The 48,475-nt window shown below is 52.4% G+C and carries 61 protein-coding genes and 1 tRNA gene; 47 read left to right on the forward strand and 15 right to left on the reverse strand.

Translation table 11 applies throughout. From position 1 onward, the window contains the following. Positions 1–617, reverse strand: a 617-nt coding sequence (locus AC4FIC_RS04070) for a YggS family pyridoxal phosphate-dependent enzyme (protein ID WP_476194808.1), incomplete at its 3' end; no start/stop codon positions are given. Between the two features lie 127 nt (positions 618–744). On the opposite strand from AC4FIC_RS04070, the gene AC4FIC_RS04075 reads away from it, so the two are divergent. The 3 genes from AC4FIC_RS04075 to AC4FIC_RS04085 all read left to right on the forward strand — a co-directional run bounded on the left by AC4FIC_RS04075 (position 745) and on the right by AC4FIC_RS04085 (position 3,270). Beyond that, a complete protein-coding gene (locus AC4FIC_RS04075) occupies positions 745–1,779 on the forward strand; it encodes a type IV pilus twitching motility protein PilT (RefSeq protein ID WP_273285530.1) in 1,035 nt (344 codons plus the stop codon). Between the two features lie 96 nt (positions 1,780–1,875). Then, positions 1,876–3,003, forward strand: coding sequence for a PilT/PilU family type 4a pilus ATPase (locus AC4FIC_RS04080; protein ID WP_273285528.1), 1,128 nt, complete (start codon positions 1,876–1,878; stop codon positions 3,001–3,003). A gap of 78 nt (positions 3,004–3,081) precedes the next feature. Beyond that, on the forward strand, positions 3,082–3,270 hold the full coding sequence (locus AC4FIC_RS04085) for a DUF1289 domain-containing protein (protein WP_476194807.1): 189 nt from the start codon (positions 3,082–3,084) through the stop codon (positions 3,268–3,270). On the opposite strand, the gene AC4FIC_RS04090 is transcribed toward AC4FIC_RS04085, so the two are convergent. Further along, positions 3,251–3,514, reverse strand: a complete 264-nt coding sequence (locus tag AC4FIC_RS04090; protein WP_476194806.1) for a hypothetical protein — start codon at positions 3,512–3,514, stop codon at positions 3,251–3,253. The genes AC4FIC_RS04085 and AC4FIC_RS04090 overlap by 20 nt on opposite strands. A 129-nt stretch (positions 3,515–3,643) precedes the next feature. On the opposite strand from AC4FIC_RS04090, the gene AC4FIC_RS04095 reads away from it, so the two are divergent. Then, complete coding sequence (locus AC4FIC_RS04095; RefSeq protein WP_100255906.1) at positions 3,644–5,239, forward strand: GMC family oxidoreductase; 1,596 nt, start codon at positions 3,644–3,646, stop codon at positions 5,237–5,239. Positions 5,240–5,294: 55 nt separating this feature from the next. Here the strand turns inward: AC4FIC_RS04095 and AC4FIC_RS04100 are convergent, their stop codons facing one another. Then, on the reverse strand, positions 5,295–6,119 hold the full coding sequence (locus tag AC4FIC_RS04100) for a hypothetical protein (RefSeq protein WP_100255907.1): 825 nt from the start codon (positions 6,117–6,119) through the stop codon (positions 5,295–5,297). Between the two features lie 291 nt (positions 6,120–6,410). Between AC4FIC_RS04100 and AC4FIC_RS04105 the strand changes: the two genes are divergently transcribed. Further along, on the forward strand, positions 6,411–7,031 hold the full coding sequence (locus tag AC4FIC_RS04105; RefSeq protein ID WP_145980208.1) for an alpha/beta fold hydrolase: 621 nt from the start codon (positions 6,411–6,413) through the stop codon (positions 7,029–7,031). An 81-nt stretch (positions 7,032–7,112) separates the two neighbouring features. Beyond that, positions 7,113–7,760, forward strand: a complete 648-nt coding sequence (locus tag AC4FIC_RS04110) for an MBL fold metallo-hydrolase (RefSeq protein WP_100255908.1) — start codon at positions 7,113–7,115, stop codon at positions 7,758–7,760. A 54-nt stretch (positions 7,761–7,814) separates the two neighbouring features. On the opposite strand, the gene cls is transcribed toward AC4FIC_RS04110, so the two are convergent. Continuing rightward, entirely contained in the window at positions 7,815–9,257 is a 1,443-nt protein-coding gene (cls, locus tag AC4FIC_RS04115; protein WP_100255909.1) for a cardiolipin synthase, read from the reverse strand. Between the two features lie 386 nt (positions 9,258–9,643). Here cls and rpsJ point away from each other — a divergent pair, with 386 nt between their 5' ends. From rpsJ to rplQ, 28 genes are all read left to right on the forward strand, one after another. Further along, on the forward strand, positions 9,644–9,955 hold the full coding sequence (gene rpsJ, locus AC4FIC_RS04120; protein ID WP_100255910.1) for a 30S ribosomal protein S10: 312 nt from the start codon (positions 9,644–9,646) through the stop codon (positions 9,953–9,955). Positions 9,956–10,060: 105 nt separating this feature from the next. Beyond that, the gene (gene rplC, locus AC4FIC_RS04125) at positions 10,061–10,693 is read left to right on the forward strand and encodes a 50S ribosomal protein L3 (protein WP_100255911.1); all 633 of its coding nucleotides are present in this window, start codon (positions 10,061–10,063) and stop codon (positions 10,691–10,693) included. An 11-nt stretch (positions 10,694–10,704) separates the two neighbouring features. Continuing rightward, a complete protein-coding gene (gene rplD / locus AC4FIC_RS04130; RefSeq protein ID WP_100255912.1) occupies positions 10,705–11,313 on the forward strand; it encodes a 50S ribosomal protein L4 in 609 nt (202 codons plus the stop codon). Beyond that, positions 11,310–11,606 carry a 50S ribosomal protein L23 gene (gene rplW / locus AC4FIC_RS04135; protein ID WP_100255913.1) on the forward strand — a complete coding sequence of 99 codons (297 nt, stop codon included), beginning with the start codon at positions 11,310–11,312 and terminating at the stop codon, positions 11,604–11,606. The genes rplD and rplW overlap by 4 nt, the downstream gene beginning before the upstream one ends. Positions 11,607–11,623: 17 nt before the next feature. Further along, positions 11,624–12,448: a 50S ribosomal protein L2 gene (gene rplB / locus AC4FIC_RS04140; RefSeq protein ID WP_100255914.1), complete on the forward strand. Its 825-nt coding sequence runs from the start codon at positions 11,624–11,626 to the stop codon at positions 12,446–12,448. Between the two features lie 20 nt (positions 12,449–12,468). Continuing rightward, positions 12,469–12,744 carry a 30S ribosomal protein S19 gene (rpsS, locus tag AC4FIC_RS04145; protein ID WP_100255915.1) on the forward strand — a complete coding sequence of 92 codons (276 nt, stop codon included), beginning with the start codon at positions 12,469–12,471 and terminating at the stop codon, positions 12,742–12,744. Positions 12,745–12,756: 12 nt separating this feature from the next. Continuing rightward, positions 12,757–13,092, forward strand: a complete 336-nt coding sequence (gene rplV / locus AC4FIC_RS04150) for a 50S ribosomal protein L22 (RefSeq protein WP_100258664.1) — start codon at positions 12,757–12,759, stop codon at positions 13,090–13,092. A gap of 14 nt (positions 13,093–13,106) precedes the next feature. Beyond that, positions 13,107–13,793 carry a 30S ribosomal protein S3 gene (gene rpsC, locus AC4FIC_RS04155; protein WP_100255916.1) on the forward strand — a complete coding sequence of 229 codons (687 nt, stop codon included), beginning with the start codon at positions 13,107–13,109 and terminating at the stop codon, positions 13,791–13,793. Positions 13,794–13,804: 11 nt separating this feature from the next. Next, positions 13,805–14,218, forward strand: a complete 414-nt coding sequence (rplP, locus tag AC4FIC_RS04160; RefSeq protein ID WP_100255917.1) for a 50S ribosomal protein L16 — start codon at positions 13,805–13,807, stop codon at positions 14,216–14,218. Then, positions 14,218–14,409, forward strand: a complete 192-nt coding sequence (gene rpmC / locus AC4FIC_RS04165; RefSeq protein WP_100255918.1) for a 50S ribosomal protein L29 — start codon at positions 14,218–14,220, stop codon at positions 14,407–14,409. The genes rplP and rpmC overlap by 1 nt, the downstream gene beginning before the upstream one ends. Position 14,410: 1 nt before the next feature. Next, entirely contained in the window at positions 14,411–14,671 is a 261-nt protein-coding gene (rpsQ, locus tag AC4FIC_RS04170; RefSeq protein ID WP_100255919.1) for a 30S ribosomal protein S17, read from the forward strand. Between the two features lie 16 nt (positions 14,672–14,687). Further along, entirely contained in the window at positions 14,688–15,056 is a 369-nt protein-coding gene (gene rplN / locus AC4FIC_RS04175; RefSeq protein WP_100255920.1) for a 50S ribosomal protein L14, read from the forward strand. Between the two features lie 51 nt (positions 15,057–15,107). Next, positions 15,108–15,437 (forward strand): 50S ribosomal protein L24, encoded by a 330-nt coding sequence (rplX, locus tag AC4FIC_RS04180; RefSeq protein ID WP_100255921.1) that lies wholly within the window; start codon positions 15,108–15,110, stop codon positions 15,435–15,437. 11 nt (positions 15,438–15,448) lie between these two features. After that, positions 15,449–15,988: a 50S ribosomal protein L5 gene (gene rplE, locus AC4FIC_RS04185; protein WP_100255922.1), complete on the forward strand. Its 540-nt coding sequence runs from the start codon at positions 15,449–15,451 to the stop codon at positions 15,986–15,988. 11 nt (positions 15,989–15,999) lie between these two features. Continuing rightward, positions 16,000–16,305, forward strand: a complete 306-nt coding sequence (gene rpsN, locus AC4FIC_RS04190; RefSeq protein ID WP_100255923.1) for a 30S ribosomal protein S14 — start codon at positions 16,000–16,002, stop codon at positions 16,303–16,305. 73 nt (positions 16,306–16,378) lie between these two features. Next, on the forward strand, positions 16,379–16,771 hold the full coding sequence (rpsH, locus tag AC4FIC_RS04195; RefSeq protein WP_100255924.1) for a 30S ribosomal protein S8: 393 nt from the start codon (positions 16,379–16,381) through the stop codon (positions 16,769–16,771). A gap of 14 nt (positions 16,772–16,785) precedes the next feature. Then, positions 16,786–17,319, forward strand: a complete 534-nt coding sequence (gene rplF, locus AC4FIC_RS04200) for a 50S ribosomal protein L6 (RefSeq protein ID WP_100255925.1) — start codon at positions 16,786–16,788, stop codon at positions 17,317–17,319. An 11-nt stretch (positions 17,320–17,330) separates the two neighbouring features. Then, positions 17,331–17,681, forward strand: coding sequence for a 50S ribosomal protein L18 (gene rplR / locus AC4FIC_RS04205; RefSeq protein WP_100255926.1), 351 nt, complete (start codon positions 17,331–17,333; stop codon positions 17,679–17,681). Positions 17,682–17,691: 10 nt separating this feature from the next. Then, entirely contained in the window at positions 17,692–18,198 is a 507-nt protein-coding gene (gene rpsE, locus AC4FIC_RS04210) for a 30S ribosomal protein S5 (RefSeq protein WP_100255927.1), read from the forward strand. Positions 18,199–18,201: 3 nt separating this feature from the next. After that, positions 18,202–18,387 carry a 50S ribosomal protein L30 gene (gene rpmD, locus AC4FIC_RS04215; protein WP_100255928.1) on the forward strand — a complete coding sequence of 62 codons (186 nt, stop codon included), beginning with the start codon at positions 18,202–18,204 and terminating at the stop codon, positions 18,385–18,387. A 4-nt stretch (positions 18,388–18,391) separates the two neighbouring features. Continuing rightward, entirely contained in the window at positions 18,392–18,826 is a 435-nt protein-coding gene (gene rplO / locus AC4FIC_RS04220) for a 50S ribosomal protein L15 (protein ID WP_100255929.1), read from the forward strand. Between the two features lie 6 nt (positions 18,827–18,832). After that, the gene (secY, locus tag AC4FIC_RS04225) at positions 18,833–20,155 is read left to right on the forward strand and encodes a preprotein translocase subunit SecY (RefSeq protein ID WP_100255930.1); all 1,323 of its coding nucleotides are present in this window, start codon (positions 18,833–18,835) and stop codon (positions 20,153–20,155) included. A 26-nt stretch (positions 20,156–20,181) separates the two neighbouring features. Next, a complete protein-coding gene (gene rpmJ, locus AC4FIC_RS04230; RefSeq protein ID WP_100255931.1) occupies positions 20,182–20,295 on the forward strand; it encodes a 50S ribosomal protein L36 in 114 nt (37 codons plus the stop codon). A 136-nt stretch (positions 20,296–20,431) separates the two neighbouring features. After that, complete coding sequence (rpsM, locus tag AC4FIC_RS04235; protein ID WP_100255932.1) at positions 20,432–20,788, forward strand: 30S ribosomal protein S13; 357 nt, start codon at positions 20,432–20,434, stop codon at positions 20,786–20,788. A 41-nt stretch (positions 20,789–20,829) separates the two neighbouring features. Next, positions 20,830–21,219: a 30S ribosomal protein S11 gene (gene rpsK, locus AC4FIC_RS04240; protein WP_100255933.1), complete on the forward strand. Its 390-nt coding sequence runs from the start codon at positions 20,830–20,832 to the stop codon at positions 21,217–21,219. Positions 21,220–21,237: 18 nt separating this feature from the next. After that, positions 21,238–21,858 (forward strand): 30S ribosomal protein S4, encoded by a 621-nt coding sequence (gene rpsD, locus AC4FIC_RS04245; RefSeq protein WP_100255934.1) that lies wholly within the window; start codon positions 21,238–21,240, stop codon positions 21,856–21,858. A gap of 23 nt (positions 21,859–21,881) precedes the next feature. After that, entirely contained in the window at positions 21,882–22,883 is a 1,002-nt protein-coding gene (locus tag AC4FIC_RS04250; RefSeq protein ID WP_100255935.1) for a DNA-directed RNA polymerase subunit alpha, read from the forward strand. Positions 22,884–22,913: 30 nt separating this feature from the next. Then, positions 22,914–23,303 carry a 50S ribosomal protein L17 gene (gene rplQ / locus AC4FIC_RS04255; RefSeq protein ID WP_100255936.1) on the forward strand — a complete coding sequence of 130 codons (390 nt, stop codon included), beginning with the start codon at positions 22,914–22,916 and terminating at the stop codon, positions 23,301–23,303. 73 nt (positions 23,304–23,376) lie between these two features. Here rplQ and AC4FIC_RS04260 read toward each other — a convergent pair whose 3' ends face one another. The 4 genes from AC4FIC_RS04260 to AC4FIC_RS04275 form a co-directional block, all read right to left on the reverse strand. Continuing rightward, entirely contained in the window at positions 23,377–26,049 is a 2,673-nt protein-coding gene (locus AC4FIC_RS04260) for a winged helix-turn-helix domain-containing protein (protein ID WP_273285503.1), read from the reverse strand. A gap of 159 nt (positions 26,050–26,208) precedes the next feature. Then, positions 26,209–27,474, reverse strand: a complete 1,266-nt coding sequence (locus AC4FIC_RS04265; protein WP_100255938.1) for an inorganic phosphate transporter — start codon at positions 27,472–27,474, stop codon at positions 26,209–26,211. Positions 27,475–27,519: 45 nt separating this feature from the next. Next, the gene (locus AC4FIC_RS04270) at positions 27,520–28,200 is read right to left on the reverse strand and encodes a TIGR00153 family protein (protein WP_100255939.1); all 681 of its coding nucleotides are present in this window, start codon (positions 28,198–28,200) and stop codon (positions 27,520–27,522) included. 516 nt (positions 28,201–28,716) lie between these two features. Next, the gene (locus AC4FIC_RS04275; RefSeq protein ID WP_100255941.1) at positions 28,717–29,139 is read right to left on the reverse strand and encodes an acyl-CoA thioesterase; all 423 of its coding nucleotides are present in this window, start codon (positions 29,137–29,139) and stop codon (positions 28,717–28,719) included. Between the two features lie 244 nt (positions 29,140–29,383). Here AC4FIC_RS04275 and AC4FIC_RS04280 point away from each other — a divergent pair, with 244 nt between their 5' ends. The 9 genes from AC4FIC_RS04280 (at position 29,384) to AC4FIC_RS04320 (ending at position 38,394) form a co-directional block, all read left to right on the forward strand. Continuing rightward, the gene (locus tag AC4FIC_RS04280) at positions 29,384–30,418 is read left to right on the forward strand and encodes a substrate-binding domain-containing protein (RefSeq protein WP_100255942.1); all 1,035 of its coding nucleotides are present in this window, start codon (positions 29,384–29,386) and stop codon (positions 30,416–30,418) included. 193 nt (positions 30,419–30,611) lie between these two features. Then, entirely contained in the window at positions 30,612–32,000 is a 1,389-nt protein-coding gene (gene pstC, locus AC4FIC_RS04285; protein WP_100255943.1) for a phosphate ABC transporter permease subunit PstC, read from the forward strand. Beyond that, entirely contained in the window at positions 31,993–33,306 is a 1,314-nt protein-coding gene (gene pstA / locus AC4FIC_RS04290; RefSeq protein WP_273285475.1) for a phosphate ABC transporter permease PstA, read from the forward strand. Before pstC ends, pstA begins: the two co-directional genes overlap by 8 nt. A gap of 51 nt (positions 33,307–33,357) precedes the next feature. After that, positions 33,358–34,182, forward strand: a complete 825-nt coding sequence (gene pstB, locus AC4FIC_RS04295) for a phosphate ABC transporter ATP-binding protein PstB (RefSeq protein WP_100258665.1) — start codon at positions 33,358–33,360, stop codon at positions 34,180–34,182. Between the two features lie 12 nt (positions 34,183–34,194). Next, positions 34,195–34,914 (forward strand): phosphate signaling complex protein PhoU, encoded by a 720-nt coding sequence (gene phoU / locus AC4FIC_RS04300; RefSeq protein WP_100255945.1) that lies wholly within the window; start codon positions 34,195–34,197, stop codon positions 34,912–34,914. A gap of 103 nt (positions 34,915–35,017) precedes the next feature. Continuing rightward, positions 35,018–35,093, forward strand: a tRNA-Thr gene (locus AC4FIC_RS04305). Between the two features lie 336 nt (positions 35,094–35,429). Next, the gene (locus AC4FIC_RS04310; protein ID WP_100255947.1) at positions 35,430–36,131 is read left to right on the forward strand and encodes a bacteriorhodopsin-like; all 702 of its coding nucleotides are present in this window, start codon (positions 35,430–35,432) and stop codon (positions 36,129–36,131) included. A 373-nt stretch (positions 36,132–36,504) separates the two neighbouring features. Further along, entirely contained in the window at positions 36,505–36,840 is a 336-nt protein-coding gene (locus AC4FIC_RS04315; RefSeq protein WP_100255948.1) for a DUF3392 family protein, read from the forward strand. Between the two features lie 747 nt (positions 36,841–37,587). Then, positions 37,588–38,394 (forward strand): hypothetical protein, encoded by an 807-nt coding sequence (locus AC4FIC_RS04320; RefSeq protein ID WP_273285470.1) that lies wholly within the window; start codon positions 37,588–37,590, stop codon positions 38,392–38,394. 41 nt (positions 38,395–38,435) lie between these two features. Here the strand turns inward: AC4FIC_RS04320 and phoR are convergent, their stop codons facing one another. The 4 genes from phoR to AC4FIC_RS04340 form a co-directional block, all read right to left on the reverse strand. Continuing rightward, entirely contained in the window at positions 38,436–39,833 is a 1,398-nt protein-coding gene (phoR, locus tag AC4FIC_RS04325; protein ID WP_100255950.1) for a phosphate regulon sensor histidine kinase PhoR, read from the reverse strand. Beyond that, complete coding sequence (phoB, locus tag AC4FIC_RS04330; RefSeq protein ID WP_100258666.1) at positions 39,830–40,537, reverse strand: phosphate regulon transcriptional regulator PhoB; 708 nt, start codon at positions 40,535–40,537, stop codon at positions 39,830–39,832. Before phoB ends, phoR begins: the two co-directional genes overlap by 4 nt. Positions 40,538–40,625: 88 nt before the next feature. Then, positions 40,626–41,489 (reverse strand): 4-hydroxybenzoate octaprenyltransferase, encoded by an 864-nt coding sequence (gene ubiA / locus AC4FIC_RS04335; protein ID WP_100255951.1) that lies wholly within the window; start codon positions 41,487–41,489, stop codon positions 40,626–40,628. Continuing rightward, positions 41,443–42,006, reverse strand: a complete 564-nt coding sequence (locus AC4FIC_RS04340) for a chorismate--pyruvate lyase family protein (RefSeq protein ID WP_227003736.1) — start codon at positions 42,004–42,006, stop codon at positions 41,443–41,445. The genes ubiA and AC4FIC_RS04340 overlap by 47 nt, the downstream gene beginning before the upstream one ends. A 271-nt stretch (positions 42,007–42,277) precedes the next feature. Between AC4FIC_RS04340 and AC4FIC_RS04345 the strand changes: the two genes are divergently transcribed. Further along, on the forward strand, positions 42,278–42,550 hold the full coding sequence (locus tag AC4FIC_RS04345) for an HU family DNA-binding protein (protein WP_100255953.1): 273 nt from the start codon (positions 42,278–42,280) through the stop codon (positions 42,548–42,550). Positions 42,551–42,802: 252 nt separating this feature from the next. Further along, positions 42,803–43,696, forward strand: coding sequence for an adenylate kinase family protein (locus AC4FIC_RS04350; protein WP_100255954.1), 894 nt, complete (start codon positions 42,803–42,805; stop codon positions 43,694–43,696). 73 nt (positions 43,697–43,769) lie between these two features. Here the strand turns inward: AC4FIC_RS04350 and speA are convergent, their stop codons facing one another. Next, entirely contained in the window at positions 43,770–45,674 is a 1,905-nt protein-coding gene (speA, locus tag AC4FIC_RS04355; protein WP_100255955.1) for a biosynthetic arginine decarboxylase, read from the reverse strand. 185 nt (positions 45,675–45,859) lie between these two features. On the opposite strand from speA, the gene AC4FIC_RS04360 reads away from it, so the two are divergent. Then, the gene (locus AC4FIC_RS04360; protein ID WP_100255956.1) at positions 45,860–46,243 is read left to right on the forward strand and encodes a RidA family protein; all 384 of its coding nucleotides are present in this window, start codon (positions 45,860–45,862) and stop codon (positions 46,241–46,243) included. On the opposite strand, the gene AC4FIC_RS04365 is transcribed toward AC4FIC_RS04360, so the two are convergent. Then, positions 46,240–46,392, reverse strand: coding sequence for a hypothetical protein (locus AC4FIC_RS04365; protein ID WP_158524265.1), 153 nt, complete (start codon positions 46,390–46,392; stop codon positions 46,240–46,242). The two genes, AC4FIC_RS04360 and AC4FIC_RS04365, sit on opposite strands and share 4 nt — an antisense overlap. A gap of 108 nt (positions 46,393–46,500) precedes the next feature. Here AC4FIC_RS04365 and lpxL point away from each other — a divergent pair, with 108 nt between their 5' ends. Beyond that, positions 46,501–47,439, forward strand: coding sequence for an LpxL/LpxP family Kdo(2)-lipid IV(A) lauroyl/palmitoleoyl acyltransferase (lpxL, locus tag AC4FIC_RS04370; RefSeq protein ID WP_475845281.1), 939 nt, complete (start codon positions 46,501–46,503; stop codon positions 47,437–47,439). Positions 47,440–47,488: 49 nt separating this feature from the next. On the opposite strand, the gene AC4FIC_RS04375 is transcribed toward lpxL, so the two are convergent. Then, positions 47,489–48,475: nicotinate-nucleotide--dimethylbenzimidazole phosphoribosyltransferase (locus AC4FIC_RS04375; protein WP_476194801.1), on the reverse strand; the 987-nt coding region annotated here is incomplete at its 5' end.

The raw sequence follows: 48,475 nt of genomic DNA on the forward strand, positions 1-48,475 counted from the left end.
TCACCGCTCATGCCGATCGACAACTCGGTGCACTCGGGAAAGTCCTTTATGAGGCTTTGTTGCAGCCTTTTCAATTCTTGGAACTGCGCCGTCAGAGTGGCCAAGGGCAAATCCGCTGCCGGGATCGCCATGAGACCGCGAAATTGCAGCCGGGGCAGCGCCAAGATTTGCGTTGCTAAGACCGCCACCTGATCGGGCTTAACGCCCGACTTTGCCGGATCTTGACTGATGTTCACTTGGATCAGCAGATTGAGTGGCGCTTTCTCTGCCGGGCGCTGGTCATTCAGGCGTTGTGCCAGCTTAAAGCGATCCATGCTGTGCAGCCAATCGAATTGCTCGGCAATGCCGCGGCTCTTATTCGATTGTAACGGCCCGATAAAGTGCCAAATAGCGTCGTCAAACGGAGCCGCCTCGGCTTTATCGACGGCTTCCTGGGCGTAATTTTCGGCAAAGTGCCGCTGTCCCGCCTGGTAGGCCGTGACTAGATCGGCGAGCGGTTTGGTTTTACTGACCGCGAGCAGGGTGACCGACGAACGCGCTCGTTGGGCCTGATCACAGGCCAGTTCAATTCGGTGATTGACGTCGGCTAAACGTGAACTCATCAGCATCTTTGTCATGAAATCGCTCTATTATTGGGTGGCCAATGTCGGCCTTTTTGCGGGCTGTGCTACGCTCACTAGAGTGGTTGAGTGTAGCAAAAACACCGGCTGCAGAATAATACTGTTCACGTTTTCGGAGTTTTGAATGGACATAACCGAATTGCTGGCCTTTAGCGCAAAGCAAAATGCCTCCGATCTGCATCTGTCTGCAGGTCTGCCGCCGATGATCCGGGTCGATGGCGACGTACGTCGAATCAACCTACCGCCCATGGGTCATAAGGAAGTTCATGGCCTAATCTATGACATCATGAACGATCGCCAACGGAAGGATTTCGAAGAGTTTTTCGAAACCGACTTTTCCTTTGAAGTGCCAGGGGTGGCGCGTTTTCGGGTTAATGCCTTCAATCATAATCGGGGTTCCGGTGCCGTCTTTCGGACCATCCCCTCCAAGGTGCTGACCATGGAAGACCTTGGTATGGGTCAGGTGTTTAAAGACATCGCTGATACCGCGCGCGGTATCTGTCTGGTCACCGGCCCAACCGGCTCGGGTAAGTCGACGACCCTGGCTGCGATGGTGAATTACATCAATGAAACCAAGTACGAACATATCCTGACCATCGAAGACCCGATCGAATTTGTCCATGAGTCGAAAAAATGCCTGGTGAACCAGCGCGAAGTCCACCGCGATACGCTGGGCTTCAGTTCGGCCCTGCGCTCAGCCTTGCGTGAAGATCCGGATATCATTCTGGTCGGCGAAATGCGCGATCTGGAAACCATTCGCTTGGCATTGGAAGCCGCCGAGACCGGCCATATGGTGTTTGGCACCCTGCACACCCAATCGGCCGCCAAGACGATTGACCGCATCGTCGACGTATTTCCCGGCGCGGAAAAGTCGATGGTGCGTTCGATGCTGTCAGAATCCCTAATGGCGGTGGTCTCACAAACCCTGCTTAAGAAAACCGGGGGCGGCCGTGTGGCGGCGCACGAAATTCTGATTGGCACGCCGGCCATTCGTAACCTAATCCGCGAAGACAAGGTCGCCCAGATGTACTCTGCGATTCAAACCGGTGCACAACATGGCATGCAAACACTCGATCAGTGCCTGCAGAACCTGGTCCAACGCGGCACCGTGCATCGTGACATAGCGCGCTCGAAAGCCAAGCAACCGGAAAGCTTTTAAGTGGGTCATTAGACCGGTCTTCGGGTGCTGGGTACGGGATCGGTGATCAGTCTTTGGGATACCAACGCCTAACCTGCGAATACGATAGGAAACACCATGGAATTCGACAAGCTGCTTCGCCTGATGGTAGAAAAGGGCGCCTCTGACCTCTTTATAACGGCGGGTGTACCTCCGAGCATGAAGGTGAATGGCCAGGTGATCCCGGTCACCAAGACCCCGCTCAGTCCTGAAAAAACGCGCGAGCTGGTCTTGTCGGTAATGACCGACCGGCAGCGCATTGAATTCAATGACACCCAAGAGTGCAACTTCGCAGTCTCGGCGCGCGGCATTGGTCGGTTCCGATGCAGTGCCTTTCATCAGCGCAACCTCGCCGGTATGGTCTTGCGCCGCATCGAAACTCGTATTCCACGGATCGAAGAATTGGGCCTGCCCGATGTGATTAAAAAGCTGGCCATGACCAAGCGGGGCCTGTTGATCTTTGTCGGCGCAACCGGGACCGGCAAGTCGACTAGCCTGGCGGCGATGATCGGGCATCGAAATCGCAACTCTAAGGGTCACATTATTTCCATCGAGGACCCGATTGAATTTATACATCAGCACGAAGGCAGCATCGTGACTCAGCGGGAAGTGGGCATCGACACCGACAGCTTTGAAGTGGCGCTCAAGAACACCCTGCGCCAGGCGCCCGATGTAATTATGATTGGCGAAGTGCGTACGCGCGAAACCATGGAATATGCGATGACCTTTGCCGAAACCGGGCACCTCTGTTTGGCAACCCTGCACGCTAATAACGCCAACCAGGCGCTCGATCGGATCATGCATTTCTTCCCCCACGAGCGGCAGCGGCAGCTGTGGATGGATCTATCACTCAATCTGAAAGCCATCGTCGCGCAGCAGTTGGTGCCGACACCGGACGGTCTGGGTCGTAAGGCGGTGATCGAGGTGTTGATCAATACCCCTCTGGTATCCGATCACATCCGTAAGGGCGATGTCCATCTGTTAAAAGACCTGATGGCCAAATCTCCCGAGCTAGGCATGCAAACCTTTGATCAGGCACTGTTTAAAGGGTACAGTCGCGGGGAACTGACCTATGAGGATGCCCTGGCCCATGCCGATTCCGAAAACGATCTGCGTCTGATGATCAAATTGGATCAGGAAACCGACCCACATCATTTAAGCGGCCAAGCGGCCAAATTGAGTATTCAGGATTCAGATGACTATTAACAACAGGGCGCTACTGCGTGGCGCACCCCAGTCGCGCGCGCAATGGTCCGCTCACACCTATTATGCGGTGTCGCGACCATGAGCAACACCTATACCCGACTCCAAAGCCCCTGTGTGAAGCTGTGCACGCTGGACGACGCAGACACCTGTCTCGGCTGCGGTCGGTCATTGGCGGACATCAAGAACTGGTCCATTGTCAGTCCGGCAGAGCAACAACAGATCCTAGATCGGGCCGAGCATCGACTGATTACGATTCAACGCTGCTGAGCCGCGCTTGGATCCGCGCCCGCGCCTGGGCGAGTCGAGGTTGGTTGGGGTGGGTCTGCTGGGCCTGCTCAACGATGAGCAGCGCTTTGCGATCCTGGGCAACCGACTCCAGAATGCCCACCTTTTCCAGGATCAGGCTAATCTGATCCTTACGTTGCCGGCTGGCCATGCGCCTACCGACCATGCGCAAATAGTAAATAAACACCACGACCAGCATGACCAGTCCGACGCCACCTAATTCCATCTGAGCTCCCCTTTATATATAACCACTGCCCAGAGTATAAACCATGGCCCTGATGTGATGTATCGGCAAGCTTGCCTTTACGGCAAAATACCCGCTATGGTCTATCGATCAGTACAGGAGTAGGCGAGTATGGAATTTGATTTCATCATTGTTGGCGGCGGTTCAGCCGGAGCGGTGTTGGCCAATCGACTGAGCGAGGATCCGCAGGTGAGTGTTGCCCTGGTGGAATTTGGTGCCACCGACCGTTCTATGGCGATCCATATGCCCTTCGGCATGATTGTTACGGTGCCCACGCCTTATCTCAACTATGCCTACAAGACCATCCCCCAACCCGGCCTCGGCAACCGACGCGGTTACCAGCCACGGGGCAAAACCCTGGGCGGTTCCAGTGCCATTAACGCGATGATTTATGTGCGCGGCCATCAGCAGGATTATGACGATTGGGCCGCGCTGGGTAATGCCGGCTGGTCTTGGTTAGATGTCCTCCCCTACTTTAAAAAATCCGAACACAACGAACGACTCCAGGGCCCACTGCACGGCCAAGGTGGGCCCCTGAATGTCGCCGACCTGACCAGCCCAGCGGGTGCCCGAACGGCCTTTGTAGCGGCCGGCCGTGCTGCCGGTTTTAAGGAAAACAGCGACTTTAATGGTAGCGATCAGGAAGGCGTCGGTAGCTATCAGGTGACCCAACAGAACGGTCGGCGCTGCAGCAGTGCCACGGCCTATTTACACCCGGCGTTGGCACGACCCAATCTAACGGTGTTGACCCAAGCACGCGTCTTGCGCTTGTTGACCGTGGCGAAACAGTGCCGAGGGGTAGAGCTGTTAATCGGCGGGCAGCGCCAGAGCCTGAACTGCCGGCGCGAGGTTATTCTCAGCGCCGGTACCTTTAATAGCCCGCAGCTGTTGCTCTTATCGGGTATCGGGCCGGCCGAGCACTTGGCCAGTCACGGCATTGCTGTGGTGCATGAGCTGCCCGGCGTAGGGCAGAATTTGGTCGATCATCCGGACTTTGTAACCAGCTATCGTGCGCTACTGCGCGACGTATTGGGCGCGTCGCCGATCGGTATCTGGCACCTGTTGCGTGATGTCTGGCGTTTTAGCCGGGGCAACCCGAACAGCCTGATGAGCACCAATGGCGCCGAAGCCGGTGGCTTTTTAAAGACCGATCCGAGTCTCGATCGACCCGATATTCAACTTCATTTTGTCGTCGGGATACTGCAAAACCACGCTCGTAGCCTGTCGCCTTACCATGGGGTCAGCTGTCACGCCTGTGTGCTGCGCCCGACCAGTCGCGGCTGGGTGCAGCTGGCCTCGGCCAATCCGCTGGACGCGCCCTTGATTCATCCCAACTTTCTTGCCACCGAGGCTGACGTTGCCGCGTTGCTGCGCGGCGTACGCTTAATGCAGCGGATCATGGCGGCGGCGCCGCTGGGGCAATATGCGGCCACGGAAATGCAGCCAACCCACGCCCTGACCGATGCGCAACTGATCGCCGAGATCCGCCGCCGAGCCGATACGGTCTATCATCCGGTGGGCACTTGCCGCATGGGCCAGGACCGTTTGGCGGTGGTCGATGCACAACTGCGCGTTCAGGGTATGACCGGATTGCGCGTGGTCGACGCCTCGGTGATGCCAACCCTAATCGGTGGCAATACCAGCGCACCGACCATTATGATCGCTGAAAAGGCGGCCGATCTGATCAAGGCGAGCTATGCGAACTAGTCATTAGTCGACTTAGTCAGAGCAAACGGCCGCTTTTGCACATCGTCGTGCCGAGCTAAAGGCAGAATTGCGTATCCCAGGTTTGATTCTGGAACTGCATCATCAGGCTATTCCCCACTTGCAACCTGACCTCGGCGCGCACCCGAAAGCCGGAGGTGTCTAGCTGAAACTGCACCGAATCGCTCGCAGCGAGTTTGTCGATTTTAAAGGGCGGGGTCCAGATGGGTTGATAGCGCTCCTCCAAGGTCAGGGTGATCGGAATGATGCCATTTAGATCCGCCTCCGCCGCATTGTTCACCCGTTTCATGATATCCCCTAGCTTCACCGTCAAGGTCGTCGCTCGATCGGTGATTTTTTGCGCGCTGCGGTAATCGGTGTTGCCACAGCGTCCGGAGGCTATTAAATAGCGCTCGTCACCGGCTGACTCGGTTAGATTTAAGGTGATGACATCATCCTTAAAAAAAGTCTGACCGTCGAAACTATTATCCTCGGATATGCGCACGGCGGCGATAAGGGGCAAGCTTTGGCGGCCTACCGTATCAACCTGCAGATCGGTGATCAGGCCTGAGTCTCTGGACCGCAAACCATAGCGGCCTCTTTGATTGCTGGCGATCAGCGCCTCGGTCGACCCATCGGCATAGGCCACGGAGATTTGGGCACCGTTCATCCGCACCGGTTGGGCCCAAAGCCCTCGAGTTAAAAAGACATCCAGTTCGCTCAGTGACGCGCCCTGATTCAATCGAACTTTGATATCGAGCTGATCCGGGTCGACATCCTGAATATTAATTGCAGCACAGCCGCTCAGGCCAGCAAGGCCAAGAAGGGCGAAAAAAGCGAGCCGAGCCAAGTTGCCGCACTGTGCCAACGATGAGTCTGTCATGAAATCGATCCTGTTCCGGGGTAGCTTGACCCATTAAGGCCGGCCAGTGGGCCAACCGATTACTGGGACTGCAGGCCCTAGGGCAAAAGTCCGTTGCCGCCGAGTCAGGGCGACGCGCGGTGTAGGCGCGAAATATCTATCCTATTCTAGAGTATTATTGGCCGATCAACAGTGTCTTTAGCAGACCGGGCCGCTGACATGCTAATTAGATAATCAATTTGCTTAATTGTATTTCACCAACAGTCGTTTAGCATTGTTCGAAAATAATTTAGCCATTACGAGGTAGAGCTGGTGCAGCAACTAATCATCAATGGCGACCTGGGTGGACCCACCTTCATTTTTGCCCATGGCGCCGGGGCGGGTATGGATTCTGAGTTTATGAATCGGGTCGCGACCGGTCTGGCCGAGCGCGGCATTCGCGTCGTGCGGTTTGAATTTCCCTATATGCAGAAAAAGCGCGACACCGGCAAGCGGCGACCACCCGATCGACAACCCAAGCTGCTCGACCACTTCAAACAGGTCATTGAGCAGGTCAACCTGTCTCGGGTTATCATTGGCGGTAAGTCGATGGGTGGACGGATGGCCACGGTACTGGCTGCAGAGCAGTCCTATGCCGGGGTGGTGGTGCTCGGGTATCCATTTCATGCTTTGGGCAAGCCGGAAAAGGTCCGGGTGGATCACTTTCAGACCGTTGAATCTCCGGTATTGATTTGCCAAGGCGAGCGCGATTCGATGGGCAATCGCGCCGATGTCGCGCAATATCGTTTGCCGAGCAATGTGCACATCGATTGGTTTACCGATGGTGACCATGATCTCAAGCCACGTAAAGCCAGTGGCTGCACGCACACGGCGCATTTGGACAACGCCATCGAACGAACCAGTCGATTCATTCATCAGATGGCAGCACGCTAACAGAGAGCTAATTGGGGTGGGCTCTAATGGGGCCTTATCCTATACTGATCGTCAAATCTAACTTTTACCAAAGGTGACTGCGTGCTCCGTTATAAAATAATACCGGTAACAGCCTTTCAACAAAATTGCTCGCTTGTGTGGTGTGACCAGAGCCGGGAAGCGGTGCTCATTGACGCCGGTGGTGATGTTAGCGTGCTGCGGCACCAAGTCGAGGCGTTAGGGTTAACGCTGACCGCAATCTGGTTAACCCATGGCCATCTGGATCACGCCGGTGGCGCGCAGGACCTGCGCGAGCAGCTCGGTTTGCCAGTCATTGGACCGGCCCAGGCCGATGATTTTTGGCTTGCGGGCATAGAAGCACAGAGCCGCAGCTACGGCCTGACCGGTCTGCGCAATGTGTTACCCGACAGCTGGTTGAACGATGGCGATACAGTTCAGGTCGGAGCGGAGAGCCTAGCGGTCATTTCGGCGCCAGGGCATACGCCGGGCCACGTCATCTTTTATCATGCCAAGCAGCAGCTGGCTTGGGTGGGCGATGTTATCTTTGCCGGATCAATTGGCCGGACCGACTTCCCCAAGGGCGATCACGCGACCCTTATTGCCTCCATTACCGAAAAGCTTTGGCCGCTGGGCGATGATGTGAACTTTATTCCCGGCCACGGTCCTGAGTCGACCTTCGGAGTTGAGCGCAAGACCAACCCCTTTGTCGCCGATTATAAGTTTGGCTAAGGTTTTTCGCTCAAGCCGCTGGCATCATGATCCCTCCCGAGCCCTCTCGGGCGGCTATAGCAATGGGCTGGCCAGTTGCGCCAAGCTCTCCGCTACACGCTGGTACACGGGCCGCTGATGCCAGTCGCTGAGCAGCAGTTGTTCGGAGCGGCGACAGTAACCGTCGGTAATGGCGCGCACCTGTTCGCAGAAGGCGACATCGTCGACCACCAGAGTGGCTTCAAAGTTGAGCCAGATAGAGCGCATGTCGAGATTAACCGAGCCGATCAAGACCAGGTGATCGTCCACGATCACCGTTTTGGTGTGCAGCAGGCCATCGGTAAAGCGTCGGATCACGACCCCCGCCAACAATAGTTCCTGATAAAAAGATCGCCCGGCATATTGGGCCAACTTACTGTTGTTTTTACGGGGTACGATGACGGTCACATCGAGCCCGCGCTTGCCCGCCGATTTAAGGGCCTGCAGCAACGACTCATCAGGTACAAAGTAGGGTGTGGTGAGCACGATTCGTTGGCGGGCATTGTGGATCGCAGTGAGCAATACCTGGAGCAGTATTTCCTCATCCAGGGCGGGGCCGCTCGGCAATAATTGCATCAGGTTCGCGTGGCGCTCAGCAAAAGTGGGGTTGGCTAAGCTATCCGCTAGGCGCACACCGGTTTCCATTTCCCAGTCAAAAACCAGCGTGCCTTGCACGAGCTTGGCGATATCGCCTTGAATTTTAACCATGATATCAACCCACGAACCGACTCCCATATGCGCATTAAAGAACGCGGGGTCGGCCAGGTTCATCGATCCGGTATAGGCAATGCGATTATCGATGGCGATCAATTTCCGATGCTGACGCAGGTCCTGACGACGCAGGCTCATACGCAAGACATTGGCGTAGAGCACTTCCAGTACCTGTACCCCCGCTCGGATCAAACGCTGGCAGCGCTGGCTGCGCAAAAACCGGTGCGAGCCAACGCTATCGAGCATCAGATGGACCTGGACGCCGCGTTGTGACGCGGCAGCCAAGGCGGCCAGGATATTCACCACCTGGCCCTGGTCGTCAAGAATATAGAACTCGAGGAATATGACGGTCTGGGCTTGGTCAATGTCGACTTTCAGGCTCTCAAACAATCCGTCGGCGGCATCGAATAGGGCCCATTGGCTGCAGGACAGGGCGGGCATGCCAATACTGCTGCGAGTCAGTTCCATCACCGGGCCGAGGGACTGCTGGGGCGGGAGCAGGGCGCGTTGTGTCGATAGGATGCGTTGTAACCAAAGCGAATAGAATTGGTACTGTCGCTTGGCCCGCTCGGCGCGCATGCGGCCGAGGTAATGTTCACCTAGGAGCAAATAGCAGAAGATGCCAAGTATCGGCAGAGTATAGACCAACAAGAGCCAAGCTAAAGTGCTGCCGAGGGGTCGGCGTTTTAGAAGAATACGCAGACTCAGTGCCACCAGTGCGGTGACGTATACGAGCAAGCCGAGTGACCCCAGCCAATCCCATCTCATCGTGACCCATATCCCTAGGGACGTAACCGTTAGTTTAGCGTGCAAGTCAGGGCGTAAAAGACATTTGTCTGATCACAGCTGCGCCGCAGTAGTACCCAACCATAAGAGCCTGGGCCAATCCGTCACAGGCGAACCCAGGCAGGCTTTAATGATAGCAATAGACCCAGCCGCATGCCTGATTTTATCGGATTAGAGGCGTCAAAGGAGGGCATATTTTTTAAGGAATTAGCCTCAAATTGCCCTGAAATCGGCTGTAAGTGATTGTTTTGCAGGGTCTTTATTTAACTTCACGGGTGCATTGACTCTGCTGCTCAGTATACATACAATACGCGTCCCTCAAATTTGGGGGTATTAACGCTGTTTAACAATCTTGGAGCTTTGGTCACATGCAGAACCAAAAGATCAGAATTCGCTTGAAAGCTTTCGATCATCGTTTGATTGATGCGTCGACTCAAGAAATTGTCGACACGGCGAAGCGTACAGGCGCGCAGGTGCGTGGACCTATTCCACTCCCTACACGTAAAGAGCGCTTCACTGTGCTGGTCTCTCCACACGTGAACAAGGATGCGCGTGATCAGTACGAAATTCGTACTCACAAGCGCATGCTCGATATTGTCGAACCAACCGAGAAAACAGTGGATGCACTGCGGAAGTTGGATTTGGCAGCTGGTGTGGATATTCAAATTAGTCTCGGCTGATTTCAAGTAAAAAGTAGATATCTCTACTGTAACGGCTCTTTACTGTCGAAAGGCGGTCCGGAGCGGCCATAGCGGGTTTTAGCCCCGTACATAGAGGAAATAAAGATGTCAATTGGTTTGATTGGCCGAAAAGCGGGTATGACTCGTGTCTTCACTGAAGAAGGCAGTTCCATACCAGTCACGGTCGTAGAAGTTAAGCCTAATCGTATTTCACAGATTAAATCTGTCGAAGTCGATGGCTATGTCGCTCTCCAGCTCACCGCTGGCACGAAGCGTACAAATCAGATTAGCAAAGCAGAGGCAGGTCATTTTGCGAAGTCTAATGTTGAGATGGGTGTACTGACACGCGAATTCACAGTTGCAGATGCTTCCGAATACGAAGCGGGTAAAGAGCTAACTGTTGAATTGTTTACCGCGGGTCAAAAAGTTGATGTGACCGGAACCTCCAAGGGTAAAGGCTTCGCTGGTGCGATTAAGCGCCACAACTTTAGTATGCAAGACGCCACTCACGGTAACTCCCTTTCTCACCGCGCGCCCGGTTCTATCGGTCAGTGCCAGACGCCTGGTCGGGTCTGGAAAGGTAAGAAAATGGCAGGTCACATGGGTGCTGAGCGTTCAACAACTCAATCTTTAGAAGTCGTCCGTGTCGATGTCGAGCGCAATTTGCTGCTCATCAAGGGTGCTGTTCCAGGTGCAACTGGTTCACACGTTTTCGTTCAACCTGCGGTTAAGAGCTGAGAGAGGTAGCAATGGATATTCAAGTTGCTGGCAATGCTAGCGCCAAGGTTGAGTTAAACGAAGCAACCTTCGGTAACGAATTTAATGAAGCATTAGTACATCAGGTCGTCACAGCGTTTTTAGCCGGTGCCCGTCAAGGCACAGTCGGTACTAAAACTCGCTCTGAAGTTGCTGGTGGCGGTGCTAAGCCCTGGCGTCAGAAGGGTACAGGCCGCGCGCGCGCCGGTACTATTCGTTCGCCTATATGGGTTGGTGGCGGTCATACGTTCGCCAGAAAATCACAAGACTGGTCGCAGAAAGTTAACCGCAAAATGTATCGCGGTGCTATGAAGTCGATCTTGTCTGAGTTGGTTCGTCAAGAGCGTTTAATTGTAGTGGCCGATATGAATTTCGATCAGCCTAAAACAAAAGCGTTTTTGGCAAAAATGAAAGAACTCGATGTCACAAGTGCATTGATTATTGCTGACGAAGTTGATCAGAATCTATATCTGTCTTCACGTAACGTTCCACACGTTGAAGTAAGCGATGTCGCCGGGCTTAACCCAGTGAATCTCGTAGCTTATGATAAGGTTGTGATCACTGTTGCGGCGATTGAGAAGCTTCAGGAGGTGTTCGCATGAACCAGGAACGTGTCTATCAAGTCGTTTTCGGTCCTCACATCTCGGAAAAGGCAACAATCGTAGCGGAAGGTAATAGTCAGTACGTATTTCGTGTGGCTAACGATGCTTCTAAACTTGAAATTAAAAAAGCTGTAGAGCAGCTTTTTGAAGTGAAAGTTGATTGTGTCCGTACTCTTATACAAAAGGGTAAAACCAAGCGCACACAACGAGGTGTCGGCAAGCGTAATGACATCAAGAAAGCTTACGTTCGTCTAGCTGCAGGTCAGGAAATTGATTTCCTGGCAGCAGAATAAGGTAGGGGTCTCGAGCAATGGCAATAGTCAAAGCAAAACCGACGTCCCCCGGACGTCGTCACCTCACTAAGGTTGTTGGAGCTGAGTTGCACAAAGGTGCGCCTCACGCAGCCCTTCTTGAGAAGAAGTCCAAATCCGGTGGTCGTAATAACAACGGTCGCATTACGACTCGTCACATTGGTGGCGGTCATAAGCAGCACTATCGTTTAGTTGATTTCAAACGCAACAAAGATGGCATTGTCGCAAATGTTGAACGTCTGGAATACGATCCAAACCGTACCGCACACATCGCATTGGTTTGCTATTTAGATGGTGAGCGTCGCTATATCTTGGCACCAACTGGCTTAAAAGCTGGTGACAAGATAGTTTCTGGTGAACACGCTCCGATCAAAATTGGTAACTCCATGCCGTTGCGCAGTATTCCGGTCGGTTCGGTCATCCATAACGTTGAGATGAAGCCAGGTAAAGGCGGGCAGATGGCTCGTTCAGCCGGTACATCGATTCAGTTGGTTGCCCGTGAAGGTACCTACGCTACCTTACGTCTTCGCTCTGGCGAAATGCGTAAAGTGCTTGCTGACTGCCGCGCTACGTTAGGCGAAGTGAGCAACTCAGAACACAGCTTACGCCAACTCGGCAAAGCAGGTGCTTCTCGCTGGCGCGGTATACGTCCAACGGTCCGTGGTGTTGCCATGAACCCGGTGGATCACCCGCACGGTGGTGGTGAAGGTCGTACTTCTGGTGGCCGACACCCAGTTACTCCTTGGGGCGTTCCGACCAAGGGTTACAAAACACGCTCGAACAAGCGTACAGACAAGTATATTGTCCGTCGTCGTTCTAAGTAATTATTTAAGAGGAAAAGGCTGTGCCACGTTCACTTAAGAAAGGTCCATTTGTCGACCTGCACTTGATGAAAAAGGTAGAGGCTGCACTGGAAGCGGGCGAAAAACGACCAATTAAGACTTGGTCGCGTCGCTCCACAATCTTCCCAGATTTTGTTGGGTTGACCTTTGCAGTCCATAATGGCCGTCAACATGTACCGGTGTTTGTTACCGAAGATATGGTCGGTCACAAATTGGGCGAGTTTGCATTAACTCGCACTTTCAAAGGTCATGCTGCGGACAAAAAGGCTAAGCGCTAAGGGGCGGATATGATGGAAACACAAGCTGTATTACGCGGTGCACGTCTGTCTGCTCAGAAAGGCCGTCTAATCGCGGGCTTGATTCGCGGTAAGTCGGTTGCTGAAGCTTTGGACATATTAACGTTCTGCCCTAAAAAAGGCGCAGAGCTAGTTAAGAAGGTTTTAGAGTCTGCAATTGCAAACGCTGAGCATAACAATGGTGCGGACGTAGATGAACTCGCAGTTACAACGGTCTTCATTGATGAAGGCGTGACGATGAAGCGAATTAGCCCACGTGCGAAGGGCCGAGCGGATCGTATCTTAAAACGTACGAGCCATATTACGGTCAAAGTTGCCGAGCTGAATTAAGAGGAGACATTCTAATGGGTCAAAAGGTTCATCCGACTGGTATCCGTCTCGGCATCACCAAAGACCATAATTCGGTCTGGTATGCAGGTTCAGATACCTATTCTGAGAAGCTGCTGAACGACATTAAAGTTCGTCGCTACTTAGAAAAGAAATTAGAGAAGGCTTCTGTTAGCAAGATCGTTATTGAACGACCTGCGCAGAACGCGAAAATCTTCATTCATACCGCTCGACCAGGTATTGTCATCGGTAAGAAAGGTGAAGATGTTGAAGTGCTGCGTCAAGAATTGACCAAAATGATGGGCATTCCTGTACACATCAACATCGAAGAGATTCGCAAGCCCGACTTAGACGGTAAATTGGTTGCTCAGTCAATCGCTAGCCAATTGGAACGACGCGTTATGTTTCGTCGTGCCATGAAGCGTGCGATGCAGAATGCAATGCGTTCGGGTGCTCAAGGTATCCGTGTTCAGGTAAGTGGTCGCTTAGGCGGCGCTGAAATCGCTCGTAATGAGTGGTACCTGGAAGGTCGCGTGCCATTGCACACTCTGCGTGCCGATATCGATTACTCGACTGCCGAAGCGCACACTACTTATGGTGTGATTGGCGTAAAAGTTTGGATTTTCAAAGGTGAAATTTTGGGTGGCATAGAAACTGTTCGTGCTCAAGCCAAAAGTCAGCCTAAGAAAGCCGTTAAGCGATAAGGGGTACGTAGATGTTACAACCAAAACGTACAAAGTTTCGTAAGATGATGAAAGGCCGCAACCGCGGTCTGGCAGAACGTGGAAGTAAGGTAAGCTTCGGTGAGTACGCACTGAAGTCGGTCGGTCGTGGTCGACTTACTGCACGTCAAATCGAAGCGGGACGTCGAGCTATGACACGTCACGTTAAGCGGGGCGGTAAAATCTGGATTCGCGTATTCCCAGATAAGCCAATTACCAAGAAGCCTCTCGAGGTTCGTCAAGGTAAGGGTAAGGGTAACGTTGAGTACTGGGTTTGCCAGATTCAGCCCGGTAAAGTTCTTTTTGAAATGGCTGGTGTAACTGAAGAAATCGCACGCGAAGCGTTCCGCTTAGCAGCTGCGAAGATCCCAGTCCCAACTATTTTTGTTAAGCGACAGGTGATGTGATGAACGCTAAAGATCTTCGTGAAAAGTCAGTAGAAGAGCTTAAAGGCACTCTGTTGGACTTGCTGCGCGGTCAATTTAAATATCGCATGCAACGGGCGACGGGCCAATTGACCCAGAACCATTTGCTTAAGCAGGTCCGTAGGGACATTGCTCGCGTTAAAACTGTACTGAACGAGAAAGCAGGTGCCTGATATGTCTGAAACTACAGCTCGTACCGTAACTGGTCAAGTGGTCAGCTCTAAAGCTGACAAGACTGTCACTATATTGCTTGAACGCAAAGTGAAGCACCCGATTTACGGGAAATTCGTTAAGCGTTCAACCAAGCTACATGCTCATGATGAAAAGAATGAGTGTAGCCTGGGCGATACAGTAACAGTCGAAGAGTGCCGTCCTATGTCCAAGACTAAGACTTGGCGGTTGGTTCGTATTGATGAACGCGCAGTTCGCGTTTAATTCGGGAGTTTGAGAGATGATCCAAACAGAATCCGTATTGGACGTAGCTGACAACAGCGGTGCCAAACGTGTCCAATGCATTAAAGTTTTAGGTGGTTCACACCGTCGTTACGCCAACGTTGGCGACTTGATCAAGGTTTCTGTAAAAGAAGCCGTTCCTCGCGGAAAAGTGAAGAAAGGTCAAGTAATGAACGCGGTCGTAGTGCGCACTAAGAAAGGTGTTCGTCGTCCGGATGGCTCAATTATCCGTTTCGATGTGAACTCAGCGGTATTGTTAAACGCCAACCTGGCGCCGGTAGGTACTCGTATCTTCGGTCCAGTGACGCGTGAACTCCGTACTGAAAAATTCATGAAAATCATTTCCCTGGCACCGGAAGTACTATAAACCCCTTAGGGGGTTTTTTTACGAGACGGAAGCAGGAAGTAGAGACTATAAATGCGTAAATTGATTAAAGGCGACGAAGTCATCGTTATCGCCGGTAAAGACAAAGGCAAACGCGGCAAGATCTCTAAAGTGATCTTGGGTGACAAGAACGGCACTAAGTTTCTTATCACAGGTATTAACCTGAATAAGAAGCACGTCAAACCGAATCCCCAGGCAGGTGTTCAGGGTGGAATCGTTGAGCGTGAAGCGCCGATCCAAGCATCAAATGTTGCGATCTTCAACCCAGAAACCAGCAAGGGCGACCGAGTTGGTTTTGACGTTAAAGAAGATGGTAGCAAGGTCCGCGTTTTTAAATCCACGCACAAGGTTATTGGTGAATAAGGGGTACGACTATGTCTAGACTTAAAGCTCTATACAAAAGTGACGTTGTAGCCGCACTGCAAGCAGAGTTCGGATACGAGAACGTTATGCAAGTTCCTCGCGTCACCAAAGTAACCTTGAACATGGGTGTCGGTGAAGCGATTGGCGACAAAAAACAGATGGATAACGCTGTTCGAGATTTAGAAGCTATATCTGGTCAAAAGATAGTAGTGACTAACGCTCGTAAATCTGTTGCCGGATTCAAAATTCGTGAAGGTTGGCCAATCGGCGCCAAGGTTACCCTGCGCAAAGCGCGTATGTGGGAATTCCTGGACCGCCTGGTTGACATCTCTTTGCCGCGTGTACGTGACTTCCGGGGTATTAACCCCAAGTCATTTGATGGTCGTGGCAACTACAGCATGGGTGTTAAAGAGCAGATTATCTTTCCTGAGATTGAGTACGACAAGGTAGATAAATTGCGTGGTTTGGATATCACTATCACAACCAGTGCTCGCACCAATGATGAAGGCCTCGCTCTATTGAAAGCGCTGTCCTTTCCATTTAAAAGTTAAGGGGTAGGTACATGGCTAAAGAGAGTATGAAAGCTCGCGAAGCAAGGCGTGAAAAGACAGTTGCCAAATACGCGGTTAAACGCGCAGCACTGAAAGCAACTATCAAAGACCCAAGTACTTCCCCGGAAGATACCTGGACTGCACAAATTGCACTGCAAAAGCTTCCAAAAGACGCAAGTCCTGTTAGAATGCAGCGCCGTTGTCAGATGACGGGTCGACCACACGGCGTTTATCGCAAGTTTGGTCTTTCTCGAAACATGCTTCGTGAACAAGCCATGTTAGGCAATGTTCCGGGGCTTAAAAAAGCAAGTTGGTAAGCAAAACGGCCTGGGCTGGGGGTTTTATACTCCCAGCTACCGCGTTTTAGCTGAACTTAGAGGTTATATTCAAATGAGTATGCAAGATACGCTTGCGGATATGTTAACTCGTATTCGTAACGCCCAGCGTTCCGGCCATGCTGCTGTCGTAATGCCATCTTCTAAACAGAAGGTTGCAGTCGCGGAAGTATTGAAGCAAGAGGGTTTTATCGGTGTCTTCTCTGTAGAAGGTGAAGCCAAGCTGATACTGACCATCGAACTGAAATATTTCGAAGGCAGACCAGTCATAGAGTCAATCAAACGTGTTTCCCGTCCTGGCCTACGTCAATACTGTGGTTCACAGGATCTGCCTAATGTATCAGGCGGATTGGGTATCGCTATTATTTCCACTTCTAAGGGTGTCATGACTGACCGAGCAGCTCGTTCTGCTGGTGTCGGTGGCGAAATCCTTTGTGAAGTCTTCTAAGGAGTATATTAGCGATGTCTCGAATAGCAAAATCTCCTGTGACAATACCGTCCGGTGTTGAAGTTACGCTGACAAGTAATTCTATTACTGTCAAAAGCGGTGCGGGAACCTTAGTTCAGGCTCTGCACGCCTCCGTTGAAGTGAATCAAGAAGGCGAAGAACTGACCTTCTTACCACGTGACGGCGGCAAGATTGCTCACGCAATGTCAGGCACCATGCGTGCTCTGATCAATAACATGATGGTGGGTGTAACAACCGGCTTTGTGAAAAAACTTACGTTGATTGGTGTCGGTTACCGAGCTAAAGCCGGTGACAAGTCAGTTAACTTGACCTTAGGTTTTTCACATCCTGTCGACTACGTCCTACCTGTAGGTGTATCTGCCGAAACGCCGACCAACACGGAAATCGTGTTGAAAAGTGCCGACAAGCAGTTACTCGGACAAGCCGCCGCAGAAATCCGTGCGTTCCGTCCGCCAGAGCCTTATAAAGGCAAGGGTGTCCGCTACTCTGACGAATCCGTTCGTCGTAAAGAAGCTAAGAAAAAGTAAGGGCATAGGTTATGAGCGAAAAGAAAGTTTCCCGTTTACGCCGTGCTCGTCGAAGCCGCGTAAAAATTTCCGATCTGCGTGTGCATCGTTTGTGTGTCAGCCGCACAAACTTGCACATATACGCGCAGATTATTGCACCGAGTGGTAGTGAAGTTCTGGCCAATGCATCAACATTGGACGTGACTCTGCGCACCGGCGCAACAAGTAATGTCGAAGCCGCAGCCAAAGTTGGCGCTTTAATAGCAGAACGTGCTAAAGCAGCGGGTATCGAACAGGTAGCTTTTGATCGGTCAGGGTTTAAATACCATGGTCGAATTAAAGCATTAGCAGACGCGGCCCGTGAAGGCGGCCTGAAATTCTAAGGTGTGAATGATGGCGAATAATGATCAATCCCAAGCTGCCGGCGATCTGCTAGAAAAATTAGTTCAGGTCAACCGTGTCGCAAAAGTGGTTAAAGGTGGCCGTATCTTCGGTTTCACAGCTTTAACCGTCGTGGGTGATGGTAATGGTAAGGTCGGCTTTGGTCGCGGTAAGGCTAAAGAAGTTCCAGTTGCAATTCAGAAGGCCATGGACGCTGCTCGCAGAAACATGGTTGAAGTGAATATAGTCGACGGCACATTACAATATCCCGTAACAGCACGTCATGGCGGATCCAAGATCTTCATGAAACCTGCTACCGATGGTACTGGCGTAATCGCCGGCGGCGCAATGCGTGCCGTACTTGAAGTTGCTGGTGTTCATAATATCCTGGCGAAGTGTTATGGCTCGACCAACCCGGCTAACGTTGTTCGCGCAACTGTTAAGGGTCTGTCGATGATGCGTTCACCCGAAGACATCGCTGCTAAACGCGGTCTGTCTGTTGAAAAGTTACGAGGGTAAACCATGGCTAGCAAGACATTGAAAGTGCAATTAGTCCGTAGTCCCATTGGCGCCCAGCCTAAGCACCGGTTATCGGTAAAAGGCTTAGGTCTGAGCAAAATAAATCAAGTTCGTGAGCTGGAAGATACACCTTCAGTCCGCGGCATGATCAACAAAGTGCACTATCTTGTGCGCGTAGTTGAGGGGTAATAGGATGTTTTTAAATACATTAAGCCCGGCCGATGGTGCTAAAAAAGCTCCAAAACGTGTTGGCCGTGGTATCGGTTCTGGTCTGGGTAAGACCGCCGGTCGCGGACACAAAGGTTTGAAGTCTCGTTCAGGTGGTTCGGTTAAACCCGGCTTTGAAGGCGGTCAAATGCCATTGCAGCGTCGTCTGCCAAAGTTTGGTTTTAACTCGCGCAAAGCAGCTTATGTTGCTGAGATTCGGTTACACGAATTGACCATGGTTGAAGGCGATGTTGTGGACCTGAACGCGTTGAAAGATGCCGATTTAATTGGGCACAAGATTCTCCGCGCTCGCGTTATCCTTTCTGGTGAAATCAAGTCCGCTGTTACAGTGAAAGGCTTGAAAGTCACCAAGGGTGCAAAAGCAGCAATCGAAGCAGCAGGCGGCAAGGTAGAGGAATAGCACCTTATGACCAAACAAGGACTACCGTCAGGAACTAGTGGTGGTGGGTTGGGCGAGCTTTGGGCTCGCCTTCGTTTCGTTCTGCTGGCTTTGCTGGTATATCGAATCGGTGCCCACATCCCCGTACCTGGGATAAACCCGGAGCAGTTAGCGGCATTATTCGAGCGTAACCAAGATACCATTTTGAGCATGATCAATATGTTTTCTGGTGGCTCGCTTGAGCGTATGAGTATCTTCGCATTAGGCATTATGCCCTATATTAGCGCGTCGATTATCATGCAGCTGCTAACTGTCGTAAGCCCACAGCTTGAGCAGTTGAAGAAAGAGGGTGAATCAGGACGTCGTAAGATGTCTCAGTACACTCGTTACTTTACTCTGGTGCTGGCATTGGTTCAGTCCTTTGCTATATCAGCGGGACTAGCGAGCCAAGGGATCGCGTTTGCTGCGAGCCTAAGCTTCTACTTCGTTGCGGTCATTACCTTTACGACCGGAACGATGTTCTTAATGTGGCTGGGTGAGCAGATTACTGAACGTGGTATCGGAAATGGTATTTCCTTGTTGATCTTCGCCGGTATTGTTGCGGGTTTACCCGGAGCGATTGGGCAAAGTTTTGAGTCAGCCCGTTTGGGCGACCTGAGCATCATAGCCCTGTTGGTTGTTGGTCTGTTTGCGATAGCCGTTGTTGCCTTTATCGTGTTTATCGAGCGTGGGCAACGTCGGATTACTATCAATTACGCCAAGCGTCAGCAAGGTCGTAAAGTGTTTCAGGCACAAAGCAGTCATTTGCCTCTTAAGGTTAATATGGCTGGTGTGATCCCACCAATTTTTGCATCCAGTATCTTGCTGTTTCCAGCATCACTGGGTAATTGGTTTGGTCAGAACGAAGGTATGGGGTGGTTGCAGGACGTGGCAATATTGCTCGGTCCGAATCAACCGCTCTATTTGGTGTTGTTCGCTTTAGCAGTCGTATTCTTCTGCTATTTCTATACCGCCGTCACCTTTAACCCTAAAGACGTAGCTGAGAACCTAAAACGTTCTGGTGCGTTCATCCCGGGCATACGCCCAGGTGAGCAAACTTCACGCTATATCGATGGTGTTTCAGCGCGACTGACCTTCTTTGGTGCTCTGTACATTACTACTGTGTCGCTATTGCCCCAAGGCCTGGTCATGGCAGTGAACGTACCCTTTTACTTAGGTGGTACTTCTTTGCTGATCGTGGTTGTTGTTGTCATGGACTTCATGGCTCAAGTACAAAGTCACTTGATGTCGCATCAGTATTCATCGCTGATGAAGAAGGCAAATTTGAAATCAACCGGAAATCTTTTTTAAGACCCGGTAATTTGGTGGAGTTAAGCATGAAAGTACGTGCATCCGTAAAGAAAATCTGCCGTAACTGCAAGATTGTTCGCCGAAACGGTGCGGTGCGTGTGATCTGTACAGATCCAAAGCACAAGCAACGTCAAGGGTAATTAGCAATTACTCGGATAGGCTTGCTTTTAGATAGAGCAAGCGGTATCCTTTCGCGCCCCCAGAACCCTTGGGGGAAATATGCATAAAGATAAGGTAGCTGCCTTATTAATCTTATTAATAGACGGAGTAAGTTGAATGGCCCGTATAGCAGGCGTCAATATACCTGACAATAAGCATGCGGTGATTTCGCTGACCTATATCTTCGGAATTGGTCGCACCCGTGCTAATGACATCTGTAAGTCAGTAGGCATAGAGCCAACCACGAAAGTGTCCAATCTTGACGAGTCTAAACTCGACGAGATTCGCACAACAGTCGGTGAATACACTGTTGAAGGTGATCTGCGCCGTGACGTTCAAATGAACATCAAGCGCTTGATGGATTTGGGATGTAATCGCGGAATACGTCATCGTCGTAATCTGCCCGTTCGCGGACAGAACACGAAGAACAACGCACGTACCCGTAAAGGTCCTAAGAAGCCAATCAAACGCTAAGTTTGATTCGCACACATAAGTTTTAACATAGGAAATCGAAGATGGCAAAGCCAGGTACGAAGGCACGAAAGAAGGTGAAAAAGCAAGTGGCGGATGGCATTGCGCATATCCACGCTTCTTTTAATAACACCATCGTGACCATCACGGACCGCCAAGGCAATACCCTGAGTTGGGCAACTGCTGGTGGCTCCGGTTTCCGTGGATCGCGTAAGAGCACTCCATTTGCAGCACAGATCGCCGCTGAGCGAGCTGGTACCGCTGCACAGGAATATGGTCTTAAGAATTTGGATGTGGAAGTTAAAGGTCCAGGTCCAGGTCGTGAATCTGCGGTACGCGCACTAAACGCGGTGGGATATCGCATCAGTAACATTACTGATGTGACACCGATTCCTCATAATGGATGTCGCCCGCCCAAGAAGCGTCGCGTTTAATATAGGAGACAGAGTTTTATGGCACGTTATATTGGCCCAAAGTGTAAGCTGTCTCGTCGTGAAGGCACTGACTTATTCCTGAAAAGTGGCGTTCGAGCACTTGATTCTAAGTGCAAGATCGAAACAGTACCAGGCGTTCACGGTGCACGTCGTACTCGGTTATCCGATTATGGCATTCAGCTTCGTGAAAAGCAGAAAGTCCGTCGTATTTATGGTGTGCTTGAAAAGCAATTCCGTAACTACTACGCAGACGCGGCTCGAATCAAGGGTGCAACCGGTGAGAACCTGTTGCAACTGTTAGAGCGACGTTTAGATAATGTTGTTTATCGAATGGGTTTTGGTGTTACTCGCGCGGAATCGCGCCAGTTAGTATCACACAAGGCAATTCTGGTAAATGGCCAGGCGGTTAACATTCCGTCATACCAAGTCGGACCCGGAGATATCGTATCCGTTCGTGAAAAGTCACTCACACAATTGCGCGTTAAAAACGCATTGGATGTTGCGGCTTCACGTACCACGGTAACTTGGGTTGAAGTTGATGCCAAGAAAATGGAAGGTAAGTTCAACTCTGTTCCAGAGCGTTCTGAGCTTTCACAAGACATCAACGAAAACTTGATTGTGGAATTGTACTCTAAGTAATCTCACTGCAAATAGGGGCAACTATGCAGCGTTCAGTTAACGACTTTTTGACGCCACGTCACATCGATGTGCAAGAAGTAAGTGCGAACCGTGCCAAAATCACGCTCGAACCTCTCGAACGTGGCTTTGGTCACACTTTAGGCAGCGCACTGCGTCGTATTCTGCTGTCGTCTATGCCAGGCGCGGCGATCACCGAAGTTGAAATCGACGGTGTTCTACACGAATACAGTACCATCGAAGGCGTTCAGGAAGATGTTCAGGAAATCCTGCTCAACCTGAAAGACGTTGCTGTTAAGTTATTCGATCGTGATGAGTGCACTCTGACTTTGAAAAAAGTTGGTGCCGGTACTTTAACAGCTGGTGATATCCAGCTGGATCACGGTGTTGAAATAGCTAACCCAGAGCATATTATTGCGCACATGGGCACCGCCGGAAACGTCAGTATGACGTTGAAGGTGACTGTCGGTCGCGGTTATGTTCCGGCTGAATCCCGAAGCAGCGAAGAAGGCGAGAGTAAACCAATTGGTCGCTTGCAGTTGGATGCTACTTATAGCCCGGTCGTGCGGGTTGCTTACAGCGTTGAAAACGCGCGGGTTGAGCAGCGTACAGACTTAGATAAATTGATTATTGAACTGGAAACCAACGGTACATTGGATCCTGAAGAAGCCATCCGCCGCTCTGCCACTATCTTGCAACAGCAAGTAGCAGCATTCGTCGACTTGGATCATCAGGCTGAAGCTGTACAAGAGAAAGAAGAAGATAAGATTGATCCTATTCTTCTTCGTCCGGTCGATGATCTTGAACTCACGGTACGTAGTGCGAACTGCCTCAAAGCAGAGAACATATACTACATTGGGGATCTAATTCAGCGCACCGAGGTTGAACTGCTAAAAACCCCTAACCTGGGGAAGAAGTCTTTAACTGAAATTAAAGACGTTTTGGCATCCAAGGGTCTGTCACTGGGTATGGTCCTAGAGTCATGGCCGCCTGCAAGTTTAAAGAACGACGACAAGGTGCTTGCGTGACCTTGAGTCTGGCTGGTAAGGAATTTAGAAATGCGTCATCGTAAAATTGGTCGTCACTTTAATCGAACCAGTGCTCACCGTAAGGCCATGTTTCAGAATATGGCTAACAGTTTGTTTGAGCATGAAGTAATTAAAACGACCTTGCCTAAGGCAAAAGAACTGCGTCGTTTTGCAGAGCCATTGATAACATTAGCGAAGAACGATTCTGTCGCTAATCGCCGTCTGGCTTTCGATCGCACACGTTCAAAAGCAATGGTTGGAAAGTTGTTCACCGATCTGGGTCCCCGTTTCCAGGGTCGTCCCGGCGGTTATTTGCGTGTACTGAAGTGCGGTTACCGCGCTGGTGATAGTGCACCGATGGCAATCGTTGAACTGGTTGTACGAAATGTAGTCGAAGCTGAAGTTGTCAGCGAAGTCTAGTTTCAAAACAACCGTCTGATAAAAAACCCGGTCTTTACCGGGTTTTTTTTCGCCTGCAATTAACCAGCTTCGATTATGCCCGTTTGCGCATGCGCAGGGCTGCCCTTGCCTGCGCGATAGCCTCGGTGCGTCCCGTCACCCGTAATTTGCGATTAATGTTTTTCAAGTGGCTGCGCACCGTGTTGGCTTGTATCCCTAATAGGATGGCGATCTGATCATTCTTCAACTGGTCAGCCAACAAGGCGATGACAGCCCATTCTTTGGCCGTTAGTAAGGCCGTTCTTAGGGTAAGCTGCTGGTCATCCAGTTCGCTCTGGTTGGGTCGATAAAGGAACAACCATTGGCCTGCAGCGCTATCGAGTAGGTCGCCCTGTTCGAGTAAGGGCAAGCCGAGACTGTTCTTATAACAGGCTACGAGACCAATATTCGGCTCTGCTGAGCACCATTCAAGAGCCTCCAGTAAAGCCAATTTAGCAGCGCGAGGTTGATCCATCCGCCTATAGCAGATCGCTAATAAGAGTCTAATCTTGAGGCCTGTTGTTGATCCTGCAAAGTCTTCGTTGTGTTCTATCAGGTTGCAAATGTCCCCGGGCAACGAGATGGGGATAGAGTCTTTGAGGAGCAGTGCGATTAACGGCGCGATCGACTCTTCCAAGGACGCACTCCTATCCCATCGACCAACTTTAGGGCTTCCAGAACCACAGGCTACAGAAGTTCTAACCGACATGGCTTGCCATAACAATAATGCCTGATCAGCCGCCAACCGCCAGTCGGTTTTCATGCATTTCGAGGTCCGCATCCCGCTTAGCTTGGTGGCCGCGTCGGTAAGGCGGCCCCGATCCGCGTTGGCGCTTAAGAGTAGTTGCAGCCGCGCAGTTTGCAGCGGTAATTGCCAGGTGCTGGCCGATACTGACGGGCTATTGCTGTCCTGGGTGAGTAACGACAGCGCAGTGTCGTATTGCCCAGCGCTACTGAGCAGTTTGGTTTGGGCCCAACAAAGAGCCTCAGAGGCAAATAGACTCGATAAGCCCCCGTTAGCAGCAACAGCAAGTGCCTTGTCCAATGGTTCTGCAGCGCCACTGTTATTACCTATTGCCATATAGGCAGAGGCGAGCAGGTAATATGCCTGCGCCGTTTGGGTCTGAAATTGATTTTCTGTGCAAAGCACAATGGCCTGAACGGCGCTTGCGATTGATCGGCTTAATTGACCAAGGTCATGGTGCGCCTCCGCAATAACCAGCAAAGCATGGGACCTTTCCCAGAACATTTCATTACTGGCCGTTGCCAGAGCAGCCTGGGCTAAATCTAGTGCCTGCATTGGCTCGCCAAGTGATTGCGCGAACAGGGCCTCCAATGCATAAAAAGCAGAGCACAGTGTCTTGCTGAGTGGCCCCTGCGCTTTGGCTTTAGCCTGTAACAAGCTTTGCCGGGCCAGATCCGGTTGGTGATCGTTTAGTAGCGTCCAGCACAATAGAATCGCCAGCGGTGTGTCTTGAAGAACTCTGGCCCTAGGCAGCTGTTCAAAACACTGGCCGAGCGTTAGCAACTTGCCACTGCCATAGAGTAACCAGCCATATTGGGTCAGAAAGTCCTGCAGTGCGGACAAACTCCCTGAGGCCAAGATATGCTCGGCCGCCTCCGCATAGTAATCCCGCGTTACCCACCAATAGGCTGCTTTGATATGCAGTTGATCAATTGCCAGGGGTCTTTGTTTGGTGACAATGGCGAGAAGGCTGTGCCGAAACATACTGTGATAGCGATACCAAGGCTCTGCGGTGCCCTCAGGCAGGATAAACAGCTGTTCACGTTGCAATTTATCGATAATAAGGTCGGCATTGAGCCCTGCCGTTAACTCGTTAGCCAACTCGACTGAGAAACGCCGGCAGATTACCGTCGCGTAGAGAAATCCCAATGTCTGCTCGTCGGTATTCTTAAGGACTTCCTCGATCAGATAATCCTGTATCAGGCGCTGGCTTTTCTGTGATTCGCCTGACTCGGGGATTGCGCCAGCGCCATACTGGTTGTGACTGATTAAACACAGTTGCAAGCCGGCAACCCAGCCGCTCATCTCCTTGCTGACCAGCTTTTGCGCCTGCTCAAGACTGTACTGAGGCAGGTTGCGCGTTAGAAACCGCTCTGTGTCCGTTTGGCTGAATTTAATGTCGAGAATATCGAACTGCTGAATCTGATCAGCGCTTCGTAACCGTTTTATGCCAATCGGCGACCGAGTGCGCGAGCCCAGTATCAACGTAAGGCGGCTAGGAAGTTGGGCCAATGTGAGTTCGATAATTTGCCAAATGACCGGGTTCGTGATGGCCTGGCAGTCGTCCAATATTAGAGCCGACGGTCCGGGTATGGCGGACAACAACAGAACCAGATGGCGCACTATGGGTGATTGGTTTTCGTTAATGAAGTGTTTCTCATTTTCGAAAAACTGGCTATGCACTTGCGGAAAGGCTTTGCGCACGGCAACGAAGAGATAGGAGCAAAAACGACTGAGGTCGTTGTCTAACTCATCAAGACTGTACCAAACGGTACTCTGGTCTGCCTGACTGGCCCATTCCGCCAATAGGGTTGATTTGCCGAAGCCGGCGGGGGCGAGCACGCTAATACACTGCTTGGATTGAGCGAGATTGAGCCGCGCCACTAATTGCTCGCGGGATATATGGCCTTTTGGCAATGGTGGTCGATTGATCTTCGACGGCAGTATGCGGTATTGGCTTTGAAGGCGGTCAATCGAGTACATGGTGGGCAATATACTAAAGATGAATGGATGGTACATTTTAGCGTTAAATCGCCATAAAAGGCCAAATCGTTAGCAGATTAATGGCAACGGCATGTTATGCGGGGACGCACAGGGCACAAAAAAGGCGTCCGAAGACGCCTCTTAATACGGGCCGTCTGGCTAACCAAATATACCTTTAAACATAAAGAAAAACAGGATGGACAGAATTGCGCCGGCTGGCAGCGTGATCACCCAACTGGTGACAATATGGCCGATGACCCGGAGGTTCAAAGCCGATATGCCCCGTGCCAAGCCGACGCCCAACACCGCACCGACTAGGGTATGGGTAGTTGATACCGGCAATCCAGTACCCGACGCAATGACCACCGTGGTGGCGGCAGCAAGCTCGGCGGCAAAGCCGCGACTCGGGGTCAGCTCGGTAATTTTCTTACCAATGGTACCCATTACCTTATAGCCATAAGTGGCCAGTCCAATCACGATACCCGCTCCACCGAGCAACAGTATCCAACCGGGTAGCACGCTTTTAGCCAGAATTTGACCGTTATTAACGATAACACCGTATACCGCGGCCAATGGACCGATGGCATTGGCGACATCATTGGAGCCGTGAGCGAAGGCCATGGCGCACGCGGTAAAGATCATCAGGACCGCGAAGACCTTCTCGACCGAGGCAAAGCGGAATTGTTTATCGGCCGCCACATCGACCTGAACCCGTGATAAGAGTATCGCGCCCAGACCCATCACCAAGATACCGACAACAGTGGCCAAGCCGACAGACTGCATAAAAGTAATGGACAAGCCAACATGTGAGAGGCCTTTGAGTAGCGTTACCATGGCGATCATAAAGCCAACAAAAAACATATAGATTGGGACATAGCGCTTGGCATTGCCGAACGGGTCATCGGTATTGAGGATCAGCCGAGAGACACTTTTAAAGATCAGATAGGCAAAGACACCGGAAATCAGGGGTGAGACCACCCAGCTGCTAACGATAGACAAGACCTTGTTCCACTGCACGGCGTCGACGCCGATGCCTACGGCGGCAAAGCCAACGATGGCGCCCACAATAGAATGGGTAGTGGAGACCGGCCAACCCTTCCACGAGGCGATAGCCAGCCAGATACCGGCTGCCAGTAGGGATGACAGCATGCCATACACCAGCAGTTCGGGTGAGTCGGTGAGCAAGGACGGGTCGATAATACCCTTGCGGATCGTGCCCGTTACCGCGCCGCCGGCCAAATAGGCTCCAGCGAACTCAAACACCATGGCGATAAGGATCGCCTGTTTAATGGTCAGAGCTTTGGAACCAACTGATGTACCCATGGCGTTGGCGACATCATTTGCACCCACGCCCCAGGCCATTAAAAAGCCAAAAATACATGCCAATATTACGAGCAGTTGCCCGTATTCACTGATGACCGCCATAAAAAATATCCCCAGTTAGTACTGCTAAACTGTGCATGCTCGAGTTTAACGAGCGATTAGAATTTGTAAGCGTGAGCCAACTCGTTGCGAAACATCGGCTAAGTCACCAATTTGTTCGATTATCTTGTACAGAAACATCATGTCGATCGGTGGGAAGTCTTGCTCGATGTCGCGCAGTGCGCGGCGCATCTTAATTTCAAATTCATCAGTCTTGTGTTCTTGGTCGTCTAAGCGGTTGAGCAGCGAACCGACGAAATCAACTTCTTTGCTGCCGAAGCCTGTTTCGTAGAGTTCATCCAGTTCCGCTAGGGCTTCCTTGGCGCGTTTTGAGGTGTTAATGGCAGCCTTAAGGTAGCGCATCATCAGCGGTCGAATTGGCTTGGGTATGCCCATTTCACGACCGAGCATGATACCGGAGATATCCTTGGCGCGATTGGCGATGCGATCCTGCATGCTGAGTAGCTCAAGCAAATCGGAACGCGGTACCGGCATAAAGAGGCTATTTGGTAGATGAGCGCGAATGTCTTTTTTAAGCGCGTCGGCTTCCGATTCCAATGTGATAATGGTCTCGCGAACCTTGGCAGCTGCCTTGTAGTCGCCGGTCATAGCCGCTTCAAAGAAGGGTACTAAGGCCTTGGTACAGGCATGCGCTTTACTGATATGTTCTTGCATCGGTTTGACCGGGGAACGGCCAAACAACAATGACAGCGGACTGCTTGTCGACATGTAGAAACCCTCAAACAGATTTTAGAATGTCGGCATTATAGTGGTTTTGCCCTGTAATAAAACTGTAATCAAGCATTCAGCGCTTTAAAGAAGTGAATAAAAGACAACAAAGCCTATGAGCCGGGCCTATTGGGCAAGTTGTATGCTTTTTTCATTGCCGGCAAAAACGATTAGGGCCCGATCATTGCCCAATTTTCGACTGAACATATAGGGTTCACGGTTGATTTGCTGGTGATGACCGGCGCCGATTGGACTGTGGCGGTTGCGACACTGACCGATTTTGCGCCAGTGGGCGAACAAACTCTGGCGTTGTCTAGCGGCTGAATCACCCATTGGCTGCTGGCGTGGTTGTCTGCACTAACGAGTAGGCAAAAAAGTGCAGCTAGGCTTGAGGTGCGGTGCATGGGCCCACTCTGAGAAACAAGACCCGTTACCATAGCGAGCCCGCACCGGCTTGCGAAGGTTGTTTTTCATGGGGTTGGACTGAGAGCAGGGCATCGCGAGCGAACTGGCCGCTCAGTCTGGAGCGTCGGCCCTGCTGATGCGCGGTTCAATCGGTCGAATACGGCGATTGTCATCGATCGCGACGTAGACAAATTCGGCCTCGGTTACCTTATGACGCAACTCGTCTTCCGGCATGCGGCTCCAAACCTCGACCATAATGCGCGCTGAGCTGCGGCCCATGGATATTAGATGGGTATAGCAGCAGACTACCGAGCCAACCTTGATCGGCCGAATAAAGCTCATATCACCGATCGCCATGGTCGCGGTGCGGCCGCGAGCGATGCGATTGGCAACTATGCTCGCGGCAGAGTCCATCTGGGTTACCAGCCAGCCACCGGAGATATCGCCACTGATGTTGGCATCGGTGCGATTGGCCAAAATACGCAGCTGCAGTTCGCCGCGCGGTTCGGGGTTTGATTCGTCGAGCTTCTTCATGGTACGCCGTCTTCCGGGTTGATTAGGGTTTTTATTGTTGGCTTAAGTCCTCTGCGTCCGAGGGCTGAAACAGATCTCTATGGTGCCTAAGGACCGGGCCTGGGACAAGCCGAAACGCTGAAAATAATTTAATAGTCTGGCTGTCATCCAATTGTCATATTTAATTCATATGATTATCACATTGGCCGACTAACATGCTTTCCGAGTTGAAGGCTCAGCCCTAGTAATTAACGGAGAGAATCCTGTGAAAAAGACTATATTAGCTGCGATATTGGTTACAACCACTGCATTAACAGCCCTGCCTGTGATGGCGCGAGATCAGATCAGCATCGTGGGTTCCTCTACGGTTTACCCCTTTGCAACGGTAGTGGCGGAGCGTTTCGGTCGAGGCACTAATTTTGCGACCCCTACTATCGAGTCGACCGGTTCAGGTGGTGGCTTGAAATTGCTCTGCGAGGGTATCGGTGAAAACACCCCGGACATTACCAACTCCTCTAGCTATATAAAGCAGTCTCAGTTCGATGCCTGTGCCGAAAAGGGCATTGATATCATCGAAGTGAAGATCGGCTATGACGGAATTGCTTTTGCGAACAGCAAAAAAGGTCAAAAAATTGACGTTAGCCAAGAAGAGCTCTTCTTGGCGTTAGCTGCCCATGTGCCCGGACCGCAAGCCGGTGAACTCATAGAAAATCCGTACCAGACCTGGCAAGACGTGAATCCTGCGCTGCCGAATATTGCTATCCGCGTGCTCGGGCCGCCGCCAACCTCCGGCACCCGTGCTGCCTTTGTTGAGTTGGTGATGCAAAAAGGTTGTGCCAAGACCGACTGGATCAAGGCGTTGAAGAGTACCGATAAGAACCGATACGGCGAGATATGTGATTCCATGCGTGAAGACGGTGCTTTCGTTGAAGCCGGCGAGAACGACAATCTGATCGTACAAAAATTGGATGCAGATCCGGATGCCTTCGGTATCTTCGGCTTCTCATTCCTTGACCAGAACAGCGATAAGTTGCAAGGTGCTGCTTTTAATGGTGTTGATATCAGCTTTGAATCCATTGCCGATGGTTCTTATCCAGTATCTCGACCACTGCACTTCTTTGTTAAGAAGCAGCACATCGGTGTCGTGCCGGGTATTATGGAATATGTTGAAACGTTTCTGAGCCCAGCGGCCCAAAGCGATGACGGTTACTTGGCCGAAAAAGGTCTGATACCACTCGGCGGAGTAGAGCTGACCGAGATGCGCGCAGCAGTCAAAGCCCAAAAAGTTATGAAAATGTAAAGCGTGCTTTGGTACACTAAAAAGAGCCACAATTCTTGTGGCTCTTTTTTTGCGTACTTGCACCTGAACCTTATTCCGAACCTCTTCGAATTAAGAGGTTTTTTTTGTTACCCCACGCGGCTCCATGGTGTGCGGGTAATCCGCACCTTGGCCAGCGCAACCCCGGTTGTGATGTCAGTATTTGGGAGTCAATATGGCGTCGTCGTCATTATTTTTGATACTTATACTAATTGTTTTGGTGGTTTATCTATTTGGCCGCAAACGATCAGAAATCCTCGCACAAGCCGTAGGCGGCGTTAGAAACCTACATTCGCTGCCCAACTATTATGGGTTAATGGCAGCTGTTTGGGCCGGTGTGCCCGGGTTATTGCTGCTGTGTGCTTGGCTGGCCTTTGAAAATACGGTTATCCAGAATATGGTTATTGCCGGCATGCCAGACCACATTAATAGTCTATCTCAGTCGGAGCTGGGCCTGGTGTGGATGGAAATCAGCAATCTACAACTGGGTGCTATGTCCAGCGCGTCCGATCCGTCGTATTTTGCTGCCATTGATCGCTTAGAACTGCTGCGCAGTCAAAGCCAGATCGGTAAGACCGTGTTGGTGTTGTCCTTAACCGTCCTTGGCGGCTTAGTTGGCTGGCGCCTAATCCGCCCCGAGCAGAAGGCGCGCAACCAGTTTGAAGGGGTGCTGAGACTTTTACTGTTAATGAGTTCCATGATCGCGATCCTGACGACCGTCGGTATCCTGTTCTCGGTTATGTTCGAATCCATTCGCTTTTTCCAGACCGTGCCGATTACTGACTTTGTCTTTGGCACCAAATGGAGCCCGCAGATGGCTTTAAATGCCGAAGTGGCTGGTTCATCCGGCGCCTTCGGTGCGGTTCCATTGTTTGCCGGCACGCTGTTGATCGCTAGCATCGCATTAATTGTGGCCGTGCCCATCGGCTTGATGACGGCGGTGTACCTGGTGGAATACGCCAGTCCGAAGATGCGCTCTATCGTCAAGCCCCTGCTCGAGGTGTTGGCGGGTATCCCGACTGTGGTTTACGGCTTCTTCGCGGCCCTGACCATGGCACCGCAATTAAAGACCTTTTTTGAAAACCTCGGTGCAGATCCGGTGTCCTCGGAAAGCGCCTTGGCCGCAGGCCTAGTAATGGGCATCATGATTATTCCTTTTGTCTCCTCGCTCGCCGATGACGTGATCAATGCCGTGCCCAACTCGATGCGTGACGGCTCCTACGGTTTGGGCGCGACGCGCAGCGAAACCATCAAACTGGTAGTCTTCCCCGCAGCCTTGCCCGGTATCGTTAGCGGCGTTTTGTTGGCCGCCTCACGGGCGATTGGTGAAACCATGATCGTGGTTATGGCCGCGGGTCTGGCGGCGAATCTAACCGGTAACCCCTTGGAAGCGGTCACCACGGTCACCGTGCAAATCGCAACCCTGCTGGTCGGTGATCAGGAGTTCGACAGCCCCAAAACGCTGTCGGCCTTTGCCTTGGGCCTGATGCTATTTATTACCACCCTTATGTTAAACATCGTCGCCTTGGCCGTTGTTAAGAGATTCCGGGAGCAATATGACTGATCAAACTCTGAACGCCATCGAACGACTGGCGCTGGTCAAGCAGGAACGCATGGCCGCGCAATTATCGAAACGCTATGGCAAGGAAAAACGCTTTCGGTTTTTTGGTATGGCCTCTATTGTGATTGGCCTGACCTTCTTGGCGGTGCTCTTAGGCACCATCTTTACCGCTGGCTTTTCAACCTTCTTCAGTTCCGAAATTAAATTGACGATCCATTACGATGCCGCGCTTTTGGGCCTCAGCGATCTCAACGATGAGGACCAGGTGCGCTTGGCCGATTGGAGTCAATTGGTCAAAAAAGCCTTAAAAACTCGTTTCCCCGAGGTGTCCGGGCGCAAGCAATCGCGCCAATTGAACGGTTTGGCGAGCAGCATCGCAATCTACACTCTAAAGGATCGTTTGCTGGCCAATCCCGCTCTGTTGGGCACCACCGAGGACGTCTGGCTGATGGCCGACGATGAGGTCGATGCCTATATGAAGGGCCAGGTGGACCCCAGTGTGCCAGAGATTGAGCGCCGCTTTAATGACTTCCAGATCGGTCTGGTCGACCAATTGGTTGCCAGCGGCGAAATGAAACAGAGCTTTAACACCACCTTCTTCACCAACGGCGATTCGCGCGAACCGGAACAGGCGGGTATTCGCGGTGCGATGATCGGCTCCTTCTTTACCCTCCTGGTCACCCTGAGCCTGTCCTTTCCGATTGGGATTTCGGCGGCCATCTATCTGGAGGAGTTTGCCCCTAAGAATCGTTACACGGAAATTATTGAAGTCAATATCAATAACCTGGCCGCCGTGCCATCGATCGTCTTTGGCCTCTTGGGCTTGGCGGTGTTTATCAATCTCTTTCATCTGCCGCGCTCGGCGCCGCTGGTGGGGGGATTGGTGCTGACCCTGATGACTCTGCCGACCATTATTATTTCGTCGCGCTCGTCGATCAAGGCAGTGCCGCCATCGATCCGCGAAGCCGCGCTTGGCCTGGGGGCTTCGAAGATGCAGACGGTTCTGCACCATGTGCTACCCCTGGCCATGCCTGGGATGCTCACCGGTACCATTATTGGTATGGCACAGGCCTTGGGTGAGACCGCGCCGTTGTTGATGATCGGGATGATTGCCTTTATAGCCGATGTGCCCGGCACACCACTTGATCCGTCGACCGTGTTACCGGTTCAGGTCTACCTCTGGTCGGATCTACCGGAGCGTGCCTTTGTGGCAAAAACCTCCGGTGCCATCATGGTGTTGCTGGGTTTCTTGGCCATCATGAATCTGATCGCCGTGTTTCTACGCAAAAAATTTGAACAGCGCTGGTAGTGCCAGCCCGTATGTATTAGATGGAGAGGTTTTCACGTGGTCAAGAATAAGATGAGTTCAATAGAGCAGACCTTCGAAGGCTGGAAGTCGACCGTCGGCGAGCCCTTGCTGGCGCAACAAGACACCCGCATTTCAACGCGCAATGTCGATGTCTTCTATGCCGACAAGCAGGCGATCTTTGGCGTCGATCTGGATATCGGCAAGAATGAAGTATTGGCTATGATTGGCCCATCCGGTTGCGGCAAGTCGACCTTCTTGCGCACCCTGAACCGGATGAACGACACCATCGATACCTGCAAGGTGCAGGGTGATATTTTGCTCGATGGGGAAAACATCTATAACAAGGGTATGGATGTCGTCAGCCTGCGCGCACGGGTGGGCATCGTCTTCCAGAAACCGAATCCCTTTCCTAAGTCGATCTATGACAATGTCGCCTACGGTCCGCGCATCCACGGCCTGGTGTCGCGTCGCGCGGAGATGGACGAGTTGGTCGAAACCGCCTTACGCAAGGCCAGTATTTGGGATGAGGTCAAGGATCGCTTGGATCAGCCGGCGACCGGCTTATCTGGTGGCCAGCAGCAGCGGCTCTGTATTGCCCGAACCATCGCAGTATCGCCGGAAGTGATCCTGATGGATGAGCCCTGCTCGGCATTGGATCCTATTGCGACCGCACGGATCGAAGAACTGATCGATGAGTTGTCGAACAACTATACCATCGCCATCGTCACCCACAGCATGCAGCAGGCCGCGCGGGTATCCCAACGCACCGCCTATTTCCACCTAGGCCGCCTGATCGAAGTGGGCACCACGGACAAAATTTTCACCGCGCCCGACCATCGTTTGACGGAAGATTACATCACCGGGCGATTCGGCTAAGAGGATATAAATATGGAAAAATTAACCTTTGATCGACACACCTCGGCGCAATTCAATGCCGAGCTGGAAGGCGCGCGTAAGCACCTGATGGAAATGGGCGGGCTGGTTGAACAGCAGATAGATGTCGCCTTTCGCTCCTTAATGAGCGTCGATACCGACTTGGCCGCCAAAGCGATCAAGATGGACAAGGACGTCAATAAGATGGAATTGATGATCGACAAGGAGACCACCCATATATTGGCCAAGCGGAATCCGGCCGCATCGGATCTGCGCTTTATCATTTCCGTGACCAAGACAGTGAACGACCTGGAGCGCATGGGCGATGAGGCGGCCAAGATCGCCAAGCAGGCGATCGAGCTGTCCGATTCCGGCTCAGGCCCGCAGGGCTTTGTGGAATTGCGCCATATCGGCGAAAAGGTCCGCCAGATGGTGCATATGTCGCTTGATGCCTTTGCTCGCCTGGATGCCGACGCCGCCTTGTCGGTGATGCATCAGGATGAGGCCGTCGATCTGGAATACGGCACCGCGATTCGGACCCTGGTAACCAAGATGATGGAAGACCCGCGCACCATCTCCCGAGCCTTGAACGTGATGTGGGCCTTGCGCTCTTTAGAGCGTATCGGCGACCATGCGCGCAATGTCGCCGAGTCGGTAATCTATCTGGTCAAGGGCAAGGATGTGCGCCATAAGAAGCTGGATAAGATCACCGAACAACTGAAGAAACTGGATTAGGGCGCTCTCGAGCGCTTTTTTTGCCCAATTAATAAAAAAACTACTTATGAATCAATCGCTTGTTGACCTTTTTTAGATCCATCTATATAGTTCGCAACCGTTAGCCGACATAGCTCAGCTGGTAGAGCAACTGACTTGTAATCAGTAGGTCCCGAGTTCGACTCTTGGTGTCGGCACCAAACAAAGAAACCCCCGTAGCCCTTAAGGCGCGGGGGTTTTTGCGTTTTGGGGGATGGTTTCATTGACCGTCTCCATAAGCCCTGTTACTGCATCCAGGTGCGCCACAGCATCCCTCCCAACACCGCCATGAGCGTCTGCCATTGCGGACAACCGGTTTGATTCGTGATTCAATTTGACAACAGAAGTGCTGAAATTGCTTTAAAAATGATCAATTTCACGTAAGATGGAAAAGTCCACTGCATTCTGACCAGTGGTCCAACCTAACCTGTCGGGTCGCCGCTAGATCAGTAATTCGGCAAAAATAATAAATCTTAAAAATTTGGTGGGGTTACAATATGAGCGATAACTTATCGTCCGGAGATGCCGTCGGCATGTCGTTCTGGCTGATATCAATGGCGCTGGTTGCTGCTACAGCTTTTTTCTTTGTAGAGCGCGATCGTGTTGCTGGGAAATGGAAGACGTCGTTAACAGTTTCAGGCTTAGTCACGCTGATTGCTGCGGTTCACTACTTCTACATGCGCGATGTCTGGGTACAAACTGGAACATCGCCAACGGAGTTCCGTTACATTGACTGGTTACTCACGGTGCCATTGTTGATGATCGAGTTCTACTTGATTCTGTCTGCCGTTGCCAAGGTACCCTCCGGTGTTTTCTGGCGCTTACTGCTCGGTTCAATTGCCATGCTTGGCTTTGGTTTCCTTGGTGAAACTGGCATGATGAATCCAACGGTAGCATTTTTCCCATCAATGTTGGGATGGGGATTCATCGTTTGGGAAATCTTCAAGGGCGAAGCGAGTCAGATCAACGCGGGACTTTCAAATGTTCACGTACAGAAAGCTTATAAGTGGATGCTTTTATGCGTAACGGTGGGTTGGTCTATCTATCCGATCGGCTATTTTGTTGGCTACATGGGCGGCGGTGCTGACCCGGTAACACTCAATGTCGTTTACAATTTAGCCGACTTTGTGAACAAGATTGGATTTGGCGTGATTATCTGGGCTGCTGCGGTAGCAGACTCAGAGTCAAGTAAAGCCTAACGGCAGATGTGCTGAAGGGGTTATAAATCGGCTATAAAGCACCTCAAACGGTACCCCGTTGCGAGGTGGCTTGAGTTGCCAATGAAAGGGAAATTGCACTTGCAGTGGTGTTTTTCTACCTCAAACCTCGGTTGATAGAGGCCAGTGGCTTCTGCATGACCTCGGTAGGCGCCCAAGAGGCCTGACTTGTCATCAGTAGGTTTGGAGTTATACCCTCGGCGCCAGCACCAAAGTAATAAACCCTCGTAGCCCATAAGGCGCGGGGGTTTTTGCGTTTTGGGCTAGGCGGGTTACACTTTGCTCGCGAATCGGCCGCTGCGCACTGGCTGCCAGATCGCCCCTTTTAATCCTGCCACCCCACTCGAGCGAATCCATGGACCTAATTACCCTAATGCTAACGGAACTTTCCAGTTGGTTTGTGCCCCATCTAACTTTTATCGCTTCAACCTTGGTGCTGACCCTGATGGCCATCTTCGGTGCGCGGCTGAATCGTGCGGTTTGGGTGCTGGTGCGCGGTGCGCACTTTATCGTGCGCACCCTGATATTCGTCGCGCTGTGTGTACTCGCTTATGGCGCGGCGATTCTCTATTTGATCCCACTGGTGCGGCGAGTCATTCTGACGGCCGGCAGTCTTTGGTTGGGGATGCTGGTGGTCGCTGCCTTCTTGTTATTGGGTTTGTTGGCGGAGCGGCGCAGCCGCAAGGGATGAGCCGAGCAGGGTGGCCACGGTGCAGATGGCATTGCGGGCGATATTAAAAGGGGAAAGCAAGCTTTCCCCTGGCGTCGTAAGCCTTGGTTGTTCATCCACGAACCCGTTGTGGTCGGCCCGCATCCTGCGAATTGCCGTACATCCAGTACCGTTGCCGTTTCATCCGTGAAGGGTCGTGTTCATCCTGAACACCGGCACAGCCTTTGCAGCTGCGCCGGTACGGTGCCGTCCTTGGCCCTTTCTGATCACTCAATCCGGGCTCTAATGCCGATCAGCATCCTGCCAATCCGACCATCCAATGGTATGCCGCCGTCCTAGCGCTTCCTCGTTCTGTGGTGATCCATGGGAGTCCGTTCCAGCCCGTCCTAGGCTTTAGCACGTTTCACGTGCTCGCGTTATCCCGATCGGCCTCATGCCCATCTGCCCTCCGGTGGCGCTCTATTACTCGGTTCGTCCTGAACTGGGACCAGTATAGGGCAGTTTGAGGCCGCTCAGGATGCGGCCTGGAATGGGCCAAATAGTGCGTGCGGGCGATCCCTTCATTTTAAAGGCTTTTGGCGCTACTATAAGCCGTGGTGTGTAAGAATCTCCGTTAAGCGCACAGTATTTGTAGGTGATCTCTTACAAAGCGTCGGGCGTTTGCGGCAGAATTCTTGCTCAAGGCGGGTAATGAACAGTTGGCTCAACTAATCTGTTTGGTGGGTTGAACTGAGCCCTGTTTTCCAACTAATAACCTAGGTTGTAGCGATGTTAGGTGTGAAGTCAACTGACCAAACGGTGTTGTTCCTGTATGGCGATGTATCCCTGTTGGGGGTGCTGAAGAGTGCGCTCTTGCCTCTGCAAGTCGATCTGAGTGTACTCGCGCCCTATATCGATCTCGACCAATGGCAAGACCACCGCACTCAGGCGGTCAGCGTCGAGGAGTTCCAGGCCGAAATGGTCCGGGAATACCTCCAACTGCCCGACAATGTTCGTCAGATCCTCTCGTTAGAAGCCTTCCAAGCCCAGGGCGATCGGTTAGCCGACACTATCCAGGCACGGGCCCTAGCCAACCGTAAACCGACCGACTTGGCCTACAGCAGACGCAGACTGGAAAAAATTGGTTACTTGCGGCTGTTTAGCAGCGCCTTGAGTCATTTCGGATGGTCAAGCCTAGCGGCCGATCAATCGGGTATTTGTTTGGCACTGAATAGTACCAATGCGATGTTTTCGCCGACCCCTGGCACGCCAGTGCTGCTGCGTAAGGTTGGCTATGGCGCTGAGCACCGCTTTACGGTCAACGCCGATAATCCCCTGCCGGGTTTCTTTTGCGACCATGCTGAAAACCAAGGTCGCGATGAATGGCGCGTGGCCTATGGCAATCCGGCGGACATCCACCTGCCAGAAAGTGCCATCAGCCAGATCTATACATCAATCAATACGCCGCCGGGGATTAAGCAGGCTTTACGAGACTTGGTGGCAAAGGATTTGCGCTATCGGCACGTGGAACTGCTTGAGGTGCTGCCCGATCCGCAGCGTTGGCAGTTGGTTGCTAAGCCCTACGCCAAGACCTGATGACACGGCGCGAGCCAGCTCACTGACCTAACATAGCTTGTTTAGCTGGCCTGGGTTGGATCGAGCAATGCCACGCTGTGGTCCCCAGTCGAGATCTCTGCCTCGTTAGCGTCCGGTGCAACGCTGTCATCCGGTTCCTCTGCCGTGGGGTCGATCAGCCGTTCTTCAGGAAAGATACAGCTGAACACTGAGCCGCGGTTGCTTCGGCTGCTGATATCGAGTCGGGCATCGTGATGTTGTAGGGCGTGTTTGACGATCGCCAAGCCCAAACCGGTGCCCCCGGTGTCGCTCGAACGACCGCTGTCGACACGATAGAAACGCTCGGTTAGGCGGGGAATGTGATGTTGCTCAATGCCTCGCCCCTGGTCCGCCACACTCAACACAGCGCCCCTGGCTGTCTTTTTCCAGCAGATGTCGATCTGGCTGCCAGCGGGACTGTAGTGGACCGCATTAAACACCAGATTGTTGAGCGCGGAGCGTATTTCCCCGGGGCTGCCGAGGAGTTGGCAAGTCGACTGGCAGTCAACGCTAATCAGGTGGGCATTTTCCCCAGACAGCTCCAGGGCATCGCTCTGGATCTGCGCCAGCATGGCCGCCACGTCGATAGCCTGGCCCTCGGTGCTGCTGGTGGCGGCATCGAGCCGGGTCAACATCAGTAGATCGGTGACCAGGTTATTCATCCGTTGGGTTTGCTTACTCATGCTGCGCAGGGCCTTGGTGACCGGGGGACTCAGGTTGTCGGCAAAGCTGAGGATATTTTCTAAGTGTCCCTTAAAGACCGTTAGCGGTGTTTTGAGCTCGTGGGACGCATTGGCGACAAAGTCCTGGCGCATCAATTCCAGTTGCTGCAAACGCGTGACATCGCGCAGCACGATCAAGCGCTCGCCTTTACCAAAGACTGTCATCATGACCTGGATATGACAATTTAGGCGGGCGGGATTATCTAGTGTAATCGGTTCGCGATGCAAATTCTTGCGGTAGAACTTGATGAATTTCGGTTCCCGCAGCAGGTTGATCAGCATTTGGCCGCTGTCTTCCTTACGCAGGTTTAACAGATCCCGGGCGGCGCTGTTCCACCATTGAATATGGCCATTGTCATCCAACAGCATGATGCCGTCGGCCAGCGCCTCGGTCGAAGAGCGCATCCGCTGCACCACCTCGCGATAATTACCGACTTGCTTGCGATGATCGCGCTGCACCCGGTATAGATGGTCAAAAATAACCCCCCATAGACCAACGGCTTCTGGTGGTGTTTTGCGCGCCCCGGAGATGAGCCAGGCGATCAAGCGGTGCTGTTGATAGGAGATCCAGATCAGATAGCCGATCGCTGAGACGGCGAGAAAGACCCACGGGTAGCCAAAAAAAGCCCCCACTATGGCGGCCCCGAGCAGAGATAGGGTGAGTTGGCGGTAATGGCTGCGTCGTAAATCTCGAATCATGTATTGTCCGTTTCATTCACCTTGGTTGAAAACCGGTAACCGGTTCCGCGCACAGTTTGGATTAATAGTTTGTGTTCGTCACCTAAGGCTTTGCGCAAACGGCGAATATGCACATCTACCGTGCGTTCATCGACATACACATTGCCGCCCCAGACCTGGTCGAGCAGTTGCCCGCGGGTATAGGCACGCTCGGCATGACTCATAAAATACTGCAATAGACGGAACTCGGTTGGCCCCATGGTCAGCTCAGCATCCAAGGTGGTAACCCGATGAGAGTTGGGGTCCAGTTTGAGGCCATTGACCTCAATGGGCGCCTCGATGCCCGCTGGCGTCGAGCGCCGCAGTACCGCTTTTAACCGCGCCACCAGCTCACGCGGGGAGAAGGGTTTGGTGATGTAATCGTCCGCACCGGCTTCCAGGCCAGAGATCTTGTGGTCTTCTTCGCCCTTGGCGGTGAGCATAATAATGGGAATCTCAGCGGTCAAGGGGTCACGCTTGAGGCGTCGAGCCAGTTCGACACCGCTGACCTGAGGCATCATCCAGTCAAGTAAAATCAGATCGGGTTTCTGGTCGACGACCAGACTGTGCGCGTCTTGGGCATTGGCCGCTTCGATCGTACGGTAGCCGGCCATTTCAAGGGCGGTGACCAGCACCTCTCGAATGGCGGCCTCATCATCAACAATTAGGATCGTTCGGGTCGACATACAGCTTGCCTCGTTTGCTTTGTTGAGTGGTAATTTGAACATTTAACGAAGCTTTGATGACATAAATGTGACACCCGACCTATTGTTGTCAAATATCGACTAGGTAATTTAGCGCCAACCCGACAAATAATACCATGCCGATCCAGTGGTTGTTCAAAAAGGCAGCAAAGCAGGCACTGCGCTCGCGAGTGCGTATTAACCACTGTTGGTAGCCAAATAGCCCCGCGCTGATCGTCAAGCCAATCCACCAAAAGAGTCCCAAATTGGCCTTAAAGCCAATAATCAACCAGGTAACCCAGGTTAGAGCCTGAATCAGTCCAACCATAAGGCGATCGGCATCGCCAAATAGGATCGCGGTGGAACGCATGCCAATCTTCAGATCGTCGTCGCGGTCAACCATGGCATAGAGGGTGTCGTAGGCGACGGTCCACAAAACTGTGGCGCTGAACAGCAGCCAGGCGACATCGGACAGCGGCACCGCTAAGGCGGTATAGGCCATCGGAATGGCCCAGGCAAAGGCCGCCCCTAGGACAACCTGGGGCAGATAGGTGTGGCGCTTCATAAAGGGGTAGGTCGATGCGAGTAGCAGTGCCACGACCGACATGCCAACGGTACGCGCATTGGTAAAGAGTACCAGGCCAAAGGACAGCACCAGTAAGCCGAAAAACAGCCACAGGGCGGCCCCTGGGGCCACCAGTCCGGAGACCAAGGGGCGCGCGACGGTGCGCTTAACTTGGCCATCGATTTTACGATCGGCCAAGTCATTGATTACGCAGCCGGCGGAGCGCATCAGCACCACTCCTAGGGTGAAGATCAGCACCACGGGCAGACCCGGAAAGCCTTCTGCGGCCAGCCAGAGCGCGCTTAGAGTCGGCCAGAGCAGCAGGTAAATGCCGATGGGTCGGTCAAGTCGAGTGAGTTTGATGTAGTAATGTAAGACGTTTGTGTTCATAGAGTATCAATTCTGGTAAAAAAAATTCACTCACCAATAACGGTTGGTGATGCAAGTGGTAACGCGCCCGGCGGCCCCAACCCAGACCCGTAGTGCAGACCTGGAGATGATCCTTGCGCATACCCGGGGTGGCAAAGAGCAGCTCACCCAAGGGTTTGTTGGCCAACTGAGTTAACTGATTCAGCCCGCCTGCCAGACTGCTCAAGGGAATCAGGGTGTGCGCTGCGACCCACGGCGTATCCCCCTGCTTTAATAGCACCTTGCGAGAAAACATCGGGCAAGGCGCCTGTTGATCGTGAAAGCCATCGATCGGCAGTGCCAGGTTGATCTGACGTTGCTCGAGCACCTCGACTGAAAAGTCATCAGCGCGCCGCTTCAGAGCCTGAGTCAGGCTGGTGGGCAAGGTTAGCCAATAGCGGAGTTCATTCGGCAGGTTAGATTCCACCGTCGCAAGACCTTGCCAATCATAATTGCACGTATCAGGGTCAAAATTGGTATCGAACGCAGGGTCTATCACGGCTTCTATTTATCGACGGTGGGGGTCGCAGTTTACCTCGGCAGAGGGTCCCGCCACCACCGCAAATCGGTATTCAACCGCTATTTAGAGTCAAAATGAGACGATTTAAGGTCAAATGGACAGGTTTTTGCTGTCAAAGGCTTGGCAATACCCCCCTAAGATGGGTAGTCTAGAGTCATCTTAAAATCGAGCCGTACCGCCACTACTACTTTGAGGACGGGCAGTTGGTTGGTAAACGATTAATAACAAAAACGAAATAAAGGAAGTGGCTATGAGAAAACCTGATTTAGCAGCGGTGATTGCCGAGCGTGCAGACCTAACCAAAGATAAAGCCGGTGAGGTGTTAAACGTTTTACTGGATCAAATTACCCAGACTGTTGCTAGGAAAGAATCCGTAACCCTAGTGGGTTTTGGCACGTTTGAAGCGCGTTCACGTGCCAAACGTAAGGGTAAAAATCCTCAGACCGGGCAAGAGATCGAGATTCCTGCCAGCAACACCGTCGCTTTCAAAGCGGGTAAAGCGCTCAAAGATTCGGTTAATTGAGCGGTATAGATTAATAAATCAAGGAGCCCCGGGGCTCCTTTTTTATGGGCCACTATTTATTTCGTCTTGGCTTATCAATACTCTGCTTTGGGCTTGTTATCCGCCTTGTGCTAAATTTCGTCGGCAATGCGAATCAGGCTTGCACTTGGACTAAAAGATCGCGAAGATCGCGCCTGTTTTGCCCAAGGCGGTTCAGCGCCATCAAAAGAGACTGCCCGATGGGGTGGCCAATAGCTCGATAATGAGGGGAATATGGAAATGCAGAGTCAAATGACGTCTTTGGTGCATGTCGACAAGGTTCGAGTGCGCGAGCCTGGCGTTATCATCCTGACCGGACCGTCCAGTTGCGGTAAGGGCGAGGTTGCCAGTGCCTTGTGTCGTACCCTATCGATTCGCCCGGAAGCCCACCTGTCGATGGGTGAAATTCTCCGCAGTACCTTTCGAGGTGCCAAGGAAGATCCGTCCTTTGCCGAATTGTTGGCGACCAAATACGACCTGAGCGACAAGACCAATATCTTTGACTGTGTCGACAGCACCGCCAGCCTGACCAAGAAGGTCTTGTCTTACCAGGCGGCGCTCGAGAAGTACTTCGCCAAGCCCGACATGGACCGCTTTACCTCCCAGTTACAATGGTTAGAGTTCTGTACCATGAACGGTTTACTGGTGCCTAACCGTTGGACGGAGAATTTTGTCGCGGCCCATATCGAGCAGGCTCGCTCGACTCGAGAAGAGTCCTTTATATTGGACGGCTACCCGCGTACTGAGCGTGCCGCTGAACACCTGTTGGCGTTCTTGAACTCGATGAATATTCCGGTCTTGAAGGTGTTGCATTTAAGCATCAGTCGCCAGGAAATGATGGCCCGAGCCCAGGCTCGTGGGCGTGAAGATGACGACAACGAATCGCTGCACAAACGTTTTCAGTTTTATATCGAAAATGTTCAGCCCAGCGTGGATTTCATGAAAACCAAGCTGGGGTCCGATCGCATTGCCCTGATCGATGCCCATCAACCGGTCTTCGATGTCACCGAGCAGGGTGCAAAATTCAATCTGGAAGCCTCGATTAAGGCGGTTGTGGGCAGCGTGTTACGTGCACTGGGCGTGCCGCGAGTGGTACTAAACGACTTGCTGAGTAACAGTAAAGAGTGATGCCAGGTACCTAGGCCGTCGGGCTTAGGCACAGCCTGTTCGGGATGGTCCCGTCGGGACCACCCCATTAAGGCTACTGCGCTGCCTTTTGACGCGGCTCGAGGTAGGTCACCTGATTCAGCCCTTTGCGGTACTGATCAACGAAGTGTTGCTGTTCGGTTAAACTCATGGTGCTCGCCTGCAGTTGGGACTGGTAGGCACTGACCATCATTTCCCGACTGTAGCCAACCGAATTCAGCACCTGCTCAATGGAATCGCCTTTGCGGGTATTTTGCAGCAGTAGCTCGCCATTTTCCGCAAAAACGGCATCAAGACTGTTGGTATCGCCGAACAGATTGTGCAGATCGCCGAGAATTTCCTGGTAAGCACCCACCATAAAGAATCCCAACCAGGGCCGCTCATCGGGTTGCCAATTGGGTAGCGGCAGAGTCGACTCGACCCCTTCGCCATCGACATAAAAGTCGATCTTGCCATCGGAATCGCAGGTAATATCCTGCACGATGCCGCGCACAGACGGTTCTCGATCCAGGCCGGTTAAGGGCAGGATGGGAAAGATCTGATCGATCCCCCACACGTCCGGTAAGGACTGGAACATCGAGAAGTTAACGAACAGCTTGGTCGCCATCTTCTCATTTAAGTCGTCGACCATATCCCGATGGGCCCGTTTTGCCGGGTTGAGTTGCAAGCGGATAATGTTGTTGATCGAACGGGTAATCTCTTCGGCGTGGGCGCGTTGGACTAACGTTAAAGTGGCATTGTTATAAGCATCGTGGACGTCGTTGAGAAACGAACAGGCATCGTGATAGAGCTCGGCATAGGGGCGCTCGTGGACCAGGGTGCATTGGTAGCAATACCACAGTTCCTTGAGGATATTAGGGGCATCGTCCAAGGGTTTGTCGGGCACGGTGACATCCGGCGTCTCTTCTTCGGCGACATCGGCAATCAGCACCGCATGGTGTGCGGTGACGGCACGACCGGATTCGCTAAAAATCTTTGGATGGGGCAGCTCAGCCACTTCACAGGCCTGGCGAAAGGCATAGACCACATTGTTGGCGTATTCTTGAGTGGAATAGTTCATCGAGCACGACTCGCGCGAGCGGGTGCCCTCGTAGTCAACACCTAGGCCACCGCCGACATCGACAATGCCAATCGGCACGTCCAAATGGCGCAATTCAACATAGAAGCGTGAACATTCGCGCAAGGCAATCTGGATATCGCGAATATTGGCAATCTGAGAGCCGAGGTGGAAATGCAGCAGTTGAAAACAGCCGAGTTTGTTGGCCGCCCGCAAGCGTTCGGTGACCGCAATGATTTCCGAGGCGGTGAGGCCAAACTTCGACTTCTCACCCCCGGTGTTCTGCCACTTACCCTTGCCGGTACTGGCCAGGCGTGCGCGCACACCCATCCTTGGCAGGACCTTCATCTCCTCGGAAATGTCGAGGATCCAGTCCACTTCCGACGATTTTTCCACTACCAGATAGACATGATGGCCGAGTTTTTCGGCCGATAGGGCGAGACGAATATATTCCTCATCTTTATAGCCGTTGCAGACAATGGTGGTCGGGCCCTTAGAGGCCTCGGCCAGCACTGCCATCAGTTCCGGTTTGCTCCCGGCTTCCAGACCAATCTGTGAGGTGCCCGCCAGGCGTTGGCCGTTGATGATCTCTTCGACTACGCGACGTTGCTGGTTGACCTTGATCGGGTAGAGCGGCTGATATTCATTCTGATAATGCTCATTGGCAATGGCATTAGCAAAGGCCGTGGTAATTTGCGCCACACGATCATGCAGGATGTGTGGGAAACGCACCAATAGCGGTAACTGTAAGCCGTTACTCCGAGCCGCCAAGACGATCTCTTTTAGAGATATATTGTTGGCGACATTGACGATGGTGTCTCCGGCTTCATTTACCGAAAAATACCCCTCAGACCAGCGATTAATGTTGTAGAGTTCGATCGCATCTTTTACAGTCCAGCTCATGGTAAACCTCTAAATTTCGTATGAATCAACCAGTCATGACGCTGGCACAAAGCCCCAAATGCGGTAAGTCTATTGTCATTGCCCAAATTAAGACGGGTTAATGGGGCCACGCAGGGTCCAATACAATGACCGATAGTCTATGAAAATATATCCGGAAGAATAGCTTTTTTTACAGGAGACCCAAAATGACTAGAGAATTTATAAATACTGACTCGGCCCCGGCCGCCATTGGTACCTACTCACAGGCGGTCAAAGTTGGCCAAACGGTCTATCTGTCGGGTCAAATTCCGCTCGACCCCGTCTCGATGACCGTGCTCGACGACGCGATGGCGGCGCAAATCCACCAGGTGTTTAAAAACCTCAGTGCAGTTTGCCAAGCGGCGGGCGGTTCGATGAACGAACTGGTGAAGGTGAATATCTTTCTGATTGATCTGGGTCATTTTGCCCTGGTTAATGAAATAATGGCGACCTACTTTACCCAGCCATACCCGGCTCGCGCCGCCGTTCAGGTATCTGCGCTGCCCAAGGGCGTAGCGATTGAGATTGACGGCGTTTTGGTGCTCAGTTAACGGTCATCGCTAAGGGTCGACTTTCGGGCCTTCAGCGCCGCGCGCGCATCTTGCCAACCCTGCACCTTTATCAGCCATTGCTGCAGTGTTGCGATGGTTAGATGGGCCGCAACCCGACGGGTCAGAAATTTGGGGAGTGCTTTTTTCATATTGGCCCTTAGGCTTTAAAATTGCCGTCGCCGGATGCGCACGGCATACTGCGAAGCCTAGGGTATTTAATGAGTTATTAATGCATGCGTCAAGCCCGCAACAGGCCAATTAAGCGAAAGAACCAAAAGGATTCACGGGTCACCGAATACTACCGGTTTCGAGATTTTTGGGCGCCAGCCTTTTGGCCTACCTGGCTAGGCATCGCTGGACTATATCTGATGGCTTGGCTGCCGGTGGGCCTGCGCCTAGTGATCAGCCGCGCCTTGGCGGCGCTGCTCTATCGCTTGGTCGCGAGTCGACGCAAGGTTGCGCACACCAACATTCGCCTCTGTTTTCCTGAACTCGATGCACCTGCCCAGCAGCGCCTGGTACGCGAGGTGTTTTATGCAAACATCCTAAATTTTTTTGAGACGGCCCAAGCCTGGTGTCGTCCCAAGCCGCGTATGGCTTTGCAACTCGATGGCTTGGAACATCTGGATCAGGCGCGTGCGACGGGCCGAGGGGTGATCTTACTCGGTGGGCACTTTGGTCCGCTCGATATCGCCGGCTCCCTGTTTATTGAGCATTTCGAGTACTCTTTGGTCTATCGCAAAGACGACAACCCACTGTTTAATTACTTTATGACCCGAGCTCGGGAGCGCTACAGCACCGCGACCATTGCGCGCAAAGACATGAAGGGTCTGTTGCGCACACTTAAAAGGGGGGGCACGGTCTGGTATGCACCGGACCAAGACTATGGCCCTAAGGCCTCGGTCTTTGTGCCGTTTTTTGGCGTACCGACGGCGACCATTACCATGACCAGCAAGCTGGCCCAGGCGGGTAATGCCCTGGTGTTGCCCATCAGCGCCTATCGTCGCGCCGACGGGCGCGGCTTTGTGGTTACCATTGAGGCGCCGTTGGCCATTCCCAGCGGTGATGAGGTCGCCGATGCTCGGACCATTAACGCCTGGTTGGAGCGCCGAATTCGTGAACATCCCGAACAATATTTGTGGCTGCACAAGCGCTTCAAGACCCGCCCCGAGGGCGAACCCTCGTTATACCAATGAGTAACCTGATATCGTCCCACAGGGCCAGAGCGTCTGGATAGCCTATCGCTTACGCCTTTAGGCAGTTAACCGCAGAAAGCACCAATGGCCAAGCCAAAACCGAACCCGTGCCCTCACCCAGGGCCAGATTAAGGCTCAGCAAGGGCCGTTGACCCAAATGTTTCATAATGGCGTGCTGAGCAATATGGGATGACTGATGGCTGAATTGGGCATAGTCGATGATCTGCGGGTAGAGGCGATGCAGGGCCAGCAGGGCTGTAGAACAGGCAAAACCGTCAACCAAGAACATCCCACCCAGTTCCGCCGTCATCGCCATAGCGCCCATTATCGCGGCTATTTCAAAGCCGCCCAGATGGCGAACGGTGGACCAAGCATCGCTCAGGTCCTGGCGATGTAAGGCCAGCGCCTGGGTCAGGACATCGACCTTATCGCGGAATAAGATCGGCTCGAGGCGACTTCGGTTGGTCACGGCAACCTCCGGTGGCAAGTCCAACAGCGCAACGCAGAGCGCTGCAGCACTGGTGGTGTTGCCCTGTCCCAACGCGCCGAAGGACAACACCCGGGCCCCTTCCGCCATCTTAAGCGCCGCATGCTCGCTGCCCAGTGTGACCGCCTGATGCATTTGTGCCGTCGTCATGGCCGGCAACATCGAAATATCTCGGGTACCGGCAGCAATTTTTTGGCTATAAAGCCGCGGCTGAGGGTCGATTTCAGCACCGTTTAAACCACAATCTATCACCGACAGCTCAATCTGATATTGAAGGCATGCGACGGCCACTGGCGCCCGTCCAGTCAATATCCGCTGAACCTGGTCGGTAGACGACAGCCGACTGATGTTGGATTGATGTGAGCGGTCATATACGCCGTGGTCGGCACAAAAGACCAGATGTCGCAGCTGCTGTAATTCAATGTCCTGGGTCTGTTGAATGCTGGCCAGTTTGCGCACAACACCCTCCAAGAGTCCGAGTGAAAAGGGCGGCAGACCCAACGCATCAATCTGCGCCTCTAAGCGATCGCCGGCGTCTGAGCGAACCGG

The sequence above is a fragment of the Reinekea sp. genome (genome assembly GCF_982785585.1).

Coding starts and splice junctions, on each gene's coding strand:
- AC4FIC_RS04075 (WP_273285530.1), top strand. CDS start 745: ATGGACATAACCGAATTGCTGGCCTTTAGCGCAAAGCAAAATGCCTCC.
- AC4FIC_RS04080 (WP_273285528.1), top strand. CDS start 1,876: ATGGAATTCGACAAGCTGCTTCGCCTGATGGTAGAAAAGGGCGCCTCT.
- AC4FIC_RS04085 (WP_476194807.1), top strand. CDS start 3,082: ATGAGCAACACCTATACCCGACTCCAAAGCCCCTGTGTGAAGCTGTGC.
- AC4FIC_RS04090 (WP_476194806.1), bottom strand. CDS start 3,514: ATGGAATTAGGTGGCGTCGGACTGGTCATGCTGGTCGTGGTGTTTATT.
- AC4FIC_RS04095 (WP_100255906.1), top strand. CDS start 3,644: ATGGAATTTGATTTCATCATTGTTGGCGGCGGTTCAGCCGGAGCGGTG.
- AC4FIC_RS04100 (WP_100255907.1), bottom strand. CDS start 6,119: ATGACAGACTCATCGTTGGCACAGTGCGGCAACTTGGCTCGGCTCGCT.
- cls (WP_100255909.1), bottom strand. CDS start 9,257: ATGAGATGGGATTGGCTGGGGTCACTCGGCTTGCTCGTATACGTCACC.
- rpsJ (WP_100255910.1), top strand. CDS start 9,644: ATGCAGAACCAAAAGATCAGAATTCGCTTGAAAGCTTTCGATCATCGT.
- rplC (WP_100255911.1), top strand. CDS start 10,061: ATGTCAATTGGTTTGATTGGCCGAAAAGCGGGTATGACTCGTGTCTTC.
- rplD (WP_100255912.1), top strand. CDS start 10,705: ATGGATATTCAAGTTGCTGGCAATGCTAGCGCCAAGGTTGAGTTAAAC.
- rplW (WP_100255913.1), top strand. CDS start 11,310: ATGAACCAGGAACGTGTCTATCAAGTCGTTTTCGGTCCTCACATCTCG.
- rplB (WP_100255914.1), top strand. CDS start 11,624: ATGGCAATAGTCAAAGCAAAACCGACGTCCCCCGGACGTCGTCACCTC.
- rplV (WP_100258664.1), top strand. CDS start 12,757: ATGGAAACACAAGCTGTATTACGCGGTGCACGTCTGTCTGCTCAGAAA.
- rpsC (WP_100255916.1), top strand. CDS start 13,107: ATGGGTCAAAAGGTTCATCCGACTGGTATCCGTCTCGGCATCACCAAA.
- rplP (WP_100255917.1), top strand. CDS start 13,805: ATGTTACAACCAAAACGTACAAAGTTTCGTAAGATGATGAAAGGCCGC.
- rpmC (WP_100255918.1), top strand. CDS start 14,218: ATGAACGCTAAAGATCTTCGTGAAAAGTCAGTAGAAGAGCTTAAAGGC.
- rpsQ (WP_100255919.1), top strand. CDS start 14,411: ATGTCTGAAACTACAGCTCGTACCGTAACTGGTCAAGTGGTCAGCTCT.
- rplN (WP_100255920.1), top strand. CDS start 14,688: ATGATCCAAACAGAATCCGTATTGGACGTAGCTGACAACAGCGGTGCC.
- rplX (WP_100255921.1), top strand. CDS start 15,108: ATGCGTAAATTGATTAAAGGCGACGAAGTCATCGTTATCGCCGGTAAA.
- rplE (WP_100255922.1), top strand. CDS start 15,449: ATGTCTAGACTTAAAGCTCTATACAAAAGTGACGTTGTAGCCGCACTG.
- rpsN (WP_100255923.1), top strand. CDS start 16,000: ATGGCTAAAGAGAGTATGAAAGCTCGCGAAGCAAGGCGTGAAAAGACA.
- rpsH (WP_100255924.1), top strand. CDS start 16,379: ATGAGTATGCAAGATACGCTTGCGGATATGTTAACTCGTATTCGTAAC.
- rplF (WP_100255925.1), top strand. CDS start 16,786: ATGTCTCGAATAGCAAAATCTCCTGTGACAATACCGTCCGGTGTTGAA.
- rplR (WP_100255926.1), top strand. CDS start 17,331: ATGAGCGAAAAGAAAGTTTCCCGTTTACGCCGTGCTCGTCGAAGCCGC.
- rpsE (WP_100255927.1), top strand. CDS start 17,692: ATGGCGAATAATGATCAATCCCAAGCTGCCGGCGATCTGCTAGAAAAA.
- rpmD (WP_100255928.1), top strand. CDS start 18,202: ATGGCTAGCAAGACATTGAAAGTGCAATTAGTCCGTAGTCCCATTGGC.
- rplO (WP_100255929.1), top strand. CDS start 18,392: ATGTTTTTAAATACATTAAGCCCGGCCGATGGTGCTAAAAAAGCTCCA.
- secY (WP_100255930.1), top strand. CDS start 18,833: ATGACCAAACAAGGACTACCGTCAGGAACTAGTGGTGGTGGGTTGGGC.
- rpmJ (WP_100255931.1), top strand. CDS start 20,182: ATGAAAGTACGTGCATCCGTAAAGAAAATCTGCCGTAACTGCAAGATT.
- rpsM (WP_100255932.1), top strand. CDS start 20,432: ATGGCCCGTATAGCAGGCGTCAATATACCTGACAATAAGCATGCGGTG.
- rpsK (WP_100255933.1), top strand. CDS start 20,830: ATGGCAAAGCCAGGTACGAAGGCACGAAAGAAGGTGAAAAAGCAAGTG.
- rpsD (WP_100255934.1), top strand. CDS start 21,238: ATGGCACGTTATATTGGCCCAAAGTGTAAGCTGTCTCGTCGTGAAGGC.
- AC4FIC_RS04250 (WP_100255935.1), top strand. CDS start 21,882: ATGCAGCGTTCAGTTAACGACTTTTTGACGCCACGTCACATCGATGTG.
- rplQ (WP_100255936.1), top strand. CDS start 22,914: ATGCGTCATCGTAAAATTGGTCGTCACTTTAATCGAACCAGTGCTCAC.
- AC4FIC_RS04260 (WP_273285503.1), bottom strand. CDS start 26,049: ATGTACTCGATTGACCGCCTTCAAAGCCAATACCGCATACTGCCGTCG.
- AC4FIC_RS04265 (WP_100255938.1), bottom strand. CDS start 27,474: ATGGCGGTCATCAGTGAATACGGGCAACTGCTCGTAATATTGGCATGT.
- AC4FIC_RS04270 (WP_100255939.1), bottom strand. CDS start 28,200: ATGTCGACAAGCAGTCCGCTGTCATTGTTGTTTGGCCGTTCCCCGGTC.
- AC4FIC_RS04275 (WP_100255941.1), bottom strand. CDS start 29,139: ATGAAGAAGCTCGACGAATCAAACCCCGAACCGCGCGGCGAACTGCAG.
- pstC (WP_100255943.1), top strand. CDS start 30,612: ATGGCGTCGTCGTCATTATTTTTGATACTTATACTAATTGTTTTGGTG.
- pstA (WP_273285475.1), top strand. CDS start 31,993: ATGACTGATCAAACTCTGAACGCCATCGAACGACTGGCGCTGGTCAAG.
- pstB (WP_100258665.1), top strand. CDS start 33,358: ATGAGTTCAATAGAGCAGACCTTCGAAGGCTGGAAGTCGACCGTCGGC.
- phoU (WP_100255945.1), top strand. CDS start 34,195: ATGGAAAAATTAACCTTTGATCGACACACCTCGGCGCAATTCAATGCC.
- AC4FIC_RS04310 (WP_100255947.1), top strand. CDS start 35,430: ATGAGCGATAACTTATCGTCCGGAGATGCCGTCGGCATGTCGTTCTGG.
- AC4FIC_RS04315 (WP_100255948.1), top strand. CDS start 36,505: ATGGACCTAATTACCCTAATGCTAACGGAACTTTCCAGTTGGTTTGTG.
- AC4FIC_RS04320 (WP_273285470.1), top strand. CDS start 37,588: ATGTTAGGTGTGAAGTCAACTGACCAAACGGTGTTGTTCCTGTATGGC.
- phoR (WP_100255950.1), bottom strand. CDS start 39,833: ATGATTCGAGATTTACGACGCAGCCATTACCGCCAACTCACCCTATCT.
- phoB (WP_100258666.1), bottom strand. CDS start 40,537: ATGTCGACCCGAACGATCCTAATTGTTGATGATGAGGCCGCCATTCGA.
- ubiA (WP_100255951.1), bottom strand. CDS start 41,489: ATGAACACAAACGTCTTACATTACTACATCAAACTCACTCGACTTGAC.
- AC4FIC_RS04345 (WP_100255953.1), top strand. CDS start 42,278: ATGAGAAAACCTGATTTAGCAGCGGTGATTGCCGAGCGTGCAGACCTA.
- AC4FIC_RS04350 (WP_100255954.1), top strand. CDS start 42,803: ATGGAAATGCAGAGTCAAATGACGTCTTTGGTGCATGTCGACAAGGTT.
- speA (WP_100255955.1), bottom strand. CDS start 45,674: ATGAGCTGGACTGTAAAAGATGCGATCGAACTCTACAACATTAATCGC.
- AC4FIC_RS04360 (WP_100255956.1), top strand. CDS start 45,860: ATGACTAGAGAATTTATAAATACTGACTCGGCCCCGGCCGCCATTGGT.
- AC4FIC_RS04365 (WP_158524265.1), bottom strand. CDS start 46,392: ATGAAAAAAGCACTCCCCAAATTTCTGACCCGTCGGGTTGCGGCCCAT.